The 42,798-nt window shown below is 48.0% G+C and carries 32 protein-coding genes and 6 tRNA genes (1 of these 38 running past the window's edge); 23 read left to right on the plus strand and 15 right to left on the minus strand.

All coding sequences use genetic code 11. The features are described from left to right. The 4 genes from Q4488_RS01220 to Q4488_RS01235 all read left to right on the plus strand — a co-directional run. A protein-coding gene (locus tag Q4488_RS01220; RefSeq protein WP_303578618.1) for an FAD-binding oxidoreductase crosses the window boundary here: on the plus strand, positions 1 to 127 show its 3' end. 962 nt of this gene lie to the left of the window's left edge; 127 of the gene's 1,089 nt are visible here — the last part of the coding sequence; its start codon lies off the left edge, out of view; its stop codon occupies positions 125 to 127. Continuing rightward, the gene (locus Q4488_RS01225; protein WP_303578619.1) at positions 105 to 425 is read left to right on the plus strand and encodes a (2Fe-2S)-binding protein; all 321 of its coding nucleotides are present in this window, start codon (positions 105 to 107) and stop codon (positions 423 to 425) included. Before Q4488_RS01220 ends, Q4488_RS01225 begins: the two co-directional genes overlap by 23 nt. Then, entirely contained in the window at positions 422 to 1,813 is a 1,392-nt protein-coding gene (locus Q4488_RS01230; RefSeq protein WP_303578620.1) for an NAD(P)/FAD-dependent oxidoreductase, read from the plus strand. The genes Q4488_RS01225 and Q4488_RS01230 overlap by 4 nt, the downstream gene beginning before the upstream one ends. Positions 1,814 to 1,881: 68 nt before the next feature. Then, complete coding sequence (locus tag Q4488_RS01235; RefSeq protein ID WP_303578621.1) at positions 1,882 to 2,232, plus strand: RidA family protein; 351 nt, start codon at positions 1,882 to 1,884, stop codon at positions 2,230 to 2,232. A gap of 98 nt (positions 2,233 to 2,330) precedes the next feature. Here the strand turns inward: Q4488_RS01235 and Q4488_RS01240 are convergent, their stop codons facing one another. Next, positions 2,331 to 3,269 carry a LysR family transcriptional regulator gene (locus tag Q4488_RS01240; RefSeq protein WP_303578622.1) on the minus strand — a complete coding sequence of 313 codons (939 nt, stop codon included), beginning with the start codon at positions 3,267 to 3,269 and terminating at the stop codon, positions 2,331 to 2,333. Positions 3,270 to 3,376: 107 nt separating this feature from the next. Between Q4488_RS01240 and Q4488_RS01245 the strand changes: the two genes are divergently transcribed. After that, on the plus strand, positions 3,377 to 4,387 hold the full coding sequence (locus Q4488_RS01245; RefSeq protein WP_303578623.1) for an NADP-dependent oxidoreductase: 1,011 nt from the start codon (positions 3,377 to 3,379) through the stop codon (positions 4,385 to 4,387). Between the two features lie 89 nt (positions 4,388 to 4,476). Beyond that, entirely contained in the window at positions 4,477 to 5,157 is a 681-nt protein-coding gene (locus tag Q4488_RS01250) for a type 1 glutamine amidotransferase domain-containing protein (RefSeq protein WP_303578624.1), read from the plus strand. A gap of 80 nt (positions 5,158 to 5,237) precedes the next feature. Here Q4488_RS01250 and Q4488_RS01255 read toward each other — a convergent pair whose 3' ends face one another. From Q4488_RS01255 to Q4488_RS01270, 4 genes are all read right to left on the minus strand, one after another. Further along, on the minus strand, positions 5,238 to 6,089 hold the full coding sequence (locus Q4488_RS01255; RefSeq protein WP_303578625.1) for an ABC transporter permease: 852 nt from the start codon (positions 6,087 to 6,089) through the stop codon (positions 5,238 to 5,240). A gap of 4 nt (positions 6,090 to 6,093) precedes the next feature. Next, positions 6,094 to 7,365 (minus strand): ABC transporter permease, encoded by a 1,272-nt coding sequence (locus Q4488_RS01260; RefSeq protein ID WP_303578626.1) that lies wholly within the window; start codon positions 7,363 to 7,365, stop codon positions 6,094 to 6,096. A gap of 180 nt (positions 7,366 to 7,545) precedes the next feature. Further along, positions 7,546 to 8,640: an ABC transporter substrate-binding protein gene (locus Q4488_RS01265; protein ID WP_303578627.1), complete on the minus strand. Its 1,095-nt coding sequence runs from the start codon at positions 8,638 to 8,640 to the stop codon at positions 7,546 to 7,548. Positions 8,641 to 8,757: 117 nt separating this feature from the next. Continuing rightward, complete coding sequence (locus Q4488_RS01270) at positions 8,758 to 9,858, minus strand: ABC transporter ATP-binding protein (RefSeq protein WP_303578629.1); 1,101 nt, start codon at positions 9,856 to 9,858, stop codon at positions 8,758 to 8,760. Between the two features lie 770 nt (positions 9,859 to 10,628). On the opposite strand from Q4488_RS01270, the gene Q4488_RS01275 reads away from it, so the two are divergent. From Q4488_RS01275 to Q4488_RS01285, 3 genes are read left to right on the plus strand one after another with little or no spacing between them, the layout of a single operon-like run. Next, the gene (locus Q4488_RS01275; RefSeq protein ID WP_303578630.1) at positions 10,629 to 11,525 is read left to right on the plus strand and encodes a mannosyl-3-phosphoglycerate phosphatase; all 897 of its coding nucleotides are present in this window, start codon (positions 10,629 to 10,631) and stop codon (positions 11,523 to 11,525) included. Continuing rightward, complete coding sequence (locus Q4488_RS01280; RefSeq protein WP_303578632.1) at positions 11,518 to 12,744, plus strand: glycosyl transferase; 1,227 nt, start codon at positions 11,518 to 11,520, stop codon at positions 12,742 to 12,744. Before Q4488_RS01275 ends, Q4488_RS01280 begins: the two co-directional genes overlap by 8 nt. A gap of 1 nt (position 12,745) precedes the next feature. Further along, entirely contained in the window at positions 12,746 to 14,500 is a 1,755-nt protein-coding gene (locus Q4488_RS01285; protein ID WP_303578633.1) for a sugar phosphorylase, read from the plus strand. A 125-nt stretch (positions 14,501 to 14,625) separates the two neighbouring features. Here the strand turns inward: Q4488_RS01285 and rnr are convergent, their stop codons facing one another. Beyond that, positions 14,626 to 16,977: a ribonuclease R gene (gene rnr, locus Q4488_RS01290; protein WP_303578634.1), complete on the minus strand. Its 2,352-nt coding sequence runs from the start codon at positions 16,975 to 16,977 to the stop codon at positions 14,626 to 14,628. Between the two features lie 884 nt (positions 16,978 to 17,861). Between rnr and Q4488_RS01295 the strand changes: the two genes are divergently transcribed. Further along, positions 17,862 to 20,015, plus strand: coding sequence for a DctP family TRAP transporter solute-binding subunit (locus Q4488_RS01295; RefSeq protein WP_303578635.1), 2,154 nt, complete (start codon positions 17,862 to 17,864; stop codon positions 20,013 to 20,015). Between the two features lie 26 nt (positions 20,016 to 20,041). Next, complete coding sequence (locus tag Q4488_RS01300) at positions 20,042 to 22,303, plus strand: EAL domain-containing protein (protein WP_303578636.1); 2,262 nt, start codon at positions 20,042 to 20,044, stop codon at positions 22,301 to 22,303. A 67-nt stretch (positions 22,304 to 22,370) separates the two neighbouring features. Here Q4488_RS01300 and Q4488_RS01305 read toward each other — a convergent pair whose 3' ends face one another. The 7 genes from Q4488_RS01305 to Q4488_RS01335 all read right to left on the minus strand — a co-directional run bounded on the left by Q4488_RS01305 (position 22,371) and on the right by Q4488_RS01335 (position 24,779). After that, complete coding sequence (locus Q4488_RS01305; protein ID WP_303578637.1) at positions 22,371 to 23,504, minus strand: GGDEF domain-containing protein; 1,134 nt, start codon at positions 23,502 to 23,504, stop codon at positions 22,371 to 22,373. Positions 23,505 to 24,074: 570 nt separating this feature from the next. Further along, positions 24,075 to 24,151, minus strand: a tRNA-Pro gene (locus tag Q4488_RS01310). Positions 24,152 to 24,220: 69 nt separating this feature from the next. Further along, positions 24,221 to 24,297: transfer RNA gene (locus Q4488_RS01315), tRNA-Pro, on the minus strand. Positions 24,298 to 24,356: 59 nt separating this feature from the next. Then, positions 24,357 to 24,433, minus strand: a tRNA-Pro gene (locus tag Q4488_RS01320). An 81-nt stretch (positions 24,434 to 24,514) separates the two neighbouring features. After that, a tRNA-Pro gene (locus Q4488_RS01325) sits at positions 24,515 to 24,591 on the minus strand. An 11-nt stretch (positions 24,592 to 24,602) separates the two neighbouring features. Next, positions 24,603 to 24,678, minus strand: a tRNA-Asn gene (locus Q4488_RS01330). 25 nt (positions 24,679 to 24,703) lie between these two features. Further along, a tRNA-Asn gene (locus tag Q4488_RS01335) sits at positions 24,704 to 24,779 on the minus strand. Positions 24,780 to 25,058: 279 nt separating this feature from the next. Between Q4488_RS01335 and Q4488_RS01340 the strand changes: the two genes are divergently transcribed. From Q4488_RS01340 to Q4488_RS01355, 4 genes are all read left to right on the plus strand, one after another. Then, the gene (locus tag Q4488_RS01340; protein ID WP_303578638.1) at positions 25,059 to 26,789 is read left to right on the plus strand and encodes a YcaO-like family protein; all 1,731 of its coding nucleotides are present in this window, start codon (positions 25,059 to 25,061) and stop codon (positions 26,787 to 26,789) included. A gap of 212 nt (positions 26,790 to 27,001) precedes the next feature. Beyond that, positions 27,002 to 28,408 carry a Wadjet anti-phage system protein JetA family protein gene (locus Q4488_RS01345; protein WP_303578639.1) on the plus strand — a complete coding sequence of 469 codons (1,407 nt, stop codon included), beginning with the start codon at positions 27,002 to 27,004 and terminating at the stop codon, positions 28,406 to 28,408. Continuing rightward, positions 28,408 to 29,196, plus strand: a complete 789-nt coding sequence (locus Q4488_RS01350; protein ID WP_303578640.1) for a DUF4194 domain-containing protein — start codon at positions 28,408 to 28,410, stop codon at positions 29,194 to 29,196. The genes Q4488_RS01345 and Q4488_RS01350 overlap by 1 nt, the downstream gene beginning before the upstream one ends. Beyond that, positions 29,196 to 32,645: an SbcC/MukB-like Walker B domain-containing protein gene (locus Q4488_RS01355; RefSeq protein ID WP_303578641.1), complete on the plus strand. Its 3,450-nt coding sequence runs from the start codon at positions 29,196 to 29,198 to the stop codon at positions 32,643 to 32,645. The genes Q4488_RS01350 and Q4488_RS01355 overlap by 1 nt, the downstream gene beginning before the upstream one ends. Positions 32,646 to 32,689: 44 nt before the next feature. Here Q4488_RS01355 and Q4488_RS01360 read toward each other — a convergent pair whose 3' ends face one another. Continuing rightward, the gene (locus Q4488_RS01360; protein WP_303578642.1) at positions 32,690 to 33,421 is read right to left on the minus strand and encodes a hypothetical protein; all 732 of its coding nucleotides are present in this window, start codon (positions 33,419 to 33,421) and stop codon (positions 32,690 to 32,692) included. Between the two features lie 65 nt (positions 33,422 to 33,486). Here Q4488_RS01360 and Q4488_RS01365 point away from each other — a divergent pair, with 65 nt between their 5' ends. From Q4488_RS01365 to Q4488_RS01390, 6 genes are all read left to right on the plus strand, one after another. Beyond that, positions 33,487 to 33,840: a hypothetical protein gene (locus tag Q4488_RS01365; protein WP_303578643.1), complete on the plus strand. Its 354-nt coding sequence runs from the start codon at positions 33,487 to 33,489 to the stop codon at positions 33,838 to 33,840. Between the two features lie 92 nt (positions 33,841 to 33,932). Beyond that, entirely contained in the window at positions 33,933 to 35,270 is a 1,338-nt protein-coding gene (locus tag Q4488_RS01370; protein ID WP_303578644.1) for a DUF3422 family protein, read from the plus strand. 17 nt (positions 35,271 to 35,287) lie between these two features. After that, entirely contained in the window at positions 35,288 to 35,605 is a 318-nt protein-coding gene (locus Q4488_RS01375; RefSeq protein ID WP_303578645.1) for a BolA family transcriptional regulator, read from the plus strand. Between the two features lie 78 nt (positions 35,606 to 35,683). Further along, positions 35,684 to 37,468 carry an ABC transporter ATP-binding protein gene (locus Q4488_RS01380; protein ID WP_303578646.1) on the plus strand — a complete coding sequence of 595 codons (1,785 nt, stop codon included), beginning with the start codon at positions 35,684 to 35,686 and terminating at the stop codon, positions 37,466 to 37,468. Positions 37,469 to 37,504: 36 nt separating this feature from the next. Then, a complete protein-coding gene (locus Q4488_RS01385) occupies positions 37,505 to 38,629 on the plus strand; it encodes a phosphatidylserine/phosphatidylglycerophosphate/cardiolipin synthase family protein (RefSeq protein WP_303578647.1) in 1,125 nt (374 codons plus the stop codon). Positions 38,630 to 38,783: 154 nt separating this feature from the next. Beyond that, positions 38,784 to 39,245 (plus strand): glycine zipper 2TM domain-containing protein, encoded by a 462-nt coding sequence (locus tag Q4488_RS01390; protein ID WP_303578648.1) that lies wholly within the window; start codon positions 38,784 to 38,786, stop codon positions 39,243 to 39,245. Positions 39,246 to 39,395: 150 nt separating this feature from the next. Here the strand turns inward: Q4488_RS01390 and Q4488_RS01395 are convergent, their stop codons facing one another. Beyond that, on the minus strand, positions 39,396 to 39,989 hold the full coding sequence (locus Q4488_RS01395; protein WP_303578649.1) for a YecA family protein: 594 nt from the start codon (positions 39,987 to 39,989) through the stop codon (positions 39,396 to 39,398). Between the two features lie 128 nt (positions 39,990 to 40,117). Between Q4488_RS01395 and recQ the strand changes: the two genes are divergently transcribed. Then, on the plus strand, positions 40,118 to 42,259 hold the full coding sequence (recQ, locus tag Q4488_RS01400) for a DNA helicase RecQ (RefSeq protein WP_303578650.1): 2,142 nt from the start codon (positions 40,118 to 40,120) through the stop codon (positions 42,257 to 42,259). Further along, a complete protein-coding gene (locus Q4488_RS01405; protein ID WP_303578651.1) occupies positions 42,259 to 42,681 on the plus strand; it encodes a YqaA family protein in 423 nt (140 codons plus the stop codon). The genes recQ and Q4488_RS01405 overlap by 1 nt, the downstream gene beginning before the upstream one ends. Positions 42,682 to 42,798 lie beyond the last annotated feature (117 nt).

A 42,798-nucleotide genomic window follows, 5' to 3' on the forward strand; every position in this document is an offset into this window, starting at 1 on the left:
GGTGACCTGTCACAGTGGTGTTACATTAGCGGCAGCTCATAGCGGACCGATTGCTGACTGGATAGCGACTGGTGCTAACCCTACTGTCGATTTGGAGGCTTTTCATGGTCGAAGATTTAAGCTTTAAGCGTTTGCCTTGTAATGAGAGGGCGGCAGTTGAGATTGTTGTTGAGGGGCGAAAAGTGATTGCTTACGAGGGCGACAGTGTTGCTGCAGCGGTGATGCACGCGGGCCTCAGGCCCACACGCAAGACCGCGCTGAGTGATGTGGGTCGAGCGCCTTACTGCATGATGGGGGTATGTTTTGAATGTCTGATGAATATTAATGGCAAAGCCAATATTCAGGCGTGTATGACCGAGGTACGTGAAGGCATGGTGATTACTGTTCAACAGGGTGCCAGAGAGTTAGTTGGAGAGATTCGATGAGCATGCAACAGCAATACGACCTAGTGATTATTGGGGCCGGACCTGCGGGAATGGCAGCCGCTGCGGAAGCCGGCGAAGCGGGGCTCAACACACTGGTCTTGGATGAGCAATCGAGTGCAGGTGGACAAATATATAGGCGTATCGGCCAGCCTGTATTGCAGGATCGTTCGATTCTCGGTCAGGATTACTATGCCGGCGAAGCGCTATTAGCGGGGCTATCTCACCCATTGGTCACTCATATTGTCGAGGCGACAGTATGGGAGGTAAGTAAGGATAAAAGGCTGTTCTTCTCGGTTGCGGGAAAGAGTCGTGAGGTCGGTTTTAAAAAACTGCTGTTGGCGACCGGGGCACAGGAGCGACCGGTGCCGTTTCCTGGCTGGACATTGCCCGGTGTAATGACCTGTGGCGCGGCGCAGATATTGTTGAAATCATCGGGCCTGACGCCGGTAGAGCCACTGGTTATCGGGGGTAGCGGTCCGTTGTTATTACTGATTAGTTGTCAGTTGATCAGAGCCGGTGTGCGTATCGAGGCAATCGTCGATACGACCCCGGTGAGTAATTACAGACGTGCCTTGAAAGAGATCAAAGGCGCCATCAAAGGTTGGCGCTATCTGCTTAAAGGGTTGCGGATGCTTAAGGAGATCCGCAGTAGTGGGGTGAAATATTATCAGTCTGCAACTGAGTTAAGCGCAGCCCCTGGCGCTGACGGAAACCTTGCCTCGATTGGTTTTCGCACGGGCACGGTGCAGCATCAATTGGCGTGTCAGACGTTACTGGTACATCAGGGTGTTATTCCCAATACTCAATTAGGCCGGGCACTTGGACTAGCGCATCAATGGGATGAGGTGCAGCAGTGCTGGAAACCGACACTCGCTGATAATGGCAATAGTAGCCATCCTGATATTTTTATTGCCGGCGATTCTGGCGGTATTGGTGGGGCCGTTGCTGCCGAAGTGCAAGGCCGCCTAGTGGCGAATGACATAGCGCAACAATTATGTCGAACCAGTGGCACGGTAAACCGCGTTAATCGGTTGCGTAAGGCGCTAGCCGCGCAGCTCGTTATTCGTCCTTTTTTGGATCATCTTTACCGTCCGTTAGATATGTTTTTAAGGCCGCAAGGTGAAACGATTGTCTGTCGCTGCGAAGAGGTGAGTGCGGCTGAGATTCGTGGACTTGTTAAGCACGGCTGTGTTGGACCCAATCAGACTAAGGCGTTTTGCCGCTCGGGTATGGGGCCTTGTCAGGGGCGTCAGTGTGGCTCAACAGTGGCGGCACTGCTAGCCGATGAGCTGGGTAACAGTCCGGCTGAGGTCGGCTATTACAATATTCGTTTTCCGATAAAACCAGTGTCATTGGGTGAGCTGGCGAGTTTAGATCAAACAGATTAATACTCGCCAGAGAGCATTTGTTTAGCGGTAAGACATTCATAAAAATTGACTAGTTGAGATTTAATATAATGACGATTGAACGCCAGCAGACGGCGACGCGTATGAGTAAAGTTGTGCTTCATAATAATACCGCTTATCTCTGTGGACAGGTTGCTGAAGACCGCAGTGCCGGGATTGCGGAGCAGACCAGAACGATGCTGAAGAAAGTGGATGATCTGTTGCTGTCGGTAGGGAGTAGCTCGGAAAAAATCCTTTCTGCGACCCTCTATCTCAAAGACATGGCACATTTTGCAGAGATGAATTCTGTATGGGATAGCTGGATGCCTGAGGGCTATGCACCCGCGAGGGCATGCGTTGAGGCATCGATGGCAAGTCCTGAATTATTAGTTGAAATATCAGTTATTGCAGCAACAGACTGAGTCAGCTAGGGGCGGGGCTCGATGGCATTCTAGGTTTTAATACGGCCCCGTTCACTAGACTGAAATAAGCTTTTTCGGCGACTTAATGGGTTTTCTGATTAAATCCTAAAGCCGACATTGAGCGCTTCAAGCGTCTGGGTTAACTCTTCGAAGATTAACCTTCTTAACCATATATGCGCTGGATCTTTGATATAGCGCTCATGCCAGATAATCGAGTAGGTAAAACCTTTTTGTGGCATAGGGAAGGGCAGTATTTTTAGCTGATATTGTTTAGCGAAGCTAATCGCTAGGCCGTAGGGCACGGTGAGCATCATGTCGCTTTGTGAAATGATGGCCAGCGCCGCCACAAAGTGTGGCACTCTTAGGGCGATACGGCGTTTTAAACCACGTTCCTCTAAGAGATAATCGATCGCGCCTTTACGTGTCCCCCCCATGGTGATTAAGGCATGAGGGTAGTTGGCATACTCTTCTAAATCCAATGTTTGGGCGGCGGCTGGATGGCTATTACGCACGACGCAGACAAATCGATCACTCCCTACACCACGACCATGAATCGCCGCTGGCGCATCCTCGATAGTACAGGTGGCCAGATCAATATCATGTTGATCTAGTTCGTGTAGCAGGCTTTCCTGCCAAGGCACAATTTCTAGATTAACACCGGGTGCTTCCGTGCGTAACCGTTTGATCACGGGCGGTAGGAGTACCTGCGCACCGTAGTCAGTGGTTGCTAACCGGAAGTTATGGCTTGCTGTTTGCGGCACAAAGGTGGCGGGGGTTAACAATTGATTGAGCCCCAGCAATGACTGATGTAACTGCAATGCGAGTTCTTCAGCACGGGGTGTCGGCGTCAATCCTTTGGGTGTGCGGGTGAATAGTGGGTCATTAAACAGGCTTCGTAGCCGTGCCAGGTTGCGACTAATGGCCGGTTGTGTCAGGTTTAATCGCCCCGCCGCTCGCGTGACACTGCGTTCTTCAAGTAGGACTTGAAAAACAGGCAATAGGTTGAGGTCGGTGATCGAGAGGTTGTGTATATCCATTCATGATTTCTATTTATGTTAGATATTTATTTAATGCATTGGATGCATATTAATAGTGAGCATAGACTAAGCAGTATTATCAGACAATGCTCTATGCAAGGTGCTACATGTTTATTGAATCTAATCGTGAAATTCAACTGGTTCGTCGTCCAGTCGGCTTGCCTTCGAAAGAGGATTTTCAGCTAGTCAGTCGTCCTGTCGCCGAATTAAAAGAGGGTGAGGTACTGATTAAAAATTTATGGCTATCAGTCGATCCCTATATGCGCGGCCGAATGCTGGAACGCAAAAGTTATATTGAGCCGTTTGGCTTAAATGAAGTGCTGAGTGGGGGGGCGTTAGGCGAGGTGGTTGAGTCTCGCAATGAGCTGTTTCCCGTAGGCCGTAAAGTATCTAGCATGAATGGCTGGCGTGAATATTTTACTTCGACGGGGGATGATATTCAGTTGTTACCGTCAACCGAGATCGCCGATCAAGCCTTTTTGAGTGTACTCGGTATGACCGGTATGACGGCGTTTACCGGCTTGACTAAGATTGCCGAGCTGAAGCAGGGTGATCGCGTGTTTGTGTCTGCGGCGTCTGGGGCTGTCGGTGCGATTGTATGTCAAATCGCTAAACTGAAAGGCTGTTATGTTGCCGGCAGCGTAGGCTCAGAGGCTAAAGCGCGTTATCTATTAGACGAGCTGGGTGTCGATGCGGTGGTCAATTACAAGACGGCCGAGAATCTGCAGGACAGTATTGCAAAGGCGTGCCCAGAGGGCATTGATGTCTACTTTGAAAATGTCGGCGGCGCGCATTTTGAAGCAGTATTGAATCTGATGAATGATCATGGCCGTATCGCCGTATGCGGCATGATTGATCAATATAATGCAACAGCACCACAAGCAGGGCCGGGGAATTTATCTCAGATTATTATTAAAAAGCTGAGAATCGAAGGCTTTATTGTATTTGAACATTGGCATGATTACCCCGCATTTGTTGAGCAGATGATGCAATGGATCGAAGCCGGAAAAGTCAGTTGGAAAGAGACTGTTTTTAATGGCATTGAGCAAACGCCCGACGCTTTTATTGGTCTATTTAAGGGGGAAAATACCGGCAAGATGTTGGTAAAGCTCGCCTAGGCAGACAGTGACTCAATTGAGCATTCGATGATTAATTAAAGTGCGGGCTGAGATGAAGTTTGATCACCCGACAGAAAGGAAAGATTACGATGAATATTTTATTTGTGCTGACCTCACATGATGAGCTGGGTAATACCGGTGAGAAAACGGGGTTCTGGGTTGAAGAATTCGCTGCGCCTTATTACGTCCTAGCGGACGCTGGCGTTAATATTACGTTGGCTTCACCTGCCGGTGGTCAACCACCGATCGATCCTAAAAGCGCGCTGGAAGACTTCCAGACAGACGATACTCGTCGTTTTGATCAAGATGCTGAGCTACAACAAAAGCTGGCCAACACGCTGCCATTAAACAGCGTATCTGCCGATGATTACGATGCAATCTTTTACCCCGGTGGCCATGGCCCAATGTGGGATCTGACTCAGAATAAAGCTTCTATTGCCTTGATTGAAACCTTTGCTCGTCAGGGTAAGCCTGTGTCGGCGGTCTGTCATGCACCGAGTGTTTTGTTAAACACCAAAAATGAAGCGGGTGAACCGCTGGTTAAGAACAAGAAGGTTACGGGCTTTACGAATACTGAAGAAGCGGCGGTGGGTTTAACAGAGGTTGTGCCATTCCTGTTGGAAGACGAACTGAAGCAGCGCGGTGGTGTTTATTCTCAGGGACCAGACTGGGGCCCCCATCTAGTTGAAGATGGTTTATTGATTACCGGCCAGAATCCAGCATCTTCGACGCTAGTGGCAAAGGCTGTGTTAGCGAGTTTGACGAAATAATCATTTAAAATGGTAACATAAAAAAGTCACCGGGAGCGGGAGCTGCCAGTGACTTTTTTGGTTCAAGCTGAAATCAGTGATTAATGCGCGCTGATACCGCGAATCGCTTCGGAGCGACGACGTAGGTATTCCACGGTGCTTAGCAGCAAGATAGACATACATACCAGCAGGGTTGCAACCGCCAGTATGGTCGGACTAATCTGCTCACGAATACCCGCCCACATCTGCATCGGTACAGTTCGCTGTTCAGCGCCCGCAATAAAGATCGCAACTACCACCTCATCAACTGAGGTCATCAGGGCGAACAGGCCACCCGAAATAACGCCAGTCATAATCAGTGGCACGGTGATTTTAAAGAATGCATAAGTGGGTGAAGCGCCAAGACTATTGGCTGCTCTGACTAAGTTATAATCGAAGCCACTGAGGGTGGCCGTCACGGTAATCACAACAAACGGCGTTCCTAATGCGGTATGCGCTAGAATTAAGCCCATGTAGCTTTGTGATACCCCGATAGATGAATAGAAAAAGAACATCCCTGCTGCTGAAATAATCAGTGGCACAATCATGGGGGAGATCAATAAGCCCATGATGAGCCCTTTGAAGGGCAGTTCTGAGCGACTCAATCCCAAGGCGGCAAGGGTGCCAAGCACCATTGACAGAAAGGTTGAACAAACGGCGACGATAAAAGTATTTTTGATCGCAGCCATCCAGCGTTCACTGCCGAAAAACTCCTCATACCAACGTAATGAGTAGGCTTCCGGTTCGAAAGCCAGCATGCCTTCAGTAAAACTGAAATAGGGCTCAATATTAAACGACAATGGAATAATAATGAGCAATGGTGTTATCAGGAAAATAAAAACCATGCCGCAAAGAACGCGAAACGCATAGTACCAAAATGTTTCTAGTGGGCCTGCATATGCTGGAAGTGCCATAATCTTACCTCAACGTCATCTGATTGTTACCGCCAAAGAGACGGCTATAAATGGCATAGATACCTAAGACGAGTGCCAGTAGCACCACACCTAATGCTGCAGCGAGACCCCAGTTCAGCGAGCTTTGCATATGGTAAGCAATCATATTACCGATAAATTGACCGGTCTGTCCGCCGACGAGTGCGGGGGTGATGTAATAACCGATCGCCAGAATAAACACCAAGATAGCGCCAGCGGAAATACCCGGCACTGATTGAGGTAGATAAACCTTAATGAAGGCGGTATACGGTGTCGCGCCAAGCGAACGCGCGGCACGCATATAACTTGGTGGAATGGTTTTCATCACCGAATAGAGCGGTAAAATCATAAACGGCAGTAGTATATGAGTCATCGCAATGACGGTACCCGTGGCGTTGTAAATCATACTTAGGCGACTTTCATCATTGACGAGGCCAAACCAGACCAAGATATCATTGATCACACCTTGACCTTGTAGCAGGGCAATCCAAGATGAAGTACGCACTAGTAAGGAGGTCCAGAAGGGGAGTAATACCAAGATCATGAGGGTGTTGGCGATGCGCATGGGCAGTGATGCCAGCAGATAGGAAACGGGGTAACCCAGTACCAGAGTCAGCACGGTGATTAAGACAGACATCCAAACGGTACGCCAGAGCATCTGTAGATAGACGCGCTGATTCTCTGGCAGCATTTTGATTTCGCCATCGGGCGTTGTTTCCATATCAAATGCGGCAATGTAATAGGAAGCGGTATACGGTTTTGATTCGCGTTTAATCACGCGCCAGTTATCGATATCGCCCCAGCCTTTCTTAATTTTAATAAGTTGTTCTTTATAGGGGGGCTTGAGTCTAGCTGCCTTGCGTGCGGTGCCAACGATAAGGCTACGCATCTGGCTTTTTTCGTAATTAAGACGGGTGGCCGCTTTACCAATCGTGTGGTTTTTACGACCTTCTACCAAGTCTTTAACCAGCGCGGCATAGGTTGCCTCGTTGGGTAGTTCATTCTTATCGCCATCCCAGTCAGCCAAGGCTGCTGTTGTGTTTGGCATATACTCAGACACTTGAGGGTTATCAATCGAACGGAACAGCATGGACGCTATAGGTGAGACGAAAGTGACCATAATAAAGATCAGCAGCGGTGCTACCAGAAACAGAGCCCGGAATTTTTTGCGGCGTAGTGAACGATGCATATCCGAGGTAAGGCGTTTCTGTTCGTCCGGGGTTAATTGGCCTTCGGCCTCGACAGTATTTGCCATCATGAGGAATATAATCCCTTGTTTGAAAATGAATTAAAATGACGGTTGATTAAACCTGTTACCGTTATCATCCGCAGACAGATCATTAGTTGATCGTATAGCGTACTAAGCGATCAAATAATGACGCGAAAACTGCATTTAACTCATAAAGGGGGGCTGATTCGCCCCCCACAATTTAGCGACTTATTGAACTAACCAAGCGTTAAAGCGTTGACGCAGTTCGTCACCGTTATCAGCCCAGAACTCAGCATCTTTCTTGATCGGTGTTTTGAAGTTAACCGGCGTTGTTGGCATATGTGGAGCCATTTCTACGCCTGTTTCTGCGTGAGTGGATACCAGTGGTGCCGATGATTGACGTGCAGGACCGTAAGAGATGTATTTAGTCTGATCGGCCAAACGTTGTGTATCGGTGGCAAAGCGCAGGTAATCCATGGCGGCTTTCTTATTCGGAGCACCTTTAGGCACAATATAGCCATCTAACTCGTACATTTGACCGTCCCAAATAATGGTGAACGGTTGTTTTTCAACAACTTGAGCGTTAAAGATACGACCGTTATAAGCTGACGCGATGGCTACTTCACCGTCGGCTAACAGTTGTGGTGGTTGAGCACCGGCATCCCACCAGATAACGGAATCTTTAATGGTGTCCAGTTTAGCGAATGCACGCTCGACGCCTTCAGGGGTGCTTAGAACATCATAGACTTCGTCATAAGGAACGCCATCGGCAGCGAGTGCCCACTCGAGGTTGGCATCAGGCTTTTTCTCTAGTGCACGTTTGCCGGGAAACTTTTCGATGTTGAAGACATCGGCAATGGTTTTCGGTTTTTCACCGGGGAAAGCGGTATCGTTGTAAGAAAACAGAGTGGCATAAACGATCGTTGGTACGTAACAGCCCGACAGAGAGCCTTCGACGAAGTCTTCCATTACCGGTGTGCCATCCGCACCCGGATTAAGATCTTTTTCGTAATCCAATTCTTGAGCAATACCTTCATCACAAGCCAGGATTGCATCCCCTTCCAGAATATCGACTATATCCCAAGTGACGTTACCCGCTTCCGCCTGAGCACGCAAACCTGCCAGGCCGTTACCTGACTTGTCTTCATCGATAATCTCGATGCCGGTTTTGGCGGTGAACGGATCACTATAAGCCATCCGTTGGGATTTCGTGTACGCTCCACCCCATGATACAACCGTCAGAGATTCTGCGGCCGTTGCAGAACCCACGCAGACAGCAGCACTCAGTGCTAGGACAGATGATAGTTTGGAAAATTTCTTCATTGGATATTTCCTCTTTGGGCTTATTGATATCTTCTTCGTGAAGACACTATTTATTGGCTTATCATAGACATGATGAAGCCTTTATTATTTTCAATAGATATTAAATTTTGAGCGGGCTTAGATTGCATCTAACGCTCGGCAATCCTTGGATGACCAGCCAATCGGCGCAGTACCACCCACTTGTAAGCCTTTGTTATCCGTTGCGTTCGGTACTTTAACGATGAATTCATCATGACCACAGACATTCATACGCACACGTTTATGGTCACCTAGGTAGATAACTTCTTCTACCTTGCCGGTAAATACGTTATCGCACTGACCCTCAACAGGATCAAGAAAGACGCGTTCAGGACGAAGAGACAGGGTGCTTTCCTTGCCAATAGCATCGGTATTGATATCCAGCGCCGTGACTTGTTCACCGGTAGGCAGGCGCACGGTACAGATGCCGTCTTGTGTCGATTGCAGCGTACCGGTTAACTTATTGTTTTCACCGATAAACTGAGCAACAAATGAGTTGGTGGGTTTTTCGTAGAGTTCGGTCGGCGGTGCTAATTGTTGAATGATGCCATCATTAAAGACGGCAATCCGATTCGACATGGTTAAGGCTTCAGATTGATCGTGAGTAACATAAACCACCGTCACGCCCAAGCGTTCATGAATATGTTTGATTTCGTACTGCATCTGTTCCCGTAGGTTTTTATCCAGCGCGCCAAGGGGTTCATCCATGAGGATCAAATCAGGTTCAAAAACCAATGCCCGAGCGACCGCGACTCGCTGTTGCTGTCCGCCGGATAGTTGCGCCGGACGTCGATCGCCGAAGCTACCTAGTTCGACCATATCTAGGGCTTTTTTAACGCGATCTTCGATATCTGATTTGCCCATGTTGCGTACTTTGAGGGGAAAGGCGAGGTTTTCTGCAACGGTCATATGAGGAAATAAAGCATAGTTTTGGAAAACCATACCGATACCGCGTTTGTGGGGGGCTACGTTGTTGATTGAACGGCCGTCGAGGTAGATGTTGCCATGGGTTGCTGTTTCAAAACCTGCCAACATCATCAATGATGTTGTTTTTCCTGAGCCTGATGGCCCAAGCATCGTTAAGAACTCACCGCGAGGGACATCAATATTCAGGTCTTTAACGACGAGAACCTTGCCGTCGTAGCTTTTCTGAACTCCTTCAAACCTTACGAAAGCCTCACTGGAAGCTGAATTTTCCATTGCTAATTATGCCTCGCTACAATTTATTTTTTTGTGGTCGCAAATTTAAAATCTGTAGTCAGATACTGTTTCGTGTCTGTTATTACCCTACGATAATACGAAGTGTAAGTGCAAACATTACCTTACAAAACATGTCATTAAGTGCTTTCTAGTCGTTTTCTTGTAAAAAAATTACCAATTTCACTATGTTTTTTGCCTGTTTACGACATTTCTCTATTTCGGGGTTGCGGCAAACTCGTTGATGCTATCAAAGCCGCTTCGCTTTAATTCGGTGCGTGTCATGTTACGCAGAACGGTGCGGTGGTGTTTGACGCTTCATCTGTGCCTGTCGTTGCCCCATTCTGGATGATGCAACGCGTTGTGATATTGACACTCAACATGACTCACGTCAGCTATGTTTTTAGGTTGAGTTGGCGGTGGTTGAACGGGTTGATCTGCAGCTCAATGTGAGCTTGGGCAATAAACTAGCTTGATCGCTCTTGCCTATGCCGCCAAGCTGAGGGTGGATGACAAGCGCCGGTTTCACTGAGTGAGAAGACTGATTCGAAGCCTATGGGACGTTTGATATTCAACTTCATGGGTACTCAAGGTGTTGAGATACTTGAGATTATAGTGGGCTAGACTTAAGTTTTTATAAATCGGTATGGTTCCTGCAGTAGTCTGAGTATGAAGACCGTATTTTGCTTAAATAAGCGTTGTTTGCCCTATCTTGGTGCGCTTTTGAGGCGCTTAGATATGCCTGCACTGTTCGTGATTAAGGGAGAGATGAGATGAGAGCGAAGATTCTGGTTTTTACCGATCTCGATGGCTCACTACTCGATCATTACACCTATCGCTTTGATCAAGCGAAGCCATTATTGGCGTTATTAAAACAGACTCACGTGCCGGTTATTCCGGTGACGAGTAAAACGCGCGCCGAATTATCGGTGCTACGTGGGGAATTAGATAGCGATGAGCCGTTTATCGTTGAAAATGGTGCGGCGGTGTTTATGCCTGCTGAATACTTTGATGTTCCGCCCAGCGAGTGTATCGAAGTCGATGGCTTTTATTGCGCCCAATTTTCTAAACCGCGTGACTATTGGCTCGACTTGTTGGCCCAGCAAAGCGATGAATTTGAGGGCGAATTTGAAACCTTCACAGCGTTAGGGGTAGACGGCATCTGTGCGTCTACGGGGTTATCAGCAGAGGCCGCTCGATTGGCGAATACGCGTGAATTTAGCGAGCCGGTTAAGTGGCGAGGTTCTGAACAGCGTAAATCTCTCTTTGTCGCACGACTCAGAGCGGCGGGCGCGACGGTACTTCAAGGAGGGCGATTTCTACATGTGACGGGCGCTTGTAATAAAGGTAAGGCGTTGCAATGGCTCTATCAACAATATCAAAGCGTCACATCATCGTTGATGGAAGAGCGTCGGTGTTTGACGATTGCCGTGGGTGATGGGGAGAACGATGTGGATATGTTACAGGTGGCTAACTGTGCGGTGATCATTCGTTCACCGGTACATGAGCCGCCAGTGATCGAACATAATAATATCTATCGCACTCAGCAAACCGGCCCTGAGGGGTGGGTTGAGGGCGTCAGTTGGTTTTTAGGCGCCTCTGAACGGCCGATAGAGATGAATTTAATTGAATACCTTCGGAAGAAGCTAAGGAGTCATGTTAATGGGTGATTTTTATCAGAATGGCATTATTACGACGTTGCATCATCTGGCGGACCGACCGATTGAAGAGGTAGAAGCTGAACTTGTACGTTTCGGTCGTAAACGACCTCTGGCATTGATTCTACCCTCATTGTTTTCTGAGCTTGAAGGGCCGGCGCTGAGTCATATTATCGATGAGATTAGTCAGGTGCCTTACCTGTCAGAGGTGGTTATCGGGTTGGATCGAGCTGATGCAGATCAGTTTCGTTTTGCGCGTCAGTTTTTCAGTAAATTACCTCAACATCATCGTATTCTCTGGAATGATGGCCCACGGTTACGGGCGTTGGATGCCGAGCTACAAGCGTTGAAACTGGCACCTAAAGAAGCTGGCAAGGGGCGTAACGTCTGGTATTGCATGGGTTATATTTTGGCGACTGGGCGGGCGGAGTCGGTGGCATTACATGATTGTGATGTCACTACTTACAATCGAGAGATGTTAGCTCGCTTGATTTATCCGGTGGCGAATCCTCAGTTTAACTATGAGTTTTGTAAAGGCTTCTATGCTCGGGTGTCTGATGGCAAGATTAATGGCCGTGTCAGTCGCTTACTGGTGACACCGCTATTACGCGCGCTGAAGAAAGTCTTCGGTGAAATTGAATACCTGCAATTTCTCGATAGTTTTCGTTATCCGTTAGCGGGTGAGTTTTCTTTTCGTCGAGACGTGTTGACGGATATTCGCATTCCCAGTGATTGGGGGCTAGAGATCGGCGTGCTATCAGAGATGCATCGTAACTATGCCAATAATCGACTCTGTCAGGTGGATATTGCCGATCAGTACGATCATAAACATCAGGATCTGTCGCTGGATGATATGCAGGCGGGCTTATCGAAGATGTCGATCGATATTACTAAGTCATTATTCCGTAAGCTGGCGACTCAGGGGCATACCTTCAACACCGAAACGTTCCGTTCAGTGAAAGCGACCTATTATCGTATCGCCCTAGATTTCGTTGAAACCTATCACAATGATGCCATGATGAATGGTCTGCAGTTGGATATTCATGCTGAAGAGATGGCGGTAGAGATGTTCTCACGTAATATTATTACCGCGGGCGAGCAATTTTTGTGCAACCCCATGGAAACGCCTTTTATTCCGAGTTGGAGTCGAGTGTCCAGTGCGATGCCAGATGTGTTTGATCGTTTGATTGAAGCGGTTGAGTTAGATCATCAAGAGTTTATGGCGGAATAACATGGATAGTGTGTTTAATAGTGCCAGTGCTCAGTTAGCCAGTCAGATCGAAAATCATCTGCAAAATATCTATTGTTCCTTTGAGCAAGAGGAAATAACTCAACTGTTATCCGATCTGATTTCGATTATGCGACTAGGCAGCGTTGAGCAGCTACCGACGCCGTATCAAAATCACTGGAGTCAGCAAGATATCATCATGATTACTTACGGTGATAGCTTGCAGCGTGCGGATGAGCGGGCGATGAGCACCTTGCATCACTTTCTTAATGAGCAGTGCGATGGCGTGATTAGCGGCGTTCATGTGCTGCCGTTTTTTCCATACAGTTCCGATGATGGCTTTGCTGTAAGCGATTACTATCAGGTACGCGATAGCGTGGGTGAGTGGCAAGATATTCAGCGGTTATCGGCGGAATACCGATTCATGTCTGATCTGGTGATCAATCATGGATCGAGTCAAAGTACGTGGTTTAACAACTTCGTTAAAGGGGAAGGCGTCGGCCATGATTACTATTTCACGGCCAGCCTCGATGATGATCTTTCGCAGGTTGTTCGGCCGCGTACCAGTCCGCTGTTGCGTGAGGTTGAAACGGCTGATGGAGTGAAGTACGTCTGGTGTACCTTTAGCCATGATCAGGTCGATTTTGATTTTCGTAACACCGCGGTATTAAAAGAGTTTGTGCAAATCATTCGTTTCTATCTCGATCAGGGAGTGAATATTTTTCGCTTAGATGCGATTGCTTTTCTATGGAAAGAAGCAGGGAGCCGATGTCTTAATCTCGATCAGACTCACGAAGTGGTTCGCCTGTTGCGAACCCTGATTGAATACGCGTGTCCGACGGCGATGATAATCACCGAGACCAATATTCCTAGTCGCGAGAACCTTTCCTATTTTGGTAATGCCAATGAAGCGCATTGTGTGTATAACTTTTCGCTACCTCCGCTGTTGTTACATGCCTTAATAACCGGACAGAACTTCTACCTTAAACAGTGGATGATGAGTATGCCTCCGGCACAGGATGGTACCTCGTTCTTTAATTTCATCGCCTCGCATGATGGTATTGGCTTACGACCGGTGGAGGGAATTCTACCCGATAGTGAAGTTGATCTGATGATCGAAGCGATGCAAAATCTGGGAGGACATGTCTCCTGGCGAACTCTCGATGATGGTGGTAAAAAACCTTACGAAATTAATATTGCCTTGTTTGAGGCATTGCAGGGCACGCTTGAGGGTAAAGATGGCTGGGGAGAGGCACGCTTTATTTGTGCTCACAGTATCATGTTGGCCTTGGAAGGTATTCCGGGCATCTACCTGCACAGTTTACTCGGTACTTTGAACGATCATGAACGAGTGAAAAGGACCGGTCACAGTCGTTCTATTAATCGTCATCAGTGGGATTATCCTGAGCTAGAAGCGTTATTAGCCGATGAAACCAGTCATCACTCGCGTGTATTTAGTGCGCTAAAACATTTAATTGCTATTCGTCGTCAGCAGCAAGCGTTTCATCCTAATGCGACTCAGTTCACGTTGCACTTAGGAGAGCAAATATTTGGTTTTTGGCGTCAGAGTATCGATCGGACTCAGAATATATTTTGCTTAAATAATATCAGCGCTGCACCGGCTAGCTTATCGTTATCGGATCTTAATCTAATTAGTACGCAGGATTGGTCGGATCTACTTAGCGGTCAGCATTATACCGATCTCTTGGCGACACTCGAGTTAGCGCCGTATCAGAGCGTGTGGTTAGCAAACCGGTAATGCAGAGCTGATGACGCCGACGGTTGATGCTGAAGGGGTCGTCAGCGCATTGCGCAGTGATGTCTAACTGAAGGCGTTGTTGAGGATGAGATGAGGAAGCCTGACTCAGGCTTCCTCATTGACGCTTACTTTTTGCTATATTTGCGGCTACCTTTGCCGCGGCCTTTGCGTGCTTTCGGTTTAGTCGATGCTTGTGCATCATCCTTGTAGGCCAGTTCAAATTCGATCTTACGCTGATCCATATCGACCCGTACCACACGGATATCGATTTTATCGCCAATAGCAAAGCTAGCCCGAGTACGTTCGCCGACAAGTCGCTGTTGAGCCGCATCGAACTGATAGTAATCGTTGTTCAGGGCCGTGACATGTACCAGACCTTCAACTTGCGTATCATCGAGTTCAATAAAGAGACCGAAATTGGTCACGCTACTGATCACGCCGCTAAACACATCACCCACATGATCTTGCATATATTCACATTTCAACCAAGCTTCAACATCCCAGCCTGCTTTATCGGCACGTCGCGATACCAGTGAACAATGCTCGGCTAAGTTTTTCATCGCAGAGAGATCATAAGGGTAGCTTTTCGCTTGATCCAGCGGCGTCGCACTTTTGACGCGATGGACTGAATCAGCGTTGCTGCCGGTGATTTTTTGCAGTGTCCGACGGAGCACACTGCCGCCTTGACTACGGCGAATCACCGAGCGAATCGCGCGATGCACCAGCAAATCAGGGTAACGACGAATCGGCGAGGTAAAGTGAGCATAAGCCGGATAAGCCAGCCCGAAATGACCTTGATTATCCGAGCTATACTCCGCTTGACTCAGTGAGCGTAGCATCATAGTACGAATAATCTGCGCGTCAGGGCGATCGCCGAGACTTTTCAGTAGCCGATCATAGTGCGCCGGTGTTGGTTTTTCGCCACCGGCTAGGTTTAGGCCTCTTTCACTGAGGAAGGCGCGTAAATTGGTCAGTTTCTTCTCGACGGGGCCTTCATGAATACGGTAGAGGGCGGGTAATTTTACTTTTTCAAGGAACTGCGCGGTGGCCACGTTGGCACAGAGCATAAATTCTTCGATCATCTTGTGCGCATCGTTACGCTCGACTGGGACAATCCTATCGATTTTACGGTCTTCGGTAAATTTGAACTGCACTTCCTGCTTTTCAAAGTCGATTGAGCCGCGCTTAGTTCGCGCTTTTCTCAGTACCGCATAGAGCTGATGCAAGGCGTGCAGGTGCGGCACTACCTCCGCATGCTGTTGAGCGACCTGTTTTCCGAGGTGAGTTTCCGCCGCCGATACCAACGCGCCGACCTGAGTGTAGGTCAGGCGGGCATGGGAATGAATAATCCCTTCCGAAAAGGTATAGCTCGTCATCTTACCGGCGTTATTGATCGACATTTCGCACACCATCACCAGTCGATCGACATGAGGGTTCAGTGAGCACAAGCCGTTTGATAGCGCTTCAGGTAGCATGGGAACAACGTGACCGGGGAAGTAAACCGAGGTGCCTCGCTCGGCAGCTTCAATATCCAGCGGGCTGCCCGGTACCACATAATGTGAAACATCGGCAATGGCGACAAACAAACGCCAGCCACCGGATTTACGTTTTTCACAGTAGACTGCATCATCAAAATCGCGCGCATCTTCACCATCGATGGTAACGAAGGGAAGCGAGCGTAGATCGGCGCGGTGTTGCTTGTCTGCTGCATTGACTTCATCACCCAAGGCTTCGGCTGCGTTAAGTGCATCTTGAGGCCACTTATGCGGGATATCGTGGTTGCGAATGGCAACATCAATTTCCATGCCTGGGGCCATCGAGTCGCCCAATAGTTCGACCACCTTGCCCTCAGCATTGAAACGATTACAGGGGTATTCAGTGATTTCAACCGTGACATATTGACCTGCCTCAGCACCGTTTAGCTGATCATCGGGAATATCGATCTCGTTACGCATACGGCTATTTTCAGGCTGTAAGAAGTATTCGCCATCATCGACACGTAAACGACCAACGACTTGCGTCATATTTTGCTCGAGTACTTTTATAATTTGGGCTTCCTGACGACCACGTCGATCGACACCGCTGATGCGGGCCTGTACTCGGTCACCGGGAAAGGCTTTGAGCATCTGTTTTTCATGCAGATATAGATCGTCTCCGGGGCCATCGAGTGAGAGGAAGCCAAAACCATCGGCATGACCGATGACGGTGCCTTCAATCAGGTCATCTTGTGTCAGTAAGCTATAGCCTTTGCGCGGATCAAAATTCAATTGTCCATCACGTTCCATCGCCCGCAAGCGACGGCGCAAGGCTTCTTTTTCTTCATCTTCAAATAGCTTAAGGGTTTTGCCTAGCTGTTCTCGGTTTAGGTATTTTCCCGGTTCATCAAACAACGCCATGATGTATTCCCGACTCGGAATTGGGTTGCTATATTTTTCAAAATCTTCGGCGTTGATGGCAGTTTTAATAGTATTACTCATTCTTTTCTCAAATAAACCAGCGCTTGATGGTCCCGAATCGCCTCGTACTTACTCAGCTATGATCGGCAACCTAGCGTTGGTATCACTCACTTTGGTTGAGTGAATTAAATTGGCTTGGTGTTCAGAACGGCTCTGTATAGCCGAATAGTTAGCGCTGGGTTGCAACCTAAGTGTTACAACTGTCGCCTGAAAACCAAAAAAAATCATCCACAGGCTCGCTAGAGTCTATCTCTAATAGATGACAAGCTATGTATTACAATGTTGTGCATTCAGCATGGCTTTATAAAGGCTTAATTTTATCTGCGGACCTGTCAGTCCGCTAGCTGGATAACACATCAGTGGCACTCACAGGCGTGGTCGCCTTGTTTCTTGAGTGAATACCACATCGGACGTCTCTGCCCTAATGCTTCAAATGACAGTATTCAAGGTTGACTCAGCGCAGTGGTAGCAGCGCTGCAGATACTTAAATGCAGGACAGGTATGCCTAGGTAGCGAAAAAATAAGACTTGAATTTAAAACAGAGGGACGAGAATACTTAAGTAAAATAACGATAGTAATACAACGACAGCAAATGGTTAAAAAATAGACTTTTTTTAAGCTAAAGCCACTATATAGTGTTGCTGCTCGTTGTCAATGCTTGTGGTTAATAAGAACGAAGATGTGCTTAGTGATAATGACTATCAGGGTGATGATAATTAATCAATTTTTATCTGCTAGAGCACTGCTCGAGGAGAAATATCACGGATAGTTTTGATTCTGAGTAATCTTCTCGTATTTCTGCTAGTTAACCCAGTCAAACCCATTTACTATGTGGGGGTTTTGTAAAGGGGTACACGCAGTGATATCACTGCTGAGGTTTTACGAGAGGTCTTACGAAATAGATTATGAGAGTTTACCTGTTCATTTGCAGCATTGTTATCGCGTTTGCGGCATTGATTTTTTTTATTTTCTCGGCGGACGAGCCGCAAGCGGTGAGTGCTCAGATTAAGGCTCGGGTTGATGGCAATAAGCCTGAAGCGATTGTGCTGCGCTTTGGTCATAACACCCCGCAAGACAGTGCGTTACATGAAGCGGCGATGCGGTTTGCGCACATCGTGAATGATAAGACAGAAGGCCATGTTGTTATTGACGTCTATCCGGCGCAGCAGCTTGGCAATGATCATCAAATGGTTGAGATGGCACGTCAAGGTGAGTTGGATATTATTCTGACACCGACAGCCAAGATGAGTGTGGCGGTGCCATCGATGCAGTATGCGGACCTGCCTTTTCTATTTCCTTCAAGAGCCGATGCTTATGCGATGTTAGACGGTGAGCCGGGGGCGATGCTACTCAGGGATTTGAATTCGATCGGTCTGTATGGCATGGCATTTTGGGAAAATGGTTTTAAGCACTTCACCGGCAATCGGGCTTTTCTGTCGCCAGAAGATTTTCGCGATACAAAGATTCGCGTGATGAAAAGCCGAATGATCATGGAGCAGTTCAAAGCGTTTGCCGCAGAGCCCATCCCTATCGATTTTCATAAGACAAAACAAGCGCTGGCTGATGGTGTGATCGATGGTCAAGAAAATCCATTGATCGCCATTTACAGTATGGGGCTGCACGAGGTTCAAAGTGATCTGGTATTGAGTAATCATGCATTTCTTGGTTATGTGCTGTCTGTCAGCCGGATGACGATGAATAAGCTGCCTTTCGAGGTGCAAAGAGTACTGCTCGAAACGGCCCGTGAAGTGACGCCTTGGGAGCGCATGGCAACTCACAGCCGAGAAACAGAGCTACTCGAACGTATCAAGGCGTCAGGGGTACAGGTTCATACTCTTAGCTCAGAACAACGCGCGGCGTTTGCCGCCAAAACGACCAAATTGATCTCTCAGTTTGAAGGGGTTATTGGCGCTGAGATTATCTCCAAAACGGAGTCATTGCTGTTCGATAAGTATGGCCCCGACGCCAATGCTAACGATCACTATGTTATCGGCCTGAATGTTAACTTAGCGGCAGGGGCGTGTTCCGGCTTGGCCATTAAGCGGGGGGTGCAACTGGCCGTCAAGGATATCAATCAGCGCGGAGGGCTGTTGGCTAAGCCGCTACATGTACTGGTGAGAAGCCATAATACGGTATCCCGCCTCAGTAACGAGAATATGAACTATTTTATGCAGCGCCCCGATGTTGTGGCTATTGTCGGTGGAAAGCATTCAGTGATTGTCGATAAGGATTTGCCGCTAATTGGGCCGTCGCATATGCCCTATTTGATTCCCTGGGCTACGGCAGAAAAGCTCACTAACAATGCGTTGCTTAATGACAATGTCTTCAGGCTGTCGGCGAATGATAAATCCGCGTCTGAGTTTATTGCGGCGCATGCGATCAAAAAATATAAAAAGCCCGCATTGTTGGTTGAAAATACCCAATGGGGTCGTGATAATTTGAACAATATGCGGGCCTACCTAGCCTCCAAAGAGGTTTTACCCGCGACAGAGATTGTGTTCAATAGAGGGCAGTCTAGCTATCGAGAAGCACTGGAGACAATATTTAAATCTGGGGCAGATAGTCTCATCCTAGTGGCGAATGCCAATGAGGGTCAGGTCATCATTTCCGAACTGCTCAAACGTCGCCACGATTTTCCGATCCTCTCGCATTGGGGAATTCTGGGAGGGCTTGAAAAAAGCGCCCGTAAAACATTTGCCGACGCTAACCTAAGCATTTTTCAGACCTTTAGCTTTGCTCAGTCACATCGATCACAATCGGAGGCATTACGGCGGGCGTATATCGATGCGTTTGGCTTGGCGCCCATCGAGTCGGTTTGTTCGCCACATGCGGTTGCCCAAGCCTATGATGTCGTTCAGTTATTAGCCTTAGCGATTGAACAGTCCGGAAGCACTGATGGCGTTGTGATTATCAAGGCGCTGGAGCAATTACCGTCCTATGAGGGGGTTGTGAAGCGTTATATGCCTGCATTCAGTGAAACCAACCATGATGCGCTGACCACAGCAGACTTTTTTATGGCGCGTTTTAATGATGATGGTCAAATTATTCCGCTACGTTGAAGTTGTTGCTGAGGAGCGTCAAAGTTTTGTTTAAATTTAGAAGTATTAAACAGAAAGTGATTTTTTTGGTCACCAGCCAATTGGTGTTAGTACTGGTGACATTGTTGATTGTTTCACTGTTTTTAGTGAACAAGCAGCTAGGTACGCAGACCGAGAGATTGTTTGTCAGTCATGCTTCGGCATTGAATCTTTCAATAGAGCAGCGACTGAGTTATTTAGTTGAAAATAGTGAATTACTCGCAACCAATGAATTGATGGTTAATGCGCTCATTGATAGCGAGGGGCGAGAAGCGTATTTGGCTCCGCTGCTGTCTAATTTCATGAAGGGGAAAGACGTACTGTACCTGAATGTTGTCGATTTTAATGGCTACCCCATGTTCCATTCAGGTGATCGTGTGCTGCAGTACAACCGTTCGGAGCATTTGAGGGTTGCCTTAGCATTGAATCAAACGTCGGTGTTTATTGATGATAATCAGGTGCTAACCGTTATTACGCCAATAGAGTATTACTCAACCACTCAAGGTGCCTTGATCATTGGTTTCGACTTGGACGCCATTCTTTCCAAGAATATGATCTCTGATACGCAAAACTATATTCGGCTGCTGAAAGATAATGTGGTCATTTTCTCTGATAATTACCATGAGGAAATACGTTATCGTTCATATCTTCACGAGGTGGGTAGTGAGCTGCCTTATTTCTCCCAATTGGGTATTGTGCTTGAAGTAGGCTTACCTGAAGTTATCTATAACGCGCCTGTCAGGGAAGCCATGAGCGTGCTGCTGACGGTGGGTGTGTTGCTGTTATTTGTAAGTTTGCTGATTTCGAGGTGGACAGGGATTCGAATAACACGACCGATTTTAGAGCTTTCCTCACGGGTGAAACAAGCGCATGAGGGACAGGATGTTCGCTGTAGTCCGCTGGGAAGTGGTGATGAGGTCGAAGGCTTGGCAGAAGCGTTTGATAAACGCACATTGTTGCTTGAACATCAGGCCGAGCATGATTCTTTGACGGAGCTGCCCAATCGTGTGCTGTTTATTGATCGTGTTCAAAGTGCGATTAAGTTATGTCGCCGCCATGAGGGCATGTTTGCGGTACTGTTTATTGATTTGGACCGCTTTAAGGAGGTTAACGACTCCTATGGGCATACCGTAGGTGATCAATTAATTCAGATTGTGGCTGAAAAAATAGAGGGCGGGATTCGCGAAGGTGATTCGGTTGCTCGAATGGGCGGCGATGAGTTTACCGTCTTGGTTAACGATGTCGCGCATGAAACCGATGTTTTTCGGGTGACTGAAAAAATACTGGCGTTGTTTGAATCCCCAATATCCTTTGATCGGTATACCTTTTATCTGACCTGTAGTATCGGCGTCTCGGTCTACCCAGTAGATGGCGATGATGTCGATACGTTGTTAAAAAATGCGGATGCAGCGATGTATAAAGCTAAGGCCGATGGGCGCAATGCTTATCGACTTTATAAGCCGGAGCTGACCGACATCATTATCGAGCGCATCAAGCTAGAACAGCAGCTTCGGCAAGCGATCAATGGGCATCAGTTTGTGGTTTATTTTCAGCCACAATATCAGCTTGCTACGGCGCGCATGATCGGTATGGAGGCATTGATTCGCTGGCAGCATCCCGATCACGGTTTGTTATTTCCAGATAGTTTTATACCGCTGGCGGAAGAAACAGGCATGATCATTGATGTCGATCGGCTGATGATGCGGTTAGCGATGAGCGAGTTTCGAGCTTGGATCGTTGCGGGTTTGGCGCCGGGGATTTTGTCGATGAATCTGTCCATGATTCAATTAGATCAAGGGGATTTTATTGAGTTTGTAAAAGCCTGTCTGTCTGAATATGAGCTTGATGCGGCAACGGTTATGTTTGAGGTGACGGAAACGCAAGCCATGCTGAAGCCTGAGCAGACGGTGATTGCGCTGAAGCAGTTAAGCTCATTGGGGGTCGGTTTGGCCATCGATGACTTTGGCACAGGCTTTTCATCACTTGCTTATCTGAAAAAGTTTCCCGTTAATAAGATTAAAATTGATCGTTCATTTGTCTCAGATTTACCCGATGATCATGATGATGTAGAGCTGACACGTGCGATTATTTCGCTGTCTAAAAGTTTGAAATTGGATGTGATTGCTGAAGGTGTTGAGACCGAGGCGCATCGTCAGTTTCTGCTAAGCAACGATTGCCATGAGGGGCAGGGTTATCTGTTTAGCAAGCCGGTCGCTGCCGCTCAGGTGCGCTTGTTACTTGAAGGCGCTATGGATACCGCAGTAGGTTGAGTGGCCATTCAAGCCGTGTCTCAGCTTCACAAGGGCTAGGCCGTGATTACTGTTTATATCGGTTTGTTTAGTGCTGCGTCAGTCGAACCTGATTGCGGCCATTCTGCTTGGCTGCATACAGCGCAGTGTCGGCGGCTTTCAGTAATTCGGTGATGCTGTTGTAGTTCTGTTTGTTTAGCACGGCAATGCCGGCACTGATGGTGATGAATTTCAGCGGCGAGTGTTGATGAGGTATGTTGAGCTGAGCAATTGAGCTACAGATATGCTCGGCTAGATGTTTAGCGCTGAGGTTATCCGTATCGGGCAAAATGAGTAAGAACTCTTCACCACCATAGCGTACTGTCATATCTCCAGCGCGTTGAGCCGTTTGACGCAAAGCTTGAGCGATGTCTTTTAGACAGTCATCGCCAGCCTGATGACCATAATAATCGTTATAGCTTTTAAAAAAATCCACATCCAGCATGATGAGCGCTAAGGGTCTTTGATAGCGAATCGCTCTGGCCCATTCATTGTTGAGTGTGGTATTCATGCAACGTCGATTGCTCAGGCCGGTTAGTTGATCCGTATTGGATTCTTGCTTTAACTTCAGTTGAGCCTCTTCGGTAAAGCTTAGCAAGGCAAAAACGCCGCTGATGACGCTGAAAGCAGGCCAGATTATTTGCGAAGATATTACCGTGGCGCTAAAGAAGTCGGTTGAGAAATCGAGTATGAGGGAGCGAGCAAAAACGATTAAGGCCATGCATGCAAAGGCATAAGCAAGAATGATGTCTGACGGGCTTCTCTGTTGTTTGAGATTCAAAAACAAGTAACTCATGATGCCATAGGCTAAAGGAACAAACAGGCCGCTAACATGTAAGGTCGCATAAAACTCATTGAGATAGGTAAAGTAACCTAAGGCGAGGCAGTTGAGCAAAAAAAGGCTCGATATAAGCCGCCACGGTAATGGGTATTCGCAGCGACGATAGCTGAAAACAACCATGCCCCAGATGAAAATAGAAGCGAAAACTGCAGAGACTATTTTTAAAGCCGTATTGATATCAAAGACATATAAAAACCAACTGAGAAAGTTCGCTGAAAAGGCAATGATAAAGAAGTGAATTGATTTTGGCTTGTTAGCAGGGTCTTGAATTCTTGTGCCTGAAAAGGCGAATACTAAGTTTATCAATGCAACAGTCAGGAAGTATGCTTGCTCAGTCGTCATTGCTTTTCTCTTGTGGGCGCTTTTTTATACGGCGTATCGATCAGTGATGCTTGATAAAGCGGTTTGAGTATTTTAAATGCTTGCTGACTGACGATTATGGTAAGCGATAATACTTTTAACGTGATTAGAATATCCCCTGTTGAAGCAGGTATTCATATAAGAATAATTCTTATTTTTAATGAGTCGTGAGCGTACCTAAACTTACCGCAGTGAGTGCGCTCGGATTCAGAGGTGAGGGAGCGAGTTAAGTAGGGGAAAGAAAAATCCGGGGTAGCTGTCTACAGGATAAAACAGTCAATAATGTATACCCCGGTGAATAACGAAATAGTTTCGTTATGGTTCAGCGAAGGGGAGTTGCTGAAAATAGGGAATCAACTTAGGAAGGTGCTGCCATTAGTGCCGTATTCAAAACTCGAAGGGTCATGCTGATTGAGTCGCAGAGGTTGAAGCGAAATAGGGCTGATGCTGTCAATCTTTGAATGTGTTTGTGTTATACGAATTAAACTTAACTTATGGCCTTATCAGAAAGTTGCCATATTCGATACACAGATACGTGCGGCTTTAATTAATTGGTCGGGGCAGCAGGATTCGAACCTACGACCCTCTGGTCCCAAACCAGATGCGCTACCAGGCTGCGCTATGCCCCGACGAAGGGTTGTATCTGGGTAGATACAGTATAACTTAATGTATTTAGTTTCTATGTACTTTAAATATAGTGGTCGGGGCAGCAGGATTCGAACCTACGACCCTCTGGTCCCAAACCAGATGCGCTACCAGGCTGCGCTATGCCCCGACGAAGGGTTGTATCTAGGTAGATACGCTATAACTTAAAACATGTACATAAAACTAAAATGGTCGGGGCAGCAGGATTCGAACCTACGACCCTCTGGTCCCAAACCAGATGCGCTACCAGGCTGCGCTATGCCCCGACGATAAAGAACAATATTTATACACGAAAGTTCAAGCGTGTTTCAGAAACTAACCACTCAAAGTTTTAGGATAACTTGAAGTGGTCGGGGCAGCAGGATTCGAACCTACGACCCTCTGGTCCCAAACCAGATGCGCTACCAGGCTGCGCTATGCCCCGTTCTGAGTGAATGGCTCCTCGAGCTGGACTCGAACCAGCGACCAATAGATTAACAGTCTACTGCTCTACCAACTGAGCTATCGAGGAATGTCATTCAGTACGGTTAAAAGGTTGGCTCCTCGAGCTGGACTCGAACCAGCGACCAATAGATTAACAGTCTACTGCTCTACCAACTGAGCTATCAAGGAACGTCTCAACCGTGGCGGCGTATATTAATGATGAGGGGGGTATGCGTCAAGTGGGAAAGATAAATATTTTACTGTTTTATTAAGTGGTTAAATAACGACCTGACGCTTATCGCTTTCCTTTTTTTAGTCTAGCGAGCGATAATAGCAACGATTATTTTTGAACCTGTTATCTCTTGATCGGTATAGCAGGCGATATAACCGAGACGTGGTGGCTGAAACGTTGTTTTAACACAGCTTCTGTCTTCACTCTAATGCGGGTAGCAAGGGCCCTTCTTATATATGACTACGATTGCTGAGAACGTTGCATCGGTTAATGATTCTGTATTGCTGATGAGTCGCCGCTTACAGAGATTGGGTCTCGATATTGAAGAGGTACGATGGCTCAATCCTGCCGTGCATGTTTGGCGGGTGGAACTTCGAGATCGAAGTTGCCCTTGGTTCTGCTCGCAAGGGCAAGGGATCACGCGGGAGGTGGCGCTCAAGGATGCGTTACGAGTCTTTTTTGAGCGATTAAGCTGTCACTTCTTTTTCATGCCATATTTTCTTGGGCAGGATATTGCGACACAAACGTTCGTCTATTATCCCGATGAACGCTGGTTTCCGGTTAAGGGTGATGGCTTACCCGAGGGACTGTTGGACGAGCCGACGCTGCTACATTACACCGTGAATGATGAGTTAAAAGCGGGCATGTTGCTGGACGCTCACACGGGATACCGCGATGGCGCAATCTGTGCGATCCCTTTTATACGTCAGCTGACCGGCGATGAAGTCTGGATGCCGATTAATATTATCCGCAACCTCTATGTGGGCAACGGTATGGCGGCGGGCGATACTGTTTATGAGGCGCGAGTTGAGGCGCTAGCAGAGATTTTCCAGCGGCATATCAAAAACACTATTATTTCGTCCGGCATTAGTTTGCCAGATATTCCCAGCTCAGTGCAGCAACGCTATCCGGCCATAGTGGAGACCTTAGACGCGTTACGCGCTCATGGTTTTACTGTGTTGGTTAAAGATGCCTCTCTCGGTGGCCGATTTCCGTTGATCAATGTAACCCTGATTAACTCGGCTGATGGTGGATGTCGAGCCGCCTTCGGCGCACATCCTAAGTTTGAAACAGCCTTTCAACGAGCAGTGTTAGCGTTATTATCGGTTGATAGTCTGGATGATCTGTCGGGTTGCTCATGGCCTTCATTCGATCTTTCTGCCGTGGCAGATCAGCAGAATTTGGATGCTCATTTGATTGATGCCAGTGGTACGGTGGGGTGGGATTTGTTCGCCACTGAAACCGATTATGATTTCACTGAATGGAACATCGACGGTGATGCTAACGCTGAGTTCGATCAATTATGTCACCTGATTCATGAAGTGGATATGGATATTTATATCGCTGATTATCATCATTTAGGGGTTAATTGTTGTCGTATTATTGTCCCTGGAATGTCTGAAGTGCGTCCTGTGGATGTCATGATGCGGGATAATCGAAATGTGGGCGATGGTTTACGGCAGTTGATGTTAAAGTTACCGACTCTCGATGATCAGCAGGTTGAGAGGTTGCTGCTTGTGTTGGAAGAGGCGGGCTTTGATGACAGTCAACGTATCGTTGATATCATCGGCATCGTGCCGGATAACGGCAGTGTTTGGCAGTCACTGCGGGTGGCTGAGCTGAAGTGTTTATTGAACCTGCATCTAGGTGAGTTGAGCGAAGCGCTGATCTGGAGCGATGGACTGCAGCGACTCGACTTGCCTGCTGAACGTGCTCGCTTATACCGTTGTCTGCATCAGTGCTTGATGTTTCGTCTCGATCAAGAGCGTCCGTTGGCGCAGTATCATCAGCTACTGAATCAGATCTATGGCGCGGATTGTGTCAATAGAGTATTGGAAATGATTGATGGTCATGGCGTTTTTGCTTGTTTATCAAGCTCAACCTTTGCGCTTGAGGAGTTTACTGCGCATGGTCGCATGTTGGCGCTTTATGCGCGTTTGCAAGCGGCAAAAGCTATCCCTGATTAAACATTGATCAAGCATTTACCTTGCTGATTTAAAAGGATTTTTAAAATATAGGATTTTTAACTGGCGGTCTCATAGGCGACGGCCTTGTTTGCTACTTGGTCAGTGTGGTTATTTCCGTTATTATCGTTAACCTTATTCAGACGGGTGTTTGTCGTCCGCGTTTGAGACATTGCTTACCCTTCTAAACCGCTTGCCCGGAGATTTTAGCTGAGATGCTTTTTAAAAAGCTTCCCGAAACCATATTTGTTCCCTTGTCGGGGCAGAATAAACATATCTACGAGGCGGTTCTGCTGGACCTTGCTGAGCAGTTCTTCGATGAAGATCTGGTTGATCCGTTCGTACCTAAAGACCTGATTCGTTCCTGTATCGAGGATAGCGTCGTGCGCTTGGGTGTGCGTCGTTGGGAGCCTGAAGAGGGCGATTCAGACGCGGATCGGCAGGAGATGCCGCGTTCAACCGCGGAATATACCAGTCGTATCTATCGTCGTTTGGTCGATACTGGTTGGTTGGAAGAAGAGCAGCGTATTTATCGCACCTTTGTCCTGCTTTCTCCGGCCGTCAGTTATCTTTTGCGCACATTGATCGGAATTAACGAGCTGGAAAAGCGCAGCTATGGCGGCGCGGTGCTTAACGTGCTGAGTTCGCTTGAATCGGCGATTAGTGATCCTGCAGGGCGAGGCATTACCTTGCAGGAAGCTGCGCAAACCGCGGCCGATTTCAGTGCGCACCTAACGGATATGATGTTGGGGTTGCGGGAATTGAAAATTAGTTTAGCGGCGACCTCGAATCCTCAGGAAATTGTACGCAGTTTCTTTGATCGATTTGTGGCACATATTCTGGTTTCTGATTACAAAACCCTGAAAACCAAGAATAACCCGTTTCGGTTTCGGCGTCAGATTCTCTCTATGTTACGTGACTTGCAGTTTGATCCGCTGAAGGTCGAAAAACTAACGCAGCACTATCAAGAGCAATTTGAGTTGGGCTTTGCCGATGCTGAAGCGATGGTGCATAGTCATATTAACCGGATTATCCGTATTTTTGAGTCGGTTGATCAGCGTTTAGCGACGATTGATGATTTCCGTTACCGTTTGGAAAAGCGGGTAGCGGATACCGTGCGTTATATGGATAAAACCACGCCCGGTATGAGTTCTCGCTTATCTCGATTAATCTCCGATGTTGCTAAATTGGATGCCAAGGTTATACCGCCTGTTGATACGCTGGAAGGGGTAGCCTTCTTGGCTCCCGGTAGTGTGCGTTCTCCGATTAAGCGGCGTGTCGAAACCAAACCGCGAGTGATTAAGCCGGTGGAGATCGATCCACGGGTTTTACTCATGCGGCAATTATTCAAAGAGTATAAAGCGCGTCGTGAAGTGAAGCCTGAGAATATCGAGCTTTATGTCGAACGGCATCTGCTAAACAAGCAGCAGATTAGCGCCTCGGATTTTACCATCGATTGTATTGAGGATTACATCTGCTTCAGTTACTTACGGCATATGCGTTCTTTGGGTAAAAAAGGTCGCGGAACCGCCAATAAATATGAAATTAAGTTTGAAGACACCTATGTTAACGTCGCCGATATGGTTGAATGTCGCGATTTCAGTATTCAGAGGAAAGTATAATGCTGGGTGACCTGCAGAAAATTATCGGTCGTAGCGATCAATACCAAGAAGATGATTTTGTTCATGCGGCCAATATGTTGTTGGTGAATCAGTTTCTTTATGCTGAGCGTGCCGGACACCGCGATAGCTATTTCTTGGTAGCCTCGCATGTTGATTACTTTTCTAATCTGTTTGCGGCTATCGGTTGGTCATTGATTTATCAACCAGATGAGGCCTATTTGGGTATTTTGCCGAAGGGTGAACAACGCTTCATGCGTTTGAAGTTAGATGAATCGTTATTGCTGCTTTGTTTGCGTCAACAGTATGAGCAGAAGCTAGAATCCTTTGATGTCGAAGCAGGGCGTGCCTATATCACCACGAATGATTTGCTGACGCTGTATGAAAACCTGACGGGCCGTGAAATTCCGAATGAAACGCGCTTGAAAGAGTTGTTATCTCTCTTTAGTCGGCATGGCGTGATCGAGCGTGGTAAGCCTCACGAAACGGATCCAAAGAATATTCCGTTAACCATTAATCCGGCTATTCGTCAGGTAGTGGTGGAAGACTTTATTGGTCAACTGGAGGCGTTATGTGAAGAGCGCGATGATGAGCTTAAACAGCAGTCAGTGACGACTGACGAGGCGCAGGTTTCAGCGGAGACGACGCCATCGACTTCACAACAGGTTGAAGTTGTTGCCGATGCCGATGTTAGCGCGGCGCCTGACGCCGAACAGGCAAAAGACACCGATGCCGCCGATCGTGAAACCGATACCGCTAATGCGCAAGTGGTATCAGAGGAGACTCGCTGATGAAACAGCTCAATAGAATGGTGCTGGTGAACTGGTACGTGTTAGGTGCCGTTGAAATTCCGATTAAAGGAAATGTTGCGGTCATTGGGCCTAACGGTTCGGGTAAGTCCTCTCTGTTAGATGCGATTCAGACGGTCTTGATGGGTGGTAACAAGAAGTATCTCAGTTTTAATGCCAGTGCCGGTGAGAAAAGTGAGCGTAGTCTGCGTACATATTGTCTCGGCTTTATGGATGATCTGGGTAAAAAAGAGAACGCCAGACAAGATTCGGTGAGCTATATCGCACTGAGTTTTTTCGATACTGAAACCGGAAAAGAGACCTGCGTCGGGTTGGCAATCAGTGCTTCGCTTGCTTCGCCAGAAGAGGATGTGCTTGGACGTTTCATTCTGCCTGACTTTTCCGTTAGTTTAGAAGATTTCACGCTTAAGCAAGATGGCGGTCGTTTACCTAAAGAGTGGCCGGTTGTAAAAGAAAGTCTGCTAAAACAATGTCCAGAGATGAAGCTGGAGAAGCGAGCGAATCGCTTCATTCGCGAATTGGTAACCGAGCTGAGTTACGATCAGCAGATGCCGAACGATGATGAAAAGTTCGTTAAAAACTTTCGTAATGCGATGAAGTTTATTCCTATCAATAGCCCAACGCGGTTTATCCGTGAGTTCGTGCTCGATGAAAACATCGTTCATGTGGGTGGTTTTCGTAAATCGCTAGATGAATATCGGGCGATGGAACAGAAAACTCGTGAAGTCTCGAATCGCATTAATGAGTTAGAAAAGGTTCAGGAGCAGTGTAAAGGGATTGATCGTAACGTTAAAAATTCGGTCGAGTATGAGTGGGTTGTGCATGAAACCCGGTTTGAGCATGCGGATCTGAAAAAAGAGGAAGCGCAAGAGCGACTCGAGGTTAATCAGGTCAAAGAAACTCAGTTGCAAGCGGATCTTGAAGCCAAGAGCGAATCGCTCAGTGATATTATGCAGTCCTTGGCGAATACCCGTGCCGAGTTGAATAACACCGATAGCGCACACAAGGTGAAGGCGCTAGAGAACTCGATCGATGCGCGACAGCATGAGCTGAATGTCGTCAAAGAAAAGGTTCAGCATGTGTATACATTGCTGCGATCGGCGGTCAGCTTTGCTAACTATCAGCAATACCTGCCAGACAGCTTTATTCCGGTGGTTAAGGATGCGGTTGAATTATGGCGTTCTGGCGAAGATATGATGGCGGAAACATGGCCACAGGCGCCGGTGGATGTCGATAATAACTTGAATCAGTTGAAAGCATCGGTGGATTCGGTGCGCCGTGAAATTGCGCGACGATTTGAAACGTCAGTGATTCGTATGAATGAACTGCGCAGCGAGATTCAGAGTCAGAAAAGCGCGGTTGAACAGTTGAAGGAGGGGCGTGCCCCGTTGCGGCGTAATACCCGTGAGCTGATGCAGTTGCTGAAGGATTACGGTATTGACTCGACACCTATCTGCGAGCTGGTGGATATCAATGATGAGAAGTGGCGCATTGCCATTGAAAGTTTCTTAGGCGCTCGCCGTGAAGCGCTAATCGTCGACCCGGATCGCGTTAAAGAAGCGATTACGCTTTACCGTCGTAAAGGACGTCACTTGAAGGGGTGTCGGGTAGTGAACACGACGAAATCCCATGAGTGGCTGAATCGATTCAAACCTGGCTCGCTGGCGCAATTTGTTGATTGTCAGAGTGATGATGCCTTAGCCTACATGAATCGTGCCTTGGGCGGCGTGATGGCGGTTGAGACAGAAACCGAACTGTTAAAACAAGAGCGAGCACTGACTTACGATTGCATGTTGCAAACCGAAGGTACGACCACGTCCATCCGTGAAGAAGCGCCGATGATGGGTAGCGGTGGCGGACGTCGACAACATCAATTACAACAGCAAGATCGTCAGGTAGATCAAATGATGGCCGAGTTCAGTGCGCTGAACAAAGATCATGAAGCTTTGGATAGCTTGCGTGAAAACCTGATTCGTATGACCGCTGCGCTCACCGGTGTGACCGAACGTACCTTCGACTTGGTGAATCAGCGGGAGATGTTGCAAACCGAGATTGAGGGCTATCGTCAGGGGATTACAGATCTACGTAATCAAGATGATAGTGGTATTCAGCAGCGGATTAGTGAACTAGTTGATGCGCAGAAAGCCGCGCAGGTCGCGCAGAAAAAATTAATGGATAAGTTGCAATCGACGCGTACTAATCTGATTAAAGATAATGCCTCGCTTGAGGTGTTGGATAATGAGTTACAAGAGCATGCCGAGGAGCGTACGCGATGTGAGGCGGACGTTAACTTTGATGCACAGTCGGCACAAGAGAAACGGGATTATCTGGATGAGTCCTGTTCCGGCGATCTAGACCGTATTATCTTTGATGCGGCTAAGAAAGCGCAGTCTGAGCTGGGATTGGTCGAGCGCAAGAAGAATAGCGTGCGCGATGGCGTGGCGCAATATAAAGCACGCTATCATGGTTCAGGCTTAAGCCATCAAGATCTGGATAAGGTCAGTGAAGATTCATCGCATGCGCAGTTATCGCAGTTTGTGAATGACACCATTCAATCATTACGTGATAGCGAGTTGGCGGAGTATACCGAAAAGGCCGAGCGGGCTCGACTCGAAGCGGAAACCTCATTCCGTTCCGATTTCGTGGCGCACCTGAAAGATCAGATCGATAAAATTAAAGAACTGATTCGTGAACTGAATGCACACCTTAAAAATCGCCCGTTTCATCGGGAGATGTATAGTTTTGAGATGATGCCTAATCCAGAATTAAAAGATATTCTGGAGTTGGTGGAAGCGTATACGCGCATGGATCAAGCGAATGTTGGTTCGTTATTTGATTTTAAAGATGATGAAGATCGTCCCTATCAGGATGCACTGACGAAGATTCATGAGGTCTTGAAGGACGAGGGTGAAAGCAGTCTGCTGCAAGATTATCGCAACTTCTATAATTTTGAGTTGGTGGTTAAAGATCTCGACGGTAACCGCAAAACAACGCTATCTCAGCGTATTAAAACCGGTTCTGGTGGTGAACATCAGGTGCCTTTTTATGTCGCGATTGCCGCCGCAATGGGGGCAACTTATCGCCTTCGTGATAGCGCGGATGGCGTCACACTGGGAGGCATTAGTCTATCGGTGTTCGATGAGGCCTTTAACAAGCTGGATGCGGAAAACACAGTGACGTCGTTAGGCTTTATGAGTGATTTAGGCTTGCAGACCCTGATTGCGGCTCCCGATGATAAGTATTCACTGATGGCAACCACCATGGATACCATTATCAACGTCTGTCGTGATGGGCGAGTGGTCGATATCGATGTGGAGTTTCCAACCGCCAATGGCAAAGCGCTACTAAACTCTGATAACCCCTACCGTTTAATAGAAGCATCGGAAGAGCAAGAGAGTGCCGAGGCAGTGGAAGGGATGTTGCCTGCTTAGCAATGCTTGGGCTATCGCGTGCTTAAGATAGCCCTATTGCTTTGCTAGCCTATCGACGTTGTCCAGCGTGTGCCTCGCGGGGCAGCTTTCGTTGCAGCGGAGAAATCGGGCTCGAAGCTGCATAGTGGCGTGTTTTGTCGCAAGATGATGAGGCGCTGAGTATCATTTGGGTGAGGTCGAACTTGCCATTGTTCCGGTTGATTAATAATGTCGACCAAGGTTTCCTGAATCTCAGGAGTGGGTATGCCTCTAAATTCAATCATAAACTGATCGTTACCCGGCAGTGCGAGTTGCTCGGTGCGCATGTCTCGAAATTGTTGATTAGCCAGAAGGCAAGCAAGATCTCTTAACGACCAGTGTGCTGGTGGCGCGGTTAAGGGGATTAATCTACCGAGATTCCCCGGCGAAATGATGAGTCGATCTCGGGAAAAAAATTTGCGGACAGTGAGATCGGTATGCGCTTTTAAGAGCGAGTTGTCACGTACATTACCATCAAAGTTGATCTGCGCTAGCCCATCGATCATGCGTTGCAAATTAAAATCGCAGGCTTTGATGAATTTCCAGGCAGGCGCCATCGAGGTGCGCGAGCCTAAGCTATATTTCATCGCTTGTTTACCCTGCCGTGTGTTTTGTTCTAACACGGTAATCATCAGGTAGGTCGTTTGAAAGTCTACCATCGCTTCGGGTTGCTCAGTAAAGCAGCAGGAGACTTCTCTTTTGCAGAAGCTAAGCCAAGCCTGTTTCGTGTTCAGGTGGGGGAGGCAACGGATATTCATTCACATCTCTGAAGCTGAGGTTATAATGCTGGCCTCTAGTTTAGCTGAAGTCGAGAGAAGCCTCTATGAAACTGATTAATCGTTCGGGATTTGCTGTGTTACCGCGTCAACCATTTGTCGATTGGGCTAATCGTCAACAGGATGCGTTAAATGAGGCGTTAACGTTAGCCGAACATCGGGCGGAAGGTAGTGTTTATCTGAGCGAAGAGTTTCAAGCGGAGGCCGATATATCTGAGCAACTCGCACAGCATTTCGACGCTATTTTCGTCAATGAATTAGCCGCCTGGGATGAGTTTGGTGATGACTGGCCAGAGAATCGAACACTGGATCTGTTTCTACAATGGTTTGACGTGACGCCACAGGTCGTAGCGATTGATTTGCTGCAAACGCCTTTACTGCTGGCGCCTTTGGAAGATTAATACAGGTCTTATAGTGTAAGTCTTCAGGACGGTTGCTTTAGATAGTGATAATCGCTGAGAATAGAGCTTTTCAATCATTAACAGGTAGTTAGATGTCTGTCAGTTCCCTTCAGCTTGAAATGCATCCGTTACGAGCTTCCTTGTATGAGGAGATGCATTCACGGCCATTTCAAGTGATACCCAGTCCCGCGCGCATTTCTCACCTCTCGGTGATGTGTAGTGAAGAGCAAAAAGTCGAGCAGTTTAGTCATCTGCAGCAACTATGTGAAATGCTTGGCGGGCCCGTGCCAGAGGATGACCTACCCTGTTTTCAACAGCAATTTGGGCAGCTTCAGGTGCGTTGGGAGCAGCATATGGAGTTTGTCTCTTATACCTTTATCTGGTTAGGAGGCGATCATGGTGAGCCGTTTGCCGAAACCGGTATGAGTCACCTCCCTGAGGGTTGGCTAGAAGGTATTTGTGGGGAAGTAGTAGCCGCCTTTCATATGTCTATCGAAGATGTTCGGGGTGTTGGCGAGCCGGCGATTCCTGAAGTTAAAAAACATTTTGAATCGATGCGTTTGGTGGGCAGTCAGCCCTCGCAAGGGGCGGCTCAAGTCTGGACAACCTATCGAATGCACAGTGATGGTTATGGCCGGTTTCTGATCTACAATCGAGAGATGAGTGACAGTCAATTAGGGCGTTTGATTCAGCGCCTGTTGGAGATTGAGTCTTATCGTCTGATGACCCTAATGGGGTTGCCGATGGCGCGTTCAATTAGCCCACAACTGCAACTGATGGATCAGCAGTTATCTGAATTGACACAGATATTATCCGTCGAGCAGTATGATGATGATAAATGTCGTGATGAACGCGAACTGCTGGGGCGGCTGATTCATTTAGCTTCACGCGTCGAGGCGTATCGTGCCCGTTCTACTTTTCGTTTCAATGCCACTAACGCCTATCAGGGGCTCGTCATGCAACGTTTAGCGGATCTGCGTGAAGATGAGGTATCGGGTCACCTGACGTTACATGAATTTATCACTCGGCGAATGATTCCCGCCGTGCGAACCTGTAAGGCAACCGCCGATCGATTAGAAGATCTCTCCCGACGTATCGATCGCGTCAGTGATATGCTGCGGACTCAAGTTGAGTTATCGATTCAGGGTCAGAATCAAGAATTACTCAGTTCGATGGATCGACGTTCACGTATTCAACTGATGATGCAGCATACCGTCGAAGGGCTATCGGTGGCGGCCATTAGTTATTACACCATCGGCTTAGTAAAGATTTTTATCGGCGTGTTATATGATCAAGGGCTACATATTGATAAGAGCCTTTCACTGGGTATCTCGATGCCGTTAGTGATCGTCACGGTGGCATTGCTGACACGCCGCATTCACTCCAAGTTTAGTAAACTGGCTGCCGATTCGGCGGAGAAAAGTAAATAAATCAGATCAGGATCAATATGAGTATTGCAACAGAGATTGAGCAGCGTTTGCAGCAAGGTTTAGCGTTACAGCATCTGGTGATTGACAATGAAAGTCATATGCACAGTGGTCCGGCGACCGATAGCCATTTTAAGTTAGCGGTGGTGACCGATGACTTTGTCGGTAAGCGTGCGGTGGCGCGCCATCAGATGATATATAGCTTGCTATCAGAACTGATGAATAATCCAATTCATGGCTTGGCGCTACACCTTTATAGCGTCACCGAGTGGCAGGAAAAAAATGGACTAATACCGCAGTCACCAAACTGTCAGGGAGGCTCTAAGCATGATCAGTGATGGTGTGCGCGCGATGCACGTTAACATCCTCAATGGCACGCCATCAGTGTGCTGACGCAGAGAGATAAAGCGTCGACGATGAGTCAGCCGACTTATAATTGGAGCTATATTCTCAGAATCGCGCTGGAATATCGACCGTTATTGATTAAGGCTAATATCATCGCGTTGCTGGCAACCTGTGCGAGCGTGCCATTGCCTCTCTTGATGCCGATGTTGGTCGATGAGGTGTTGCTCGATCAGCCCGGCCCGCTGATTGCGCTATGTCAGCGCCTTTTCCCTGAGCACTGGGTCGGTCCGGTGTTTTATATCGGCGCGGTATTGGTGCTGACGATTCTGCTTCGCGGAGCAGCGCTAGCGTTTAATGTTTGGCAAGGTCGACAATTTTCGATTATTTCAAAGGAGGTTATCTTCCGTATTCGAGCGGGATTGCTACAGCAACTTAAGCGGATCTCCATGGCTGAATATGAGTCATTAGGCAGTGGCTCGGTGAGCGCGCATTTTATTACCGATCTGGATACCGTTGATCGCTTTGTCGGCGCATCCGTGAGTCGCCTGTTGATTGCCCTGTTAACCATTATCGGCACGGCAATTGTACTTATTTGGATGAACTGGCAGTTGGCGCTGTTTATCCTGTTGTTAAATCCGTTAGTGGTCTGGTTAACGATGTTGATCGGTAAGCGGGTAAAAGAGCTTAAGAAACTTGAAAATCGTGCCTATGAGCAGTTTCAGGGTGGTTTAACCGAAGTGCTGGAGGCCATCTATCAGATTCGTGCCGCCAATCGGGAGAGTCACTATCTACAGCGCCTAATCGGAGATGCTCGTTCACTCAGAGATCATTCGACGCGCTTTGAATGGCGCAGTGAGGCGGCTAATCGTTTCAGCTTTATGGTGTTTTTGGTCGGCTTCGATCTATTTCGAGCGCTATCGATGGGGATGGTGGTCTTTTCTGACTTGAGTATTGGTCAGATGATGGCGGTGTTTGGCTATCTCTGGTTTATGATGGGCCCGGTGCAGGAAGTGCTGGGTATTCAGTATGCTTTTTATGGCGCGAAAGCGGCTTTGCAACGCATCAATCGGCTAACAATGCTGGATGAAGAGCCGAACTATCCGGCAGTGAAAGATCCCTTTGCTGCCGCAACATCGGTATCGATCACGCTGCAAAATATCCATTTTAGTTATATCCACGGTCAGGAAATTTTAAAAGGCCTGTCCCTTAAGATCCCTGCGGGTCAGAAGATTGCATTGGTGGGCGCGAGCGGGGGTGGTAAATCGACTCTGGTGCAGGTGTTGCTCGGGCTCTATCAAGCGGAGCAGGGACAGGTATTATTCAACGATGTGCCGGTTGAGCAGATTGGGCTCGATCGTGTCCGCGAAAATGTTGCCACCGTGTTGCAGCATCCCGCCCTGTTTAATGATTCTGTTCGGGGTAATTTGACACTCGGGCGAGACTTTAGCGATCGGCAGTTATGGCAAGCATTGGCGGTGGCTCAGTTGGAGCCTCTCATTCGTCTGATGGACGAAGGGTTAGATACCATGGTGGGACGTCAAGGCGTTAGATTATCGGGAGGTCAGCGGCAGCGTTTGGCGATTGCTCGTATGGTGTTAACGGATCCTAAGGTAGTGATTCTCGATGAGGCGACGTCGGCACTCGATGCCGAAACGGAATATAGCCTTCATCGTGCGCTGACGCACTTTCTGCAGGGACGCACGACAATTATTGTCGCGCATCGATTGAGTGCGATTAAGCAGGCTGATCATGTGTATGTGTTTGATGATGGTCAGGTAGCGGAGCAGGGCGATCATGATACGTTGTTGCAGCAGGATGGGCTGTACGCTCGTTTATATGGGCTGCATCAACACTGACTGCCGGATTGGCGGGTGTAAAACGGGGGGGTAAGGATGAGTCGCCGATATCGTTGGTCTGGTGGAAACCGTGTTGAGCTACTGATCGAAGGCAAACGTTTTTTTCCGCGCATGTTGCAGGCAATTAATGCTGCTCGGCAGACATTATTGTTGGAGTTTTATATGGTTAGCTCCGGTAAAGTGGCTAATCAGTTCATCGAGGCATTAATCGCTGCCGCACAACGGGGAGTTAAGGTTTGCTGGTTGATTGATGATATCGGCGGTCGCCGGTTTACTCAGCAGGATCGTGAAAGGCTGGCGCGGGTGGGTGTGCAGGTGCTGCGGTATAATCCTATCAGTGTATTTAAGTTTGGCGGTAATCTGATTAGAGATCATCGTAAGTTGATGATTGTCGATCAGCGTGTCGGCTTTATCGGTGGGACGGGTATTAGTGATGAATACTTACGCATCAACCCTCTGGAGACCGAGCTCGCCTGGCATGATGTGATGTTGCAAGTAGAAGGGGCTGTCGTTGAGAATATGGTGCAGCTTTTTGCTCAGCAGTGGCATCGCAGTGAGGGTGTCATGCCACCGATCTCTTTGCCCGATAGGCGTCGAATAGGGGATGCGCTGGCGCGAGTCACGCAGGTCGAAGGATTAAAAATACAGCAGATCAAGCGTAGCTTTGTGCAGCATGTTAATCAGGCACAACAACGGGTATGGCTAGAAACCGCCTATTTTATGCCGGTTTTTTCAGTACGACGCAGTTTGCGACAGGCGGCCTTACGAGGTGTGGATGTGCGCTTGATTGTGGCGGGACCGAATACCGATCATCCTTGGATCTATCATGCATCGAAGCGATATTATCGGCGTTTACTGCAAGCGGGTGTGAGAATCTATGAGTATCAGACCGCCTTTTTGCACGCTAAAATAGGCCTGTGTGATCAGTGGGTGTCGGTTGGCTCATGTAATTTAGATCACTGGAATCTACGCTGGAATCTCGAAGCGAACCTTGAGGTGGTAGAGCCTGGCTTAACCGCTGCTGTTGAATTAATGCTCGTCACTGATATGCAGCATAGTCGTGAAATCTGTTATGATCAGTGGTCTAACCGTCCTTGGTATCAGAAGCTCAAGGAGGTGAGCTGGTCGTTATTGTGTCAGTTATTGTTAAAGATACGTTAAGCTGTTTGCTGTTATCTTTTCATGTAGGGCTTAGGGCTTTCGGATTGCTTTCAGGTTAGACTGAAAGCAACTGATCGTGCAGCGAGTGATGGCATCAGATCGTGTTTTTTGGCATCCCGCTTTAATATTTCAAAGTAAGTTTAGGGTTAATGATATGAACAAAATTACCGTTGTTGTATTTACAGCGTTCATGCTGATGCTGCAAGGCTGTGCATCCTCATTGAGTGGCGATACCTATACCCGATCTGAAGCGCGTAAGGTGCAGAATGTCGAATATGCGTGGGTTGATGCGGTGAAGCCAGTTGTGATTGAGGGGCGTACAGATAGCCCGTTGGGCGCTGGAGCCGGTGCTATCGTCGGTGGTATTGCTGGTAGTACGGTCGGCGGTGGTAAGGGCAGCACCATCGCTTCGGTTGTCGGCGCTATCGCCGGTGGTATCGTCGGTCAAAAAGTGGAAGAGAGTTCAACTCGTAAGCAGGGTCAAGAGTTAACCGTAACGCTTGAAAGTGGACGGACGATCTCTGTTGTTCAGGAAGTGGATAGCGAAGGATTCTTTCGGCCAGGTGAGCGAGTTCGAGTATTGCGTCAAGGATCAACGGTGCGTATCACTCGTTAACTCAATCGGTCGGCCGGATCCCTGTGTTGTATCTTGGGGTTGTCGCTTAGATCGGTATCATAGTGCTTAGATGTTTAAACCCATGAGTCTATCAAATAAAAAGCCCGCTATAGCTATAGCGGGCTTTTTAGTTGGGCTCATGTCGTCGGCTTATTTCTTATCGGCGGGCGCATGAAAGAGCAGATAAAGGTCGACCAGTAAATCTGGGATGGTGCGACACATTTCATCGCAAAGCGGTTGATCGGCGCGCATTTTGACGAACTCTTCATCATCAAATAATTCAGACGCGATCATGATTGGCAGCATTAGCTCGGCGACTTCCTCTTCTGCTTGATGATTAAACCACTCGTCTTCTTTAAGGAAGACACCTTCCATAAAGGCTTGTGCCCACGTAGTGAGAGCGCTTTGCTCTTCATCATCATCCGCTTCAAGGGTTAGATCGCAAGGAATCAGCATATCTTGATCGTTGTAAAGATCGCTGCCGATGCTGAAGTATAATCGGCGTAGCAGGCCTTCAATACGTGATTTTTCAGTTTCTGTGCGGTATTCAGGAATACCGTCAAAGAGCTCTTGTAGCCACTGTTTCTCAGCAATTTTGACCGGACTGATGTTTAATGCGCAGAAGTAGCCATGCGTACCAATCAGATCCAAAGCGTCTTCAGATACAGCTTCTGAGAACAAAAAAGCTTCAAGCTCATCCAGTTCCTCATCGGTGAGTGGTGTATTTAGCATCGCATTTTGCATAGGTGTCGGTCCGGCTAATAAAGTGTGAGCCGATTCTATCAGTGAAACAGCTCTTATCGTAGTGTTAATCGGTCGGAATCTAATAAATCTGGATGACAGTCTGCATTTGATGCCGGATAATGCCGCCCATGATAGAAAAGGCGCAACAACTCTTAAAACAGATCTTTGGTTATGATCAGTTCAGGCAGCCGCAGCATGACGTGATTGAAACGTTACTCGCTGGCGGGGATGCATTGGTGGTGATGCCCACTGGCGGCGGCAAATCGCTCTGCTATCAGCTACCGGCACTGATTCGATCAGGCGTCGCTGTAGTTGTCTCCCCTTTAATCGCCTTGATGCAGGATCAGGTGCAAGCCCTATCGCAGTGGGGCATCAGTGCGGGTTATCTGAACTCCTCTATGGATTTCAGCATGGCGCAGGAAGTAGAACATCAATTGCGCAGTGGTACGTTGGATCTGCTCTATGTTGCGCCGGAGCGTTTGCTGCAACCGCGCACGCTGAAAATGCTTTCTGAATGTCAATTAGCGCTATTCGCGATCGATGAAGCGCACTGTGTATCACAGTGGGGGCATGATTTTCGGCCAGAATATTTACAGCTGAGCTATCTGCAAGAATGTTTTCCGGGTGTTCCGCGGATTGCGTTGACGGCGACCGCTGATGAGCGAACCCGTGAAGAGATTTGTCAGCGCCTAGGGCTGCAAAATGCGCGTAAGTTTATTCAAGGCTTTGATCGTCCCAATATCCGCTATCGTATCGGCCAGAAGCATCGGGCTAAAGAGCAACTGTTAAAGTTCCTTAAGGCCGAGCATGTGAGTGATTCCGGTATTGTTTATTGTCTCTCGCGTAAAAAGGTTGAAGACACGGCTCAATGGCTGCAAGAACAGGGTTTTAACGCCCTGCCTTATCATGCGGGCTTGCATGCCGAGCTGCGCCGCCATAATCAACACCGCTTTCTGACCGAAGAGAATATTCTCATGGTCGCAACGGTGGCCTTCGGAATGGGGATTGATAAGCCTAACGTGCGTTTTGTTGCTCATCTTGATCTGCCGAAAAGTGTGGAGGCGTATTATCAAGAGACTGGGCGAGCGGGACGTGATGGGCTGCCCGCCGATGCATGGATGGTGTATGGCTTGCAGGATGTTATTTTTCTGCGGCAGATGCTAGAAAGCTCGCAAGCGGATGAGCTACACAAAAGTATCGAGCGACAAAAGCTCGAAGCGATGCTGGGATTATGTGAAATCACCAGTTGTCGACGTCAAACACTGTTGACCTATTTTGGTGAGCCCTTACCGCAACCCTGTGGTAATTGTGATACCTGTCTCGAGCCGGTGCCCGTTTGGGATGCGACTGAGGCGGCACGCAAAGCATTATCGGCGGTATACCGTTGCGGTCAGCGTTTTGGCGTCAATCATGTGATTGAGGTCTTACTGGGGAAAAGTAGTGATCGAGTCGTGGCGCTTAAGCATCATCAACTAAGCACGTTTGGTATCGGTAAAGAGCTCGATCGAAATCAGTGGCGCTCGGTGTTTCGGCAGCTGGTGGCGCGGGGCTATTTGAGTGTTGCCGCGAACAGTCATGGGGTGCTCTATCTGACCGATAGTTGTCGGCCGTTGCTAAAAGGGCAGTTGCAGATTGAGATGCGGCAGGATAAGCGTAAGCAAGAGTCCTTTAGTAAGCGCAATGATCCGCAGCAGAAGCTGGATGTCGAGGATTATGGCTTGTGGAATGCGCTGAAAACGTTACGTATGACGTTATCGAAAGAGCAGGATGTACCGCCTTATGTGATTTTTCATGATGCAACCCTCATGGAAATGGTGATGTACCGTCCTTTAACGCATCAGCAAATGGGCCGATTAAACGGCATCGGTGAGCGCAAGCTTGAACTGTACGGCGATCAGTTTCTAACACTGATTGGTGAATATCAAACCGCACAGCAGCAACCTCAGAGTAAAGACCATCAGATGCAGCAATCTGTTGCGCTGTATCGTTCGGGTATGACGGTCGCTCAAGTGGCAAGGCAGCAACATCTATCTGAAAATGTGATTTACAATCATTTAGCGGATGGTATCGCTCAAGGGCAGTTGCTGCTAGCCGATGTGATCGATTTGACGGCGGCTCAGCTAGAGCAAGTGCGAAATGTGATGTGCGAGTGCGCGACCGCCTTTGGCGTATCACTCAAACCGGTCCATGAGGCGCTTGATGGTCTGTATACGTTAGGCGTATTACGTTGTATTCGTGCCGATATGGAGCGCCCTGAATCGCGTCATTAATGATCACGGATCCCGCTTTGTGGGGGCTGTTTTTTAGCAGCTTTATCGCCTCAACCCTGATGCCGGGTGGTTCGGAGGTGTTATTGGGGTACCTTGCTGCACAGCCGGATGCTCAGCCTATGTTATTGCTGCTGATAGCGAGTGTCGGTAATAGCCTTGGCGGCATGGTGACTTATTGGCTGGGGGTATGGCTCAGTCGACGTTGGGCAGTGGCGCAGCCAAGGACGATCAATCAGCAACGTGCGCTGAGCTTGTTGCGCCGCTTCGGTGCGGTTGCACTACTTTTCTCATGGCTGCCGTTTATCGGTGATCCTCTATGCCTCATCGCCGGTTGGCTACGCTGTCGCTGGTGGCTTTCATTGGTGTTTATTATCAGTGGTAAAACGCTTCGCTATCTATTAATCGTATTGGCGATTCACTAAGGAAGGTGCGAATAAGTCCGTTATGTTCTCTGCGGATATGAGAATGGCCAGATACGCGAAAGCCAGTGCAGCGAAATGTCTGGACCTTTTCAAACTGGCTGACAAAGTAGATGACCA

The sequence above is a fragment of the Amphritea sp. 1_MG-2023 genome (assembly GCF_030547545.1).
Lineage (GTDB): Bacteria > Pseudomonadota > Gammaproteobacteria > Pseudomonadales > Balneatricaceae > Amphritea.

What these genes read in the sequence shown, in the direction of transcription:
- Q4488_RS01225 (WP_303578619.1), top strand. Translation starts at nt 105, where the DNA reads ATGGTCGAAGATTTAAGCTTTAAGCGTTTGCCTTGTAATGAGAGGGCG.
- Q4488_RS01230 (WP_303578620.1), top strand. Translation starts at nt 422, where the DNA reads ATGAGCATGCAACAGCAATACGACCTAGTGATTATTGGGGCCGGACCT.
- Q4488_RS01235 (WP_303578621.1), top strand. Translation starts at nt 1,882, where the DNA reads ATGACGATTGAACGCCAGCAGACGGCGACGCGTATGAGTAAAGTTGTG.
- Q4488_RS01240 (WP_303578622.1), bottom strand. Translation starts at nt 3,269, where the DNA reads ATGGATATACACAACCTCTCGATCACCGACCTCAACCTATTGCCTGTT.
- Q4488_RS01245 (WP_303578623.1), top strand. Translation starts at nt 3,377, where the DNA reads ATGTTTATTGAATCTAATCGTGAAATTCAACTGGTTCGTCGTCCAGTC.
- Q4488_RS01250 (WP_303578624.1), top strand. Translation starts at nt 4,477, where the DNA reads ATGAATATTTTATTTGTGCTGACCTCACATGATGAGCTGGGTAATACC.
- Q4488_RS01255 (WP_303578625.1), bottom strand. Translation starts at nt 6,089, where the DNA reads ATGGCACTTCCAGCATATGCAGGCCCACTAGAAACATTTTGGTACTAT.
- Q4488_RS01260 (WP_303578626.1), bottom strand. Translation starts at nt 7,365, where the DNA reads ATGATGGCAAATACTGTCGAGGCCGAAGGCCAATTAACCCCGGACGAA.
- Q4488_RS01265 (WP_303578627.1), bottom strand. Translation starts at nt 8,640, where the DNA reads ATGAAGAAATTTTCCAAACTATCATCTGTCCTAGCACTGAGTGCTGCT.
- Q4488_RS01270 (WP_303578629.1), bottom strand. Translation starts at nt 9,858, where the DNA reads ATGGAAAATTCAGCTTCCAGTGAGGCTTTCGTAAGGTTTGAAGGAGTT.
- Q4488_RS01275 (WP_303578630.1), top strand. Translation starts at nt 10,629, where the DNA reads ATGAGAGCGAAGATTCTGGTTTTTACCGATCTCGATGGCTCACTACTC.
- Q4488_RS01280 (WP_303578632.1), top strand. Translation starts at nt 11,518, where the DNA reads ATGGGTGATTTTTATCAGAATGGCATTATTACGACGTTGCATCATCTG.
- Q4488_RS01285 (WP_303578633.1), top strand. Translation starts at nt 12,746, where the DNA reads ATGGATAGTGTGTTTAATAGTGCCAGTGCTCAGTTAGCCAGTCAGATC.
- rnr (WP_303578634.1), bottom strand. Translation starts at nt 16,977, where the DNA reads ATGAGTAATACTATTAAAACTGCCATCAACGCCGAAGATTTTGAAAAA.
- Q4488_RS01295 (WP_303578635.1), top strand. Translation starts at nt 17,862, where the DNA reads ATGAGAGTTTACCTGTTCATTTGCAGCATTGTTATCGCGTTTGCGGCA.
- Q4488_RS01305 (WP_303578637.1), bottom strand. Translation starts at nt 23,504, where the DNA reads ATGACGACTGAGCAAGCATACTTCCTGACTGTTGCATTGATAAACTTA.
- Q4488_RS01340 (WP_303578638.1), top strand. Translation starts at nt 25,059, where the DNA reads ATGACTACGATTGCTGAGAACGTTGCATCGGTTAATGATTCTGTATTG.
- Q4488_RS01345 (WP_303578639.1), top strand. Translation starts at nt 27,002, where the DNA reads ATGCTTTTTAAAAAGCTTCCCGAAACCATATTTGTTCCCTTGTCGGGG.
- Q4488_RS01350 (WP_303578640.1), top strand. Translation starts at nt 28,408, where the DNA reads ATGCTGGGTGACCTGCAGAAAATTATCGGTCGTAGCGATCAATACCAA.
- Q4488_RS01355 (WP_303578641.1), top strand. Translation starts at nt 29,196, where the DNA reads ATGAAACAGCTCAATAGAATGGTGCTGGTGAACTGGTACGTGTTAGGT.
- Q4488_RS01360 (WP_303578642.1), bottom strand. Translation starts at nt 33,421, where the DNA reads ATGAATATCCGTTGCCTCCCCCACCTGAACACGAAACAGGCTTGGCTT.
- Q4488_RS01365 (WP_303578643.1), top strand. Translation starts at nt 33,487, where the DNA reads ATGAAACTGATTAATCGTTCGGGATTTGCTGTGTTACCGCGTCAACCA.
- Q4488_RS01370 (WP_303578644.1), top strand. Translation starts at nt 33,933, where the DNA reads ATGTCTGTCAGTTCCCTTCAGCTTGAAATGCATCCGTTACGAGCTTCC.
- Q4488_RS01375 (WP_303578645.1), top strand. Translation starts at nt 35,288, where the DNA reads ATGAGTATTGCAACAGAGATTGAGCAGCGTTTGCAGCAAGGTTTAGCG.
- Q4488_RS01380 (WP_303578646.1), top strand. Translation starts at nt 35,684, where the DNA reads ATGAGTCAGCCGACTTATAATTGGAGCTATATTCTCAGAATCGCGCTG.
- Q4488_RS01385 (WP_303578647.1), top strand. Translation starts at nt 37,505, where the DNA reads ATGAGTCGCCGATATCGTTGGTCTGGTGGAAACCGTGTTGAGCTACTG.
- Q4488_RS01390 (WP_303578648.1), top strand. Translation starts at nt 38,784, where the DNA reads ATGAACAAAATTACCGTTGTTGTATTTACAGCGTTCATGCTGATGCTG.
- Q4488_RS01395 (WP_303578649.1), bottom strand. Translation starts at nt 39,989, where the DNA reads ATGCAAAATGCGATGCTAAATACACCACTCACCGATGAGGAACTGGAT.
- recQ (WP_303578650.1), top strand. Translation starts at nt 40,118, where the DNA reads ATGATAGAAAAGGCGCAACAACTCTTAAAACAGATCTTTGGTTATGAT.
- Q4488_RS01405 (WP_303578651.1), top strand. Translation starts at nt 42,259, where the DNA reads ATGATCACGGATCCCGCTTTGTGGGGGCTGTTTTTTAGCAGCTTTATC.